This is a genomic window from Sporosarcina sp. FSL W7-1283, assembly GCF_038003105.1.
Taxonomy (GTDB): Bacteria; Bacillota; Bacilli; order Bacillales_A; family Planococcaceae; genus Sporosarcina; species Sporosarcina newyorkensis.
The window spans coordinates 3,095,344-3,153,014 of record NZ_JBBOOL010000001.1; the positions used below are offsets into that span (position 1 = coordinate 3,095,344).

Annotated in this window: 54 protein-coding genes and 1 pseudogene (2 of these 55 only partly in view); 14 read left to right on the forward strand and 41 right to left on the reverse strand. The window is 37.9% G+C overall.

All coding sequences use genetic code 11. From position 1 onward, the window contains the following. The 10 genes from MKY93_RS16235 to MKY93_RS16280 all read right to left on the reverse strand — a co-directional run. A protein-coding gene (locus MKY93_RS16235) for a hypothetical protein (RefSeq protein ID WP_078818454.1) crosses the window boundary here: on the reverse strand, nucleotides 1–238 show its 5' end (the start). 2,966 nt of this gene lie to the left of the window's left edge; the window shows 238 of its 3,204 coding nt (coding positions 1–238); the start codon lies at nucleotides 236–238; its stop codon lies off the left edge, out of view. Then, nucleotides 235–924 carry a hypothetical protein gene (locus tag MKY93_RS16240; protein ID WP_078818455.1) on the reverse strand — a complete coding sequence of 230 codons (690 nt, stop codon included), beginning with the start codon at nucleotides 922–924 and terminating at the stop codon, nucleotides 235–237. The genes MKY93_RS16235 and MKY93_RS16240 overlap by 4 nt, the downstream gene beginning before the upstream one ends. Continuing rightward, on the reverse strand, nucleotides 887–2,278 hold the full coding sequence (locus MKY93_RS16245) for a hypothetical protein (RefSeq protein WP_078818456.1): 1,392 nt from the start codon (nucleotides 2,276–2,278) through the stop codon (nucleotides 887–889). The genes MKY93_RS16240 and MKY93_RS16245 overlap by 38 nt, the downstream gene beginning before the upstream one ends. After that, nucleotides 2,254–3,456, reverse strand: coding sequence for a DUF2399 domain-containing protein (locus MKY93_RS16250; protein ID WP_340760245.1), 1,203 nt, complete (start codon nucleotides 3,454–3,456; stop codon nucleotides 2,254–2,256). The genes MKY93_RS16245 and MKY93_RS16250 overlap by 25 nt, the downstream gene beginning before the upstream one ends. A gap of 185 nt (nucleotides 3,457–3,641) precedes the next feature. Beyond that, nucleotides 3,642–3,875, reverse strand: a complete 234-nt coding sequence (locus tag MKY93_RS16255; protein WP_340760247.1) for a hypothetical protein — start codon at nucleotides 3,873–3,875, stop codon at nucleotides 3,642–3,644. A 79-nt stretch (nucleotides 3,876–3,954) separates the two neighbouring features. Continuing rightward, nucleotides 3,955–4,905: a bile acid:sodium symporter family protein gene (locus MKY93_RS16260; RefSeq protein WP_340760249.1), complete on the reverse strand. Its 951-nt coding sequence runs from the start codon at nucleotides 4,903–4,905 to the stop codon at nucleotides 3,955–3,957. 195 nt (nucleotides 4,906–5,100) lie between these two features. Then, nucleotides 5,101–6,504 (reverse strand): MATE family efflux transporter, encoded by a 1,404-nt coding sequence (locus tag MKY93_RS16265; protein ID WP_340760251.1) that lies wholly within the window; start codon nucleotides 6,502–6,504, stop codon nucleotides 5,101–5,103. Nucleotides 6,505–6,690: 186 nt separating this feature from the next. Next, nucleotides 6,691–6,813, reverse strand: coding sequence for a hypothetical protein (locus tag MKY93_RS16270; RefSeq protein ID WP_281250678.1), 123 nt, complete (start codon nucleotides 6,811–6,813; stop codon nucleotides 6,691–6,693). Nucleotides 6,814–7,156: 343 nt separating this feature from the next. Continuing rightward, nucleotides 7,157–7,279 (reverse strand): hypothetical protein, encoded by a 123-nt coding sequence (locus MKY93_RS16275; RefSeq protein ID WP_281250679.1) that lies wholly within the window; start codon nucleotides 7,277–7,279, stop codon nucleotides 7,157–7,159. 269 nt (nucleotides 7,280–7,548) lie between these two features. Continuing rightward, a complete protein-coding gene (locus MKY93_RS16280) occupies nucleotides 7,549–8,025 on the reverse strand; it encodes an S-ribosylhomocysteine lyase (protein ID WP_040759829.1) in 477 nt (158 codons plus the stop codon). Nucleotides 8,026–8,318: 293 nt separating this feature from the next. Between MKY93_RS16280 and MKY93_RS16285 the strand changes: the two genes are divergently transcribed. Then, nucleotides 8,319–9,611, forward strand: a complete 1,293-nt coding sequence (locus tag MKY93_RS16285) for a Na+/H+ antiporter NhaC family protein (protein ID WP_078818488.1) — start codon at nucleotides 8,319–8,321, stop codon at nucleotides 9,609–9,611. Between the two features lie 70 nt (nucleotides 9,612–9,681). Here the strand turns inward: MKY93_RS16285 and MKY93_RS16290 are convergent, their stop codons facing one another. Continuing rightward, nucleotides 9,682–11,031, reverse strand: a complete 1,350-nt coding sequence (locus MKY93_RS16290) for an FAD-dependent oxidoreductase (protein ID WP_340760255.1) — start codon at nucleotides 11,029–11,031, stop codon at nucleotides 9,682–9,684. Between the two features lie 426 nt (nucleotides 11,032–11,457). Here MKY93_RS16290 and MKY93_RS16295 point away from each other — a divergent pair, with 426 nt between their 5' ends. Then, nucleotides 11,458–13,077 carry a thiamine pyrophosphate-binding protein gene (locus MKY93_RS16295; RefSeq protein ID WP_340760257.1) on the forward strand — a complete coding sequence of 540 codons (1,620 nt, stop codon included), beginning with the start codon at nucleotides 11,458–11,460 and terminating at the stop codon, nucleotides 13,075–13,077. 134 nt (nucleotides 13,078–13,211) lie between these two features. Here the strand turns inward: MKY93_RS16295 and MKY93_RS16300 are convergent, their stop codons facing one another. From MKY93_RS16300 to MKY93_RS16310, 3 genes are read right to left on the reverse strand one after another with little or no spacing between them, the layout of a single operon-like run. After that, nucleotides 13,212–13,562: a YxeA family protein gene (locus MKY93_RS16300; protein WP_009498591.1), complete on the reverse strand. Its 351-nt coding sequence runs from the start codon at nucleotides 13,560–13,562 to the stop codon at nucleotides 13,212–13,214. A gap of 2 nt (nucleotides 13,563–13,564) precedes the next feature. After that, entirely contained in the window at nucleotides 13,565–15,418 is a 1,854-nt protein-coding gene (locus MKY93_RS16305; RefSeq protein WP_078818462.1) for an FtsX-like permease family protein, read from the reverse strand. Next, a complete protein-coding gene (locus tag MKY93_RS16310; RefSeq protein WP_009498594.1) occupies nucleotides 15,405–16,172 on the reverse strand; it encodes an ABC transporter ATP-binding protein in 768 nt (255 codons plus the stop codon). Before MKY93_RS16310 ends, MKY93_RS16305 begins: the two co-directional genes overlap by 14 nt. Nucleotides 16,173–16,319: 147 nt before the next feature. Here MKY93_RS16310 and MKY93_RS16315 point away from each other — a divergent pair, with 147 nt between their 5' ends. Beyond that, complete coding sequence (locus tag MKY93_RS16315) at nucleotides 16,320–17,021, forward strand: response regulator transcription factor (RefSeq protein ID WP_040759830.1); 702 nt, start codon at nucleotides 16,320–16,322, stop codon at nucleotides 17,019–17,021. An 8-nt stretch (nucleotides 17,022–17,029) separates the two neighbouring features. Continuing rightward, nucleotides 17,030–18,406: a sensor histidine kinase gene (locus MKY93_RS16320; protein ID WP_009498596.1), complete on the forward strand. Its 1,377-nt coding sequence runs from the start codon at nucleotides 17,030–17,032 to the stop codon at nucleotides 18,404–18,406. Between the two features lie 278 nt (nucleotides 18,407–18,684). Here MKY93_RS16320 and MKY93_RS16325 read toward each other — a convergent pair whose 3' ends face one another. From MKY93_RS16325 to MKY93_RS16335, 3 genes are all read right to left on the reverse strand, one after another. Beyond that, the gene (locus MKY93_RS16325; protein WP_009498598.1) at nucleotides 18,685–19,263 is read right to left on the reverse strand and encodes an SCO family protein; all 579 of its coding nucleotides are present in this window, start codon (nucleotides 19,261–19,263) and stop codon (nucleotides 18,685–18,687) included. Between the two features lie 138 nt (nucleotides 19,264–19,401). Continuing rightward, the gene (locus tag MKY93_RS16330; RefSeq protein ID WP_009498599.1) at nucleotides 19,402–21,144 is read right to left on the reverse strand and encodes a GMC family oxidoreductase; all 1,743 of its coding nucleotides are present in this window, start codon (nucleotides 21,142–21,144) and stop codon (nucleotides 19,402–19,404) included. Between the two features lie 30 nt (nucleotides 21,145–21,174). Then, nucleotides 21,175–21,948, reverse strand: a complete 774-nt coding sequence (locus MKY93_RS16335; RefSeq protein WP_040759832.1) for a gluconate 2-dehydrogenase subunit 3 family protein — start codon at nucleotides 21,946–21,948, stop codon at nucleotides 21,175–21,177. Between the two features lie 180 nt (nucleotides 21,949–22,128). Between MKY93_RS16335 and tatA the strand changes: the two genes are divergently transcribed. From tatA to MKY93_RS16380, 9 genes are all read left to right on the forward strand, one after another. Beyond that, nucleotides 22,129–22,317: a twin-arginine translocase TatA/TatE family subunit gene (gene tatA / locus MKY93_RS16340; RefSeq protein ID WP_009498601.1), complete on the forward strand. Its 189-nt coding sequence runs from the start codon at nucleotides 22,129–22,131 to the stop codon at nucleotides 22,315–22,317. Nucleotides 22,318–22,335: 18 nt separating this feature from the next. Beyond that, nucleotides 22,336–23,082, forward strand: a complete 747-nt coding sequence (gene tatC / locus MKY93_RS16345) for a twin-arginine translocase subunit TatC (RefSeq protein WP_009498602.1) — start codon at nucleotides 22,336–22,338, stop codon at nucleotides 23,080–23,082. A 586-nt stretch (nucleotides 23,083–23,668) separates the two neighbouring features. Beyond that, nucleotides 23,669–24,037 carry a GntR family transcriptional regulator gene (locus MKY93_RS16350; protein WP_009498603.1) on the forward strand — a complete coding sequence of 123 codons (369 nt, stop codon included), beginning with the start codon at nucleotides 23,669–23,671 and terminating at the stop codon, nucleotides 24,035–24,037. Between the two features lie 17 nt (nucleotides 24,038–24,054). Continuing rightward, nucleotides 24,055–24,744 carry an ABC transporter ATP-binding protein gene (locus MKY93_RS16355; RefSeq protein WP_221837327.1) on the forward strand — a complete coding sequence of 230 codons (690 nt, stop codon included), beginning with the start codon at nucleotides 24,055–24,057 and terminating at the stop codon, nucleotides 24,742–24,744. Then, the gene (locus MKY93_RS16360; protein ID WP_340760269.1) at nucleotides 24,741–25,574 is read left to right on the forward strand and encodes a hypothetical protein; all 834 of its coding nucleotides are present in this window, start codon (nucleotides 24,741–24,743) and stop codon (nucleotides 25,572–25,574) included. Before MKY93_RS16355 ends, MKY93_RS16360 begins: the two co-directional genes overlap by 4 nt. A gap of 15 nt (nucleotides 25,575–25,589) precedes the next feature. Next, nucleotides 25,590–26,798: a hypothetical protein gene (locus MKY93_RS16365; RefSeq protein ID WP_221837321.1), complete on the forward strand. Its 1,209-nt coding sequence runs from the start codon at nucleotides 25,590–25,592 to the stop codon at nucleotides 26,796–26,798. A gap of 548 nt (nucleotides 26,799–27,346) precedes the next feature. Continuing rightward, nucleotides 27,347–27,718, forward strand: a complete 372-nt coding sequence (locus MKY93_RS16370) for a Na-translocating system protein MpsC family protein (RefSeq protein ID WP_245799537.1) — start codon at nucleotides 27,347–27,349, stop codon at nucleotides 27,716–27,718. 214 nt (nucleotides 27,719–27,932) lie between these two features. Further along, nucleotides 27,933–28,823, forward strand: a complete 891-nt coding sequence (locus MKY93_RS16375; RefSeq protein ID WP_340760272.1) for an alpha/beta hydrolase — start codon at nucleotides 27,933–27,935, stop codon at nucleotides 28,821–28,823. A 1-nt stretch (nucleotide 28,824) separates the two neighbouring features. Continuing rightward, nucleotides 28,825–30,165, forward strand: coding sequence for an MFS transporter (locus MKY93_RS16380; RefSeq protein WP_340760274.1), 1,341 nt, complete (start codon nucleotides 28,825–28,827; stop codon nucleotides 30,163–30,165). A gap of 253 nt (nucleotides 30,166–30,418) precedes the next feature. On the opposite strand, the gene MKY93_RS16385 is transcribed toward MKY93_RS16380, so the two are convergent. The 8 genes from MKY93_RS16385 to MKY93_RS16420 form a co-directional block, all read right to left on the reverse strand. After that, the gene (locus MKY93_RS16385; RefSeq protein ID WP_340760277.1) at nucleotides 30,419–32,206 is read right to left on the reverse strand and encodes a recombinase family protein; all 1,788 of its coding nucleotides are present in this window, start codon (nucleotides 32,204–32,206) and stop codon (nucleotides 30,419–30,421) included. 60 nt (nucleotides 32,207–32,266) lie between these two features. Beyond that, complete coding sequence (locus tag MKY93_RS16390) at nucleotides 32,267–32,413, reverse strand: SHOCT domain-containing protein (RefSeq protein ID WP_340760279.1); 147 nt, start codon at nucleotides 32,411–32,413, stop codon at nucleotides 32,267–32,269. A 372-nt stretch (nucleotides 32,414–32,785) separates the two neighbouring features. Then, on the reverse strand, nucleotides 32,786–33,040 hold the full coding sequence (locus MKY93_RS16395) for a helix-turn-helix domain-containing protein (protein ID WP_340760281.1): 255 nt from the start codon (nucleotides 33,038–33,040) through the stop codon (nucleotides 32,786–32,788). Further along, nucleotides 33,024–33,461 (reverse strand): RNA polymerase sigma factor, encoded by a 438-nt coding sequence (locus MKY93_RS16400; protein WP_340760283.1) that lies wholly within the window; start codon nucleotides 33,459–33,461, stop codon nucleotides 33,024–33,026. The genes MKY93_RS16395 and MKY93_RS16400 overlap by 17 nt, the downstream gene beginning before the upstream one ends. 443 nt (nucleotides 33,462–33,904) lie before the next feature. Continuing rightward, nucleotides 33,905–34,537 carry a hypothetical protein gene (locus MKY93_RS16405; protein ID WP_340760285.1) on the reverse strand — a complete coding sequence of 211 codons (633 nt, stop codon included), beginning with the start codon at nucleotides 34,535–34,537 and terminating at the stop codon, nucleotides 33,905–33,907. Nucleotides 34,538–34,614: 77 nt separating this feature from the next. Further along, nucleotides 34,615–35,121, reverse strand: a complete 507-nt coding sequence (locus tag MKY93_RS16410; RefSeq protein ID WP_340760288.1) for a PadR family transcriptional regulator — start codon at nucleotides 35,119–35,121, stop codon at nucleotides 34,615–34,617. Between the two features lie 4 nt (nucleotides 35,122–35,125). Next, nucleotides 35,126–37,588 (reverse strand): ABC transporter permease, encoded by a 2,463-nt coding sequence (locus tag MKY93_RS16415; protein ID WP_340760941.1) that lies wholly within the window; start codon nucleotides 37,586–37,588, stop codon nucleotides 35,126–35,128. After that, nucleotides 37,557–38,276: an ABC transporter ATP-binding protein gene (locus MKY93_RS16420; RefSeq protein WP_340760290.1), complete on the reverse strand. Its 720-nt coding sequence runs from the start codon at nucleotides 38,274–38,276 to the stop codon at nucleotides 37,557–37,559. Before MKY93_RS16420 ends, MKY93_RS16415 begins: the two co-directional genes overlap by 32 nt. A 259-nt stretch (nucleotides 38,277–38,535) precedes the next feature. Here MKY93_RS16420 and MKY93_RS16425 point away from each other — a divergent pair, with 259 nt between their 5' ends. Further along, complete coding sequence (locus MKY93_RS16425) at nucleotides 38,536–40,038, forward strand: transposase (RefSeq protein WP_340760292.1); 1,503 nt, start codon at nucleotides 38,536–38,538, stop codon at nucleotides 40,036–40,038. 396 nt (nucleotides 40,039–40,434) lie between these two features. Here MKY93_RS16425 and MKY93_RS16430 read toward each other — a convergent pair whose 3' ends face one another. From MKY93_RS16430 to MKY93_RS16505, 16 genes and pseudogenes are all read right to left on the reverse strand, one after another. Then, entirely contained in the window at nucleotides 40,435–41,346 is a 912-nt protein-coding gene (locus tag MKY93_RS16430) for a conjugal transfer protein (protein ID WP_340760294.1), read from the reverse strand. Between the two features lie 15 nt (nucleotides 41,347–41,361). After that, a pseudogene (locus MKY93_RS16435) lies at nucleotides 41,362–41,775 on the reverse strand (C40 family peptidase); the annotation flags it as partial. 127 nt (nucleotides 41,776–41,902) lie between these two features. Next, complete coding sequence (gene ltrA, locus MKY93_RS16440; RefSeq protein ID WP_340760297.1) at nucleotides 41,903–43,768, reverse strand: group II intron reverse transcriptase/maturase; 1,866 nt, start codon at nucleotides 43,766–43,768, stop codon at nucleotides 41,903–41,905. A 697-nt stretch (nucleotides 43,769–44,465) separates the two neighbouring features. After that, nucleotides 44,466–45,083, reverse strand: coding sequence for a lysozyme family protein (locus MKY93_RS16445; RefSeq protein WP_445683494.1), 618 nt, complete (start codon nucleotides 45,081–45,083; stop codon nucleotides 44,466–44,468). Then, nucleotides 45,083–47,308 (reverse strand): CD3337/EF1877 family mobilome membrane protein, encoded by a 2,226-nt coding sequence (locus MKY93_RS16450; RefSeq protein WP_445683495.1) that lies wholly within the window; start codon nucleotides 47,306–47,308, stop codon nucleotides 45,083–45,085. Before MKY93_RS16450 ends, MKY93_RS16445 begins: the two co-directional genes overlap by 1 nt. Next, nucleotides 47,259–49,715: a conjugal transfer ATPase TcpF gene (tcpF, locus tag MKY93_RS16455; protein WP_340760301.1), complete on the reverse strand. Its 2,457-nt coding sequence runs from the start codon at nucleotides 49,713–49,715 to the stop codon at nucleotides 47,259–47,261. The genes MKY93_RS16450 and tcpF overlap by 50 nt, the downstream gene beginning before the upstream one ends. Next, nucleotides 49,699–50,094 carry a TcpE family conjugal transfer membrane protein gene (locus tag MKY93_RS16460; RefSeq protein WP_155554853.1) on the reverse strand — a complete coding sequence of 132 codons (396 nt, stop codon included), beginning with the start codon at nucleotides 50,092–50,094 and terminating at the stop codon, nucleotides 49,699–49,701. Before MKY93_RS16460 ends, tcpF begins: the two co-directional genes overlap by 17 nt. Nucleotides 50,095–50,159: 65 nt before the next feature. After that, a complete protein-coding gene (locus MKY93_RS16465) occupies nucleotides 50,160–50,660 on the reverse strand; it encodes an antirestriction protein ArdA (RefSeq protein ID WP_155554852.1) in 501 nt (166 codons plus the stop codon). An 87-nt stretch (nucleotides 50,661–50,747) separates the two neighbouring features. Continuing rightward, nucleotides 50,748–52,265 carry a protein kinase domain-containing protein gene (locus tag MKY93_RS16470; protein WP_155554851.1) on the reverse strand — a complete coding sequence of 506 codons (1,518 nt, stop codon included), beginning with the start codon at nucleotides 52,263–52,265 and terminating at the stop codon, nucleotides 50,748–50,750. A gap of 191 nt (nucleotides 52,266–52,456) precedes the next feature. After that, nucleotides 52,457–52,678 carry a hypothetical protein gene (locus MKY93_RS16475; protein ID WP_050349780.1) on the reverse strand — a complete coding sequence of 74 codons (222 nt, stop codon included), beginning with the start codon at nucleotides 52,676–52,678 and terminating at the stop codon, nucleotides 52,457–52,459. Nucleotides 52,679–52,807: 129 nt separating this feature from the next. Beyond that, on the reverse strand, nucleotides 52,808–54,007 hold the full coding sequence (gene mobT, locus MKY93_RS16480; RefSeq protein ID WP_230856106.1) for a MobT family relaxase: 1,200 nt from the start codon (nucleotides 54,005–54,007) through the stop codon (nucleotides 52,808–52,810). A 211-nt stretch (nucleotides 54,008–54,218) separates the two neighbouring features. Then, entirely contained in the window at nucleotides 54,219–55,559 is a 1,341-nt protein-coding gene (locus MKY93_RS16485; protein ID WP_340760313.1) for an FtsK/SpoIIIE domain-containing protein, read from the reverse strand. After that, nucleotides 55,559–55,939, reverse strand: a complete 381-nt coding sequence (locus tag MKY93_RS16490) for a DUF961 family protein (RefSeq protein WP_155554848.1) — start codon at nucleotides 55,937–55,939, stop codon at nucleotides 55,559–55,561. The genes MKY93_RS16485 and MKY93_RS16490 overlap by 1 nt, the downstream gene beginning before the upstream one ends. A gap of 13 nt (nucleotides 55,940–55,952) precedes the next feature. Beyond that, complete coding sequence (locus tag MKY93_RS16495; RefSeq protein ID WP_155554847.1) at nucleotides 55,953–56,267, reverse strand: DUF961 family protein; 315 nt, start codon at nucleotides 56,265–56,267, stop codon at nucleotides 55,953–55,955. A gap of 187 nt (nucleotides 56,268–56,454) precedes the next feature. Then, nucleotides 56,455–56,580 carry a hypothetical protein gene (locus tag MKY93_RS16500; RefSeq protein ID WP_269058775.1) on the reverse strand — a complete coding sequence of 42 codons (126 nt, stop codon included), beginning with the start codon at nucleotides 56,578–56,580 and terminating at the stop codon, nucleotides 56,455–56,457. A 108-nt stretch (nucleotides 56,581–56,688) separates the two neighbouring features. Beyond that, on the reverse strand, nucleotides 56,689–57,671 hold the 3' portion of the coding sequence (locus tag MKY93_RS16505) for an ImmA/IrrE family metallo-endopeptidase (RefSeq protein ID WP_155554846.1). The gene runs 154 nt beyond the window's last position; 983 of the gene's 1,137 nt are visible here — the last part of the coding sequence; the start codon falls outside the window, past its right edge — the gene reads right to left on this strand; the stop codon is at nucleotides 56,689–56,691.

Here is a 57,671-nt window from a genome sequence, read left to right on the forward strand (position 1 = left end):
TCTTGAATAAAAAATGGATCGCCGCTCTCCATGTCTCGTCTTCCGAAATATTTTGCGACTTCAAACCTTCAATTTCGACCTTACTGGAACGCAGAACCGCACCCATGCAAAATGAGATGGTCGACTTTCCCGCACCATTGGGTCCTGTGATGAGAATATGTTCGTCCGCATTTTCTAAAATCATCTCTTCCGCATCGTAATCTCGAATACCTGAATACCGTAATCGCCAAGGGATCACAGGAACCCCTCCCTCTCGTACAAATTATAACGATTAAAGAATTTCATGACGTCTTCTTTTGACAATTGATTGGAATGACTGAATTCTACCATCCTATGCAGAAATGAATCCGAAAACATATGAACTCCAATCGCCGTTAAACAATACGCATCCTCTTTCCCCGATTCTGTCTGGATTTCGAGTGCGCCTATTTTTCGTAATGTATCGATTGCTAACTGAATGCGGCGGCTTCCTTTCTTTATCTCATGGCCGAACGCTTCCAGTAACTGGGTTAATAATGTAAACTCATGCTTCAATACTTCCTGTTGATAAAACATGAACAACAGTACTGCGAGTGCTTCCTCGGACAATGTATGACGGGCAGAACGGGCAGGAACCCGCAACATAGCGACTACCTGATCCCGTTCTTCATCATAAATCAAACGATAATATCGACCAACGGCTTGGTTTACACGTGATAAAAAAGAATGAAAATAAGCGTCTTCTTTGGAAACGCCCAATAACTTTTCCACTTCTTTTCGGGATAGACCAAAATTATTCGCCCGGATGGTCGCACTCGAAGAAAAGAGAATGGACAAAAACGTTTGTTCTTCTCGAGTAGTTAAAATACTGCGCAATAACTGTAAACTGTTTAATGAGTAGTCCTCGCTATTCTCTTTTTCGAATGTTGAATTTTCGGTCGTCATCTCGAATCCACTCCCATTCTTTATCTAATTCTTTTACGTGTTGCTGCAATTTGATCTGCACCTTTTTATTCGCTTCCATAGCAGCAATTCCAAGAAGTTGGCGAATGGCATCTCCCCATTCCGCTGAACTCGTCTCAATCATTGTTTCTTCTATTCCTGCCTCTTTTTTCTCGGCAAGATATTGTTCAATCTTATCTGTGTCGATACTCGCTTTCGTTAACAACCAGCTCGCCTCGTCCACTAAATCGTCTATCGATTGTACTTCCAATGTTTCTCGCCTGAACTCTATGTCGTGTTCCTCTTCAATATCCGCTACGACAGGCTCATAGTTTTCCAGAAAGTCTATTCCGCTTTCAATATCCATAGGTGACAAGGGACTAGCATATTTTACGGGAATCCAGATGCCATCTAACTCCTCCCCCTCGTACTGTCCCTGTTCCATAAAGCTAAAGAGCTGGTGTGCATTCGGAATTTCCGATTCCACAGGCGGATGAAACATTTTCGTAACGAACGTCCGAACTTTTTCAGGAGAAATGGCAGTTTTGAGCGGCGTTTGCTGTACATTCATAAACTGAAGATACTTATTGACCATTCCAAGTGACAAGCTTGTACCTTCAGCAAGTACTCCAGCTCCATTTTGCATTAAATGGCTTAATACAAGACTGTCTTCAATTGTTTCGAACTGATTAAAGCGTTCATGCAGCTTACGTTCCAAATCTTCCATCAGCGTATGAATTACTTGTAATTGCGGCAAGGCGTTGCGATCCGCAAGCAGTTCCAATTCCCGCTCTTTCAACGTTTCATTGGCCTCTCTGACATTGCGGATCATACTGGCGATGACATTGCCGCCTGAAATTCCTTTATCGTCATATGCTTCACTGATTTCCGCGTCTCTCCTCGCCTGAAACAGTGAACGACCAATGTCATCCTCTAAATAATACGCAAGGGAATCATTTGCAAGCCGAGTCAAAGAGTGCATCATCCGTTTCCCAACGCTCATCATTTTAATTTGCTGGGTTTGTTTACTGATCCAATTATTGCTTGCAAGTATCGTAACAATTTGATCAACCCGCGATTTAGACGGCGGCTCTTCATCACGAAAACGGGACTGATATCGGTAGTACAGCGTCTCGGCACTATCAATCGGTTCAGTAAGACCGTATGCCTCTTCGTGTATCAGTTCAATAATCCGTAAAAAGCGAAGCATCTCCAATGGTGAATGGAAGACAGCTTCAGAAGACAGATCTTTCATCACACCGGCTAATGAAATAATATCTCGCATAGCTCGTGCCATTTCAGGCTGCTGTTCATCCGTATTAAAGATAGATATTATCTGCTTATCCACTTCCTCCATTCGGCTGGCCCCCTTAACGTCATTTCTTGTTCTGCTTCGCTAATCGTTTCTGACCATTCAACATATTCTCTAAAGGATGTGAAGACATTTCCTTCATTGCCTATAAAACGTACAGATCGTCCTTCTGTAAAATTCGCAATATCTTTAGCAATAATCCTCCCCGCGGTATCATAATCTACCCATATTACAATCTGCTGAATAGAAGAATTCCGACAGAGCTGCTGAATTAATTTTCGATGCGCGCCCCGTATTTGTCCATCTACTCCGATGATCAGCGAAGAGGTATCCTTTAGAAAATCAACTTCTTTTGCCATTCTAGTCAGTACCGCACGGTTTTCTACCAACCATAAAACTGTTGCAGTCGTTACATAACTTTCATCTGTCACGGCTATTTCCGTTGTGGCATGAACAGTACCGATTGAATATTGCGAGAATTCACCCGTTAGATTTCCTGCAAAAAAGATTGGAACAATAGAACCTGTACTGACAATGCCGATTTCACTTATCGGCGCATCGATCCATTTTTCAATCCGACCTATAAAGGGCTCACGATAGGCATCAAACACTTTTGAACCGCCAATTCTTTTGTAATAGACGGCACCGATTTCTTTGAACTCCATATGAGATTGCTGTCTTTTTAACTGCAGATAAGCAATAAGGAACTCCGTAAACTTCCGCACTCTTTCTTTACCCCAAGATTCCTCGTCTTTTGGTTCTACAATGAATTTTTGCGCTTGGTGAATGAAGCTATCCTGAAGTACCGATTTAGAGATTTCGAGCTCCCCAAGTAATGTTTGACGTAATAATTCATCGGCTTCCATCACTCCTTGCCTTTTTAGCCGTTCGTATTCCGCTAACCCAGGCCCCATACGGTAGCTTGAACTTAAAGGTGTTCTGCCATCTGATTTAAACCGTATTTCCTGAACTAACCACCCTTTAAGAAGGGCTTCTTGTTTCAACTCAGCTGAAAGAGGTAAAGAGTTTCTGCGAGAATTTGGCTTCAGATTCATTTTTACGATGTCCTCCGTTGGATGAATATCATATTCATCAGACGCCAATACGTTGCCTAATATTTTGTATGTACGAGCAGTCCATTTTTGAATTTCCCATTCATTCTCGCCAACCTGTTGAATCGACTCTCCTGCTTTGCAAATATGGGTTTCCAAAAACACTCTCACCGTTTGCATAACGTCATGTCCTCTCGCTTTTTTCTAACTATTATGAAGATGTAAATAAAGGATATCACATTTTAACGGTTGCTGGAATTTGAGAGAGAAGAAAAACCGCCGCAAACTCTCTATAAATAAGAGCGCGACGGTTTCCTGCCGTTAATATATTTTGTAACTATACTTTTCTCGCCAAGTTACCTTGTGAATTTGCCGCCGAATTCTTTCATGATCTGTTCTACTTCAACGACATGCTCAGGTTTCAAACAAGCTTTCATTCGTGGCATAAACTCGAACAAGTACGCTTGATCAAAGCTTTTGTCAGCTTGTTTTTGGAAACTCTCTTTTAACAATTCTTGAACTTCATCCATTTTGTCTTCCTGTACACGTTCTAGTATAAATTGATGGAATTTCTGTTGTGCAGGGTTCAATATAATTCCTCCTTGTACTATAGGTATTTAAAGCAATATGCTGTTACATACCCCATTCAATTTCTTACTTTTACTTCGTTTACACGGTCGGTGCATAACGATTTCTATACAATTCAACGACCTTACTATAGAGTGAGGCGAGCACTTGTTGAAATAACATACCGAATACAACCGGCATGGCTACTTTCGCCGGGAAATAAGTCGTGGCGATTACAACGCCAATTGCAATGTTGCGCATCCCGCCGACATACATGAATGTAGTGGCAGTAACCGGATCTCTCCAAAATAAATGACCCATCGCAAGAGCAGCTGCATAACCGGATGTCGCGATAAACAACACGAGTAAAATAGTGCCGACCAGTTCCCACGAAATCACTTTAACATACGGAGCAACCGCGCTTCCATTAATTGCGACAATCGCGAACAGGCTCAGTTTAGAAAAAGGCGCTAATTTGGGACTCAAAGTGGACTGGATCTTCCCTTTGGTCCATTCATTCAGTAAAATTCCAAGAAGCGTCGGCATCACAATCATCCACAACAAATTCAGGATAAGTGAGGTGGTTTCCACCGCTATCCTTTCTCCAGCCACTACATGAAGAACTATCGGCATCACTAGAGGAGCCGATAACGTATCAATCAGAATAATTGACAGGCAGAGTGGCAGATTTCCTTTCGAAATCGTTACCCAGATAACACTTGTTACGCCAGTCGGAACCGCCACGGCCAATACGAAGCCAACCGTCAGCAAGTGATCATCAAAAAACAAAATGGACAGTAAATACGCCCATGCAGGCATCAAGATATGCAAAAAGGCAATGCTCACCAACACAACACTTGGATGCTTCACGACCATGCGAACTTCTTTTACATTCATACCTAAGCTTCCAACAAACGTCATAAACGCAAATAGCCAAGATACAAGAAATAACAGGTGTTCTCCAACTTGATGAAACAGCACGCCAATAAGTAAGCTGAGTGGTGTTAGAATAGCGATCCATCTTTGCAGCCAAGTATTTAAATTCACTAACATGGAATACTCCTTCTTTATCGCAATAGATAACTCAGAATTCCAACAATATATAGTGTTAGTTTAGCATAAAGATCATCCGTACAGTCATGTTCTATTTTCTAACAGCCCGCTTAAAGGTGAAGGACTTGCTCCTAATTTTTCTCATTAAATGAGAAAACCCATAGCTTAAATCACTATGGGTTGAATCCTGTTCATTTATACTACATCCGGTTCAACCGGTGTGTCAATTAGCGTTTTCTGAGAAGAAGAATCGACCAATGCATATCGTTCCCACACCCGGCTCTTCCAACGCACCGCCATGCTGATTGCCCGTATCCATTCGTCCGTTGCAATAGCGAGCCATATGCCAACAAGCCCTAAATCAAGCACAAAGACAAAGAAGTAACCGAGTGGCAAGCTGATGAGCACCATAGATATCGCTCCCATCAGTACCGGAAACTTTGCATCGCCTGACGCGCGCAGTGAATTAATGATCACCATATTCACTGTACGGCCTGTTTCAAGCAGACAAGACAGCAACAACACGGAGGCTCCAAGCTGAATGATGGCTTCATTATCCGTAAACAACCGCATGAGCGGATAACGAAGCGCCATTACAATTACTACCATGAAAGCAGTAAATGCAAGCGCACGCTGGAGCGAACTCCATACTTGGCTGTACACTTCATTCTTCTCTCCACTACCGACCAATCTGCCTGTAATGATGGAGGTACCGAGTCCGATCGCCAAAGCAAACAAATAACTGAACATCGACACATTTGTTGCATACTGCCGAGCAGCAAGGGCTTCGGTTCCAAGATAGGTCACATAGTAAAGGAATACAATTTGGCACGCCTGATAAAGAACTTGCTCAAATGCAGAAGGTAAGCCAATTTGGAGAATTTGAGTAATATATCGCTTTGACCATTTGAAATAAAATTGGAAGTCAATGCGATAATCCAAAACTTTGTACAATAACCATAAAAAGAACAACACGGCTACAAGACGGCTTCCAACAGATGAAATCGCCGCACCTTTTACACCAAGTGCAGGCATTCCGAACTTCCCAAAAATCAATGCATAGTTCCCGATCACATGGATAATGTTCATTCCGAGTGAAACAAACATTGTCTGCTTCGTAAATCCATGTACTCGAATAATTGCTGCAAGCGAGTTAATGATCGCCTGCAAGAAAATCCCGCCACCGACAATAACTAAATAAGTCTCCGCATGAGCGAGGATATCACCCTGCAAATTCATAGCACGCATCATCTGACTCGTGAACAGCAAGAAAACTCCACTAATCAAAAGTCCAGCCAACAAGTTGAGGGAAATAGCCATTGCAGAGATCTTCGCCGCCTCCATATAACGGCGTGAACCAAGATACTGGGCTACCACGATCGCAGCTCCATTTCCGACTACTTCTAGTACCAGAATTGCGATTTGGACATACTGATTCGCCGTCCCCACTCCAGAGACTGCGTCATCCGACAATGCACTCAACATAAACGTATCCGCTAATCCCATCAGCATAAACAAAAATAACTCAAGAAAAATCGGCCACGTCAGATGAAATAAATTCATTTTCATCCCCGGGCCGTTAGCTGCTGTTGCCGCCATCTATCTATCTCCTTCTTTACTTTCAAAATCGAAAAACAGGAATAGCTTACCATAAATTCCTCTGAGAAGATAATGATATTTCTTGGATATTTTGTGAAGTTTTTATGTATCACGGATGCTTGACGATTGAAGGTAGAAATCAAAAAACTCACAGCTTTTATAGCTGCGAGTTAGGGGGCATTTCATTTATTTTGTATAAGACAAAAGCGCATATTTACTGAAGTTTTTCAGCGCATCTGTTGCTTCTGCTTTATCTGCATATTCAAAAATCCGTACGTTTTTTTGTTCGAACAATGTGATGACCCACATGTTGTTCAGTCTCCTTTTTGGTTTGTATTTTGATTTTCTTATTGGAAACCTAGACTAATTTCTTTAACTACTCTTATCATACACTGTATTGCACGGATTGGAACCGTCTTGTGAAGGTTTTCACAATTCATTCAAACTCGAAACGCTTACATTTGAAGGCTTTGTGAATATGATGTTAATATACTTTTTTAGGAAAGAAAAAGCAGCCTCACTCAGAGTTGCTGTCCTGTGTCCACAACCTCAATGAATACAAAATTACCACTAGATTTCACAGGAGGAAGTTATACTTTACTGGGCAAAAAAACCCGCAGCACTCATAGCCACGGGTGGGGTGTCGATCCATTTATTTTGTATAAGACAAAAGCGCGTATTTGCTGAAGTTTTTCAGTGCATTCGTTGCTTCTGCTTTCTCTGCATATTCAAAAATCCGTACGTTTTCTTGTTCGAACAATGTGATAACCCACATGTTGTTCATTCTCCTTTTTGGTTTGTATTTTGATTCCCGTATTGGAAACCTGGACCAATTCTTTAACTACTCTTATCATACACTGTTTTTTACGGATTGAAACAGCCTTGTGAAGGTTTTCACAATTCATTCAAACTCGAAACGCTTACATTTGTCAGATTTGTTACAAAGGTTTTTTTGATGTTTAAGTGGTGTCCAATCTCCGAATGCATCAATAAAAGGTACCAGGACCCCGAACAATTATAAATTGTATCAGGGCCTGGTACCTTTTAAATTTTTTCCGCAAGTTCAGTTCGTACAAACGGATCGTCACTCAGCCCCGCTTCGAGAACAATTTTAGCGTATTCCTTAGCAGCAAATAAAGAATGATCCCGGTAATTTCCACATTCTTCTGCAGAAACAGCTGGTATATGTTCAGTAATGATCACTTTCTCTAAGACTTTTGTTAACGCAGCAGCCACTTCTTTCGGTTCGTGTTCATCCCAAATTATCAAATAAAAACCGGTCCGGCAACCCATTGGTGAAATGTCTATAATTCCTTCCAGTTCATCACGTAAATACGTAGCCAGCAAATGTTCAAGTGTATGAACAGCTGCTGTTGGCATAGCATCCTCATTTGGCTGGAGAAACCGTAAATCGTATTTTTGGAGAGCGCTCCCCTTTGCGTGCTGTTCTGTCCCCGCCATTCGGACATATGGAGCTTTTACTTTTGTATGATCGAGCAGAAAACTTTCAACTTGAGCCATTACCATCATCCTTTCGATATTACACTTAACCTATCACAATACTATACTATATGTAAAGTAATTAAATAAATTATTCTAAAGGTTTCCGCTACTGTATTGACAACTATTTTTTAATGAGGTAGAATTCTCTTAATTTATAATACTGATAGAATTACTTGGTTTTACTATCAAAGCAATGATTCCTGGGTTTTCACAGAAGAACTATCGACAGAAAAATTGGAGGGATTTTATTGACAGAATTAAAAAGAGATAAAGGGAGTGCGTGGGCACTGTTCCCTCTACTCGTGTTTGTCATGTTATTTATCGGAACTGGTATCCTGACGAGGGATTTTTCAAGTATGCCTTTAAATGTGGCAGTTATCATCGCCTCATTTATTGCGTTGGCTATGAATCCAAAGGAAAAGTTTCTGAAGAAGGTGGAGATTTTCACGAAAGGTGCAGGCCATCCGAATATTATGCTGATGGCTGTTATCTTCATTCTGGCCGGTGCTTTTTCAACAGTCGCAAAAGGAATGGGGGCTGTTGAGTCTACCGTCAATTTAGGCTTGTCATTCTTGCCGGCAAACTTGCTGATGGTCGGTCTATTTGTAATCGGCTGCTTCATCTCTATATCGATGGGGACTTCCATGGGAACCGTAGTCGCACTGGCGCCGATCGGCATCGGAATTGCATCCCAAACGGATATTTCGTTAGCACTCGCGATGGCAACCGTTATTGGCGGAGCAATGTTTGGTGATAACTTATCCATGATTTCAGATACAACTATTGCGGCGGCTAGGACACAGCAAACACAGATGAATGCGAAATTTAAAATAAACTTCTTAATCGTTCTGCCTGGAGCAATTATAACGGCAATTCTTCTAAGTATTTTGACGAGAGGGAATGTCGCGACAGTTGCCGGAGATTTTCATTACGATTTCATCAAGGTGTTACCATATCTAGCCGTTCTTGGAGCCGCACTTTTTGGGGTTCATGTACTCATCGTACTGCTCGGCGGTACAGTCTTTGCGGGTATTATTGGGATGATTGACGGTTCTTATAGTTTTGTATCGTTCCTGCAAACAGTTGCAGAAGGTATAATCAGTATGGAGGATTTAGCAATCATTGCAATTTTGATTGGAGGGATGGTCGGAATTATCCAATACAACGGGGGTATCGACTTCCTAATGAACTTCATTTCAAAACGAATCAAATCCAAAAAAGGTGCTGAGTTCGGTATCGCAGGACTTGTGAGTGCAGCAGATATCGCAACAGCCAATAATACAATCTCTATCCTGATGACCGGTCCTTTGGCAAAGCAGATTGCGGATGAGTATGATGTCGATCGAAGAAAATCTGCAAGCCTGCTCGACCTGTTTGCCAGCTGCTGGCAGGGTATCGTCCCATATGGTGGTCAAATGCTTGCAGCTGCCGGACTCGCGGCGATTTCTCCCCTAAGCATCCTGCCTTACTCTTTCTATCCGATACTCATGGGAGTTTGTGGCATAGTTGCAATCCTGATTGGTTATCCGAAAACGAAAAAGTCGGATAAAATAGCTCCTCAGCCTGCTGCATTGCCCACAGCAGAAGATCAGTTAACAGATTAGAACTTTCCGAAGAATCTCCTTCCGCATGCCATCTGTATTGCGGACAGGAGACTTCAAATTCCCCCTCTACCTACTTATCTTCCAGCTTGGCGACCGCTTTTCTCGCCGCACTCTGAATCGGATCCCATGTACTGTTGAAGGGCGGCGCATAGCTTAAATCCAAATCTTCCAATTCCTCAACTGTCATCTCATTGAATAATGCAGTGGAAAGCACATCTATCCGCTTATCCACCCCCGCTTTACCAATCACCTGCCCGCCAAGCAGCAAACCATCTTCACGCCTGAATGTTAATTTAACCGTCAGCGACCTTGCATTCGGATAATACGATGCATGCGTTTTCGACCGCACAATCATCGACAAATACGCAATACCTGCTGCAAACGCCTCCCGATCAGACAACCCGGTCTTCCCTAAAGCTAAATCCATGAATTTCAAAATGGATGTGCCCGTAATTCCTTTAAATGCACGGTGCTTTCCCGCCATATTCAACCCCGCAACCCGGCCCTGTTTATTCGCATGCGTCCCGAGCGGCGTATACTCATCCACCTGTGTAATACGGTTATACTGCATCGCACAGTCACCTGCTGCATAGACGTCCACCACATTTGTTTCCATCCATTCATTTACATAAATCGCTCCGTTTTTAGCCAAATGAATTCCCGTTTCCTTAAGAAACTCTGTGTTCGGACGCAAACCCGCCGCAACCAGGACAACATCCGTCTCGTATGTACGTTTGTTTGTGCGGACAGACGTGACGAAATGTTCCCCAATAATCTCTTCTAATACCTCTTCGTATAAAATCTCGATGCCATGACGTTCAGCTTCTTCTTCAATTAATTTTGCCATTTCTTCATCGAATGTCTTTGCCACTTGCCGACTGCGGATCAATATCCTAACACGCTTTCCAAGCAACCTAAAGCTTTCCGCCATTTCCAACCCGACATACCCGCCTCCTACAATTGTGACATCCTCAATACCATTTTCAACTTTCTTCATGATTGCTTCAACATCCGCTAGTGTCTTTACCGAATAAACGCCCTGCAAATCAACTCCTTTCCAATTCGGGATAAATGAACTTCCCCCGCTTGCTGTAAGTAGTTTATCGTATCGTATACAAAATGATTCGCCGGTTTTTACGTTTCTTCCCGAGACCAACTTTTCCTCCGTATCGACTTTCTCCACTTGATGGTGCACACGCGCATCCATCCCAAATTTATTCCGATACGTCTCCACACTGCGTACAACGAGATCATTCACCGACTTAACAACCCCGTTAATCACATACGGCATTCCGCACTGCGCGTAGGAATACACCGCTCCCTGCTCCAAAATTGTAATCTCCGCACTTAGATCATGTTTCAATAATTGCATGGCAGCACTCATTCCTGCTGCGTCACCGCCAATAATCACATATTTCATATGAACATTCCTTTCTAAAATGGCGTAACGTTCTGTCTGGCCCTGACTGAAGCTGTCCTGTAAAAAAGAATTCCCGCCTTCACCCTATTACTTTCATTAGTACCCTGTTTACTAATGGTTCAACGTTTATACTTCATAATTATTCTCTGACTAGCGCCATTATTTCCGGTTTAAGGTTTACTCTTTGTGCAGTAGCCGGATACTATTATTGGAAATGGATGAAGCTTATTTCCTAATCGCTAAATAACAATCGTCTTTACATTTATATATAAGAAGATTCACCATAGCAATCATTTTAAAGGCAATATTTATAAAAGCAGAATAATGTTTAACCGGTGCTTTTAAGTGAAAGAACAATAAGAATGAAGATTAAAACATTTTATATCCTTCAAGTCGAAAATAATAAATACAGGAGGTTCGCATGTTATGAAAAAAACAGACCAGACGGTTGCTGAATTAATGCTTGATCAATTGTCTTTGTTCGGTGTAAAACGTATTTATGGAGTTGTGGGCGATACCATTATCGGACTTATCGATGCATTGGCCAAGCAGAATAAAATTCAATTCATTGCGGTTAAACACGAGTCAACAGCTGCTTTTATGGCATCTGCGGAGGCGAAACTAACAGGCAAGCTCGGTGTCTGTACAGCGACAATGGGTCCTGGAGCGGCCAATCTACTGAACGGGCTGGGAGATGCCTATGCTGACAAAGCTCCTGTACTGGCAATTACGGGGCAAGCACCGAGTGATAAAATCGGCACTGAATTCCCGCAATATGTAGACCAGCAGGAGCTAATGAAGCCGTTCGCCTCTTATTCCGCTAATTTAGCAAGCCCCGAGGCAACGGTCGAACTTCTTCAAAAAGCGGCACAAACATCACTCGGGCAACGGGCTGTCACCCATCTGTCTATTCCAAAAGATTTATTTACAATGTCTGCTTCAAGTAAACCTCGTCCATTGCCCAATATTATAGAGGGCACGTCCATTTTTACGGAAAATAGTCTGGAAAAGGCAACAGCAATAATGAAAACAGCCAAGCGTCCAATGATTCTCGCAGGCGCCGGGGCTACTTTCGCTATAAAAGAAGTGGAGAAACTTGCTGAATTATGGGGAGCTGGCATTCTGACAAGCTTAGGTGGAAAAGGCTTATTTAATGAGCCTTCCCCAAATGTTTTGCAAGGAATCGGCGAAGGAGGCAATCCGTATGCTGCTGAATTATTTAAAGAAGCAGATGTTGTGCTTTTGGCAGGAACAACCTGGTGGCCGGAAGGATATGTGCCGAACGACGCGAGGATAATTCAGATTGATCGCCACTTTGGTAAATTTGAAAAAGGTATTCCCGTCGAACTCGGTATCGCCGGTAAAAGTGAAGAAGTTCTTCCTCTCTTATTAGAGAGCCTTCAAGGATTTTCCAAAAAAGAAGACTGGGTGCTCCGCTGTCAAGAAATAAAAGAGAAATGGGCTCAACAAAACAATCAAGAAGGCAGCACTGCGGGTTATCCCGTCCACCCTTCGCGAATTATCCGTGCCCTTGACCAAACAGTAGCTGCAGACGCTGTTTTGGCACTTGATACAGGAGATGTTACGGTGTGGACAAACCGTAACTTCCAGCAGAAAGATCAAACCGTTTTATTTTCAGGTTATTGGCGGACGATGGGCTTTGGCCTTCCTGCTGCGATGGCCGCGAAGCTCGTAAACCCTGAAAAACAAGTAGTAGCGGTAGTCGGGGATGGTGGACTTCAAATGACGCTTGCAGATCTATTGACTGCCACCCGTTATGAACTCAATATTACCGTCGTTGTGTTAAATAATGGAGCTCTGCAAATGGAGAGAGACAAAATTAACGTCATGGGGAAGAAAGAAGTAGGTGTGGATTTAACAAACCCTGATTTCGTGAAGGTAGCGGAAGCTTGCGGGTGGAAAGGATTTCGGGCAGAGCCAGAGACCCAGCTAGAATATTTGCTGAAAGAAGCATTCCAGACGAACGGTCCTTCACTGGTAGACATCTCTACAGCCCAGGCATTCTTTCCTGAAACGGAAGGGTAAAACATTTCATTCTAACCATGCATTAAATCTACACGTTTATTGACACTTTTACGCCAATTCAAATTATCATAAATGTTTCTCTTATAAAGTAAAAAAACCCGTCCGATAGTGTTTGGACGGGTTTAACTTAGAATTTAAAACTTCACCTTATCGGGAATATCTGACAATTCCACTTCATCATAAGAAGTGACGTCATCTCCTTTAGTCAGATATAACTTCAAATATGCGCCTTCTCGCAGCTCTTTTGCTGCTGTGAATTCTACTTCGATTTCTTTACCATTTTCTTTATAAGCAGGACCAGTATACAAGTATCTTTTCATGATTTCACCTGAGTCCAGTTTTGTCTCTTCAACCGAATGCGCTGGTGAGATATGATAGTAGGCATTGCCTTTCCCCATTCTGTTAAAGTCCACCTTTGCTAACGCAAAGACAGCCCCAGCTAATAACACGGCGATGACACCTGCCAAAATTAATCCTTTTCTCATAATTACCCCTCCAAATATCCTCTTCTAATTGTTTTAATGAAGCTGCGTACCGTAGCAAAATAGTACATCGCGTAAATCATTGTGTAAGCCAACATCCAAATGACGACTGGCACAAGGAAATCCATCATGAACATATTGGACACTGCGACCAATGCAACGCCTCCGTGAATAAGTCCAAGAACAAGCGGAACTGTAAAGATGACGCCGACCTGCCCACGAATCGTCCTGTTCATATCCTTTTTTGAGACGCCAATTTTATGAAGAATTGCATATTTCGCTTTATCCTCTTCCGCTTCAGTCATCATTTTGAAGAAGATGATGCTGCCTGTTGCGACGAGGAAGACAAGCCCTAAAAAGCTTCCCACGAAAAGCAATGCACCCAACGATTCGATTGTATTTTTATAATCCGCTGTCGCACTTGAGAAGTTCTCGGTCGAAGCAGCTAACCGGTCCGATACAGCAGACTGGTTTTTATAGTTGGTTACTTTGACAGCTTGTATCAGTGTCTCATCGGATTTGATTTCGTCATACAGTTGTTCCGGTACGACAATTGCATTTCCACCTAACGTCTCGACATTGAACAGCACTTTATCATAGAATTTGGCGACTGGAAACTCTACCTTGTTTATCGTTACAGAATCCAATTTTTCAGACCAGCGTTCATCAAAAAATGCATCGATTGCAAAGACCTCATTCTGTCGTAACTTTTGAATATCTGACCAACCTAAATCCTTTGCCAACTTGCCGAAGGTTGCTTCATCAATTACAACATATTCCATTTCATACTTATCGAGTGCAACTCGGATCATCTTGCTATAGAACGTGATTTCCGATTCGATTATCGACGTGTCGATAGCCTGCTTCTCTCCTTCCCACATGAATGTGTAAGGAGTATACTCTCTCACATTTTTTTCGGCATTGTAATAAACACCGAAAACTGCGCCTCCTGATGTAATGGTCGTCGCACTCAATATCGTAATTAGCGTTAGCGTTTTCGCGTTTCCTCTTATCCTGTAAAGCAGCTGTGACGCCGTCATCATATGAAGACCTTTCCAAGCCCAGCGTGCATTTCCTTTCAAAGCTGACAGCACATACACTAATACGCTATGGAACAGCAAATACGAGCCGAGTACTGTAAAGGCGATGATGACAATCGGGGTTGCTAGTCCAAGCACACGCCATACCTGTGATTCCGTTAAGTCCTGCAAGGCAAGATAGTACGCGATTGCCAACGACGCCACACCTAGTACGGCTGTGATGACCCTTGCTTTCGGCACATTCTCTCCCTTTTTTTCCGCATGGAACAAATCAATCAACTTGAAACGGTAAATGATACGATGTCCCATCAACGAAGTGAATAAGAAAATAATGAAAAATACTATACATGTATTAATTAGCGCGTTCATTGAAAAAGCGAATCCAGCAACGATGTCGAGACCCATCAGCTTCAAGAGAATGGTGAGCAACATTCTGGACAACAAAAAGCCTAAAACAACACCAATACCGAGCGATACCAACCCAATCACCATGTTCTCAAAGAACAAAAGGAATCCAATCGACTTTTTGCGTACGCCTAATAAAGAATAGAGCGCAACTTCCTTCTTCCGCTTTTTCATGAAGAATGAATTGGAATACAATATGAAGATCGCTACGAAAATCATGAGCACAAATGCAGATGCCCCCATGATTCCTTTAATCTGCTTTGACGTTTCAGCCATTCCACTAATATCCTCACTATATTTTAACGTAGCAAATGTGAAATATATCAAGATGGAAAAGACGGTGGAGCCTATATAAAGCGAATAGCTTTTCATATTGCGGCGGATATTTTTCAACGCCAATTCAAATAACGTCATTCACATCACCGCCCATTTGCGCCAATTCATCCAAAATCATTTGGAAAAACTCTTTCCGCGTCTTACTTCCACGAAAAATCTCTTTCGATAGCCGTCCGTCTTTAATAAATAAAATTCTGCGGCAAAAACTTGCTGCATAAGCATCATGTGTCACCATCATAATCGTCGTTTCATGCTTTTCATTTAACGAACTCATACTTTCAAGCAAATCTGTGGCCGACTTTGAATCGAGCGCGCCTGTCGGTTCATCCGCAAAAATTATTTTCGGATTGGAAATTAATGCGCGACTTGCTGCTGTACGCTGTTTCTGTCCACCTGAAATTTGATACGGGTATTTATTAAGCAAGTCTGATATGCCGAATGTACCCGCGATTTCATCCACCCGCTTAGCAATTTCCTCTGGTTTAATTTTTGCAATCGCTAATGGCAATAAGATATTTTCGCGGACAGTCAACGAATCCAATAGATTATAATCTTGAAAGATAAATCCTAGATGGTCTCGCCGAAAATCCGCAAGTTTTTCTTCTTTCATCTTTGCAATGTTATCCTTCCCGATATAAATATCTCCAGTTGTAGGTGTATCGATCGTTGCTAGGACATTCAGCAACGTGGACTTCCCTGCTCCCGAAGGACCCATAATTCCAACAAACTCACCATGATCGATTTCAAACGAAATATGTTCAAGCGCTTTGAATGTATTCGCATCTTTTCCGTATTTTTTTTCAACGTCTTTCACAAGTAATAATGACTCCATTTAGTTGCACCTCTTTCGTATATCTTTACTATACTTGGCGAACCTTAAGCTAATTTTACGCCGACCTTACATTACCCTTAAATACGGGCGGGTTTTAGAGAATTGCTTTATACTTGGGTCAACGTTGCTTGAAAGGAAGTGTATCATTTGGAAAAACCACGCATCTTAATCGTAGATGATGAAAGCGATCTGCGTCATTTAATGGAAACTGCACTTATGAAGGAAGGCTTTTCGGAGATCAAAACGGCTGGATCCGTAAGGGAAGGTTGGGAGCAGTTTGAAGCATCCTCGCCGGATATAGCAATTTTAGACATCATGCTTCCAGATGGGGAAGGTTATGATTTATGCAAAAAGATTCGAGAAGTTTCCCATATCCCCATTTTATTTCTATCAGCAAAATCCGACGAAACAGATAAAATTTTAGGGCTCGCTCTTGGGGGCGATGACTATATTACAAAACCATTCAGCCCAAAGGAAGTCGCCTTCAGGGTGAAAGCCCAATTAAGACGTGCTGGCTATCATGAAATAGAGGCAACTTCCCAACCTAAAGAGATTGCCATTGGACCGTTTTCTATGAACGAGGCGCAAACCGAAGTACTGAAGAACGGCGTAGCTTTGGAACTGACAGCTAAAGAAATGGGATTGATGGCTTCTTTCATGCAGAATCCAAATCAAATTTTGAGCAAAGAGACACTTTTTGAACGTGTTTGGGGGGAAGACTTTTTCGGTGCGGATAATACGTTAATGGTTCATATCCGCCGCCTCCGCGAAAAAATTGAGGATCATCCATCAAAGCCTGCATATCTCACAACCGTAAAAGGATTGGGCTATAAATTCATTGTGAAATAGGTGATTCGATGAAATGGAAGTTGACTGTCCAATACTTATTTTCAGTCTTGAGCATTGTCTTTATTGTCATTTTCGTTAATTTAATTATATTAATCGGTGTACTTTACTTCCAACAGACAAACGGCAATGACAGCTTATCTACTGATACCGGCGAATCTTTCACCCGCCAATTTTCTCGTTATCTGTCGACGGAAAATGAGCAGCCCCTCATTACAGACGAAGGGATTCAGGCACTTCGGGAATTTGGCGGTTGGCTCCAAGTACTAGATTCAAACGGGCATGTCGTTACTGCTGCCCTTGCACCCAAAGATGCACCTACACACTACAGTCCGGTTGAGCTCGTCCATATTTATAAGTATATGGACGATCAATTAACAACGTATTATGTCGGTCAATTTGAAGAATACAGCTATTTATTGGGCGTTCAAAATTCCACTGAACAGCGTGTTGTCTTCATGTTCAATGCCCAGTCATTCCTGTCCTATGTATCAAAAGCATTCGTCGGCATTACAATTGCCGATCTGCTTATCGCAATGCTCGTCGGATTGCTTTTTAGCATGATCATAACAAAGCCGGTTTCGTACATAATCGACCGGATTTCACAGCTGAAAGAGCGAAATTTCTCCATCCAAAAAATGAAGCGTCAAGGTGTCTTCAAACCAGTCTTTTCAAATTTGAATTCAGTTTCTGAAACATTGCAGGCCCATGAAGAGGAGCGCATGAAGCTTGAAAAGATGCGCGAAGAATGGATTAGCAATGTTTCGCATGACTTAAAAACGCCTCTCGCATCCATTCGAGGCTTTGCAGAATTGCTACGTGGACAAGACGTGATGGAATCGGAACGTGCAGAGTATGCGGAAATCATCGAACGAAAATCCATTTATATGAAGGATCTATTGGATGATTTTAATTTAACGATGCGCTTACGTAATCAGGAAATGCCATTACATCGTGAAGATACACGTCCCGCAAGCTTCGTCCGCGAAATAGTTATAGATGTATTGAACGACCCGAGATACAGCGATCACGCAATTTCATTTGAAGGCAACGCACACAATGCAATATGGAGTATCGACCGGCATTTAATGAAACGAGCCATTTTGAATTTCATTCACAACGCGATTATTCATAATGATCGTGACATAGCGATCACTATTAGTGTTTCGGATACAGGGCTCACAATCGAAGACGATGGGAAAGGCATTGCAAAGCAAGACATTGAACAAATATTCAACCGTTATTACAGAGGATCCAATACGGACAACATTCACGGCACTGGACTTGGGCTTGCCATTTCGAAAGACATTATCGAGGCACATGGAGGACATATTACATTGACGAGTGACATTGGAAAAGGAACGAAAGTAGAGATTTTCTTAAATTAAAAAGGTGCCTACTTTACAGGCACCTTCCATTACTTGCTTTCCACTACCATCGCCCCTTTGAATTAAGCCAATATCTTTCGCGTAGTATCCAAAATACGTTTGTTTGTTCCATGGTGTATACGTTCCGACAGCCAGCACATCGCGGTATTTCGTATCGCGTACAGTCCGTACTAAGTCCGTGCCAATAATCCAAGCATTTTCGTATGATACCGGCCCTATGTCGTTCTCATAAGGAAGGCAAATGAAAACCTATTGTTTGAATCATGAAGTTTTTGTTTTCACATTACTTTTTTCGCATCTGCAATGAGGTTTTCATAATCTAGTTTCGATAGGCCGTCATACCGTTTGATGACTTCGCCTTTCGGATTGATAAGGAAAAAAGATGTGCTATGTGCATATACATGGTCTTCTGGTCCTCCCCCGTCTAATACGGTTTTAAAGGATTTGTTGGATAGTTCTTTTATTTTGTCAAAGTCATATCCGGTCAAAAAGGTCATGTTTTCGAAGTTTGCATCATATATTGCTGCAAAATCTTGAAGTACTGCTGGTGTATCGAAATCAGGGTCTACACTAAAGCCAATGATTGGTGGTGTCATACCAGCGTCCCTTAGTGTCGCTTGAACGTTTACGATATTGGCTGTTGTTTGTGGGCAGACCATTTTACAGTTCGTATAGAAAAAATAAGCAATCCACCAGTCGCCTTTTAATTGTTCTGATGAAAATGTTTCATTATGTTGGTCTGTAAATTCGAAGTCTGCAACTGTCGCGGATATGTTTGATTCAATTTTTCCGTTACTACAAGCGACAAGTGTAAGTGTAAAGATGAGTAGGATGATGTTGAACGATGTATTTTTCAAAATAGTAACACCCTTTCTACTACAATATCAATGGATTATTATTTATTAAAAATAAGGACGTGAGGTTCATACTACGTCAAATATATATACGTAGTATGATCTTACGTCCCATTGCATGTATTCAAATTAACTGGCTGTTTATGCTTTTATTGCATTTGATTTCTTTTCAACTAGTAACCCGCTACCATCTGATAAGTACTTGTCAATTCCTTCAGCAGCACGGTATGCTAATGCACCGAGTGTACCTGTTTGTTGAGGAATTTTATGTGGTAATGCAGATGCTCCGATTACGAATAAATTATCCATATCCCAGACTTGAGAGTAGTTGTTTACTGCTGAAGTCTTTGGGTCATCTCCCATAATTACCCCGCCACTTGTTTCACCATATCCTTGTGTATGCCTCCATTCTTGAGGTGGATTACCCTTCTCAATAATGTCTGCTCCCATTTCCTTCATGATTTCTTCTGCACGTGCACTAAAGTACTCTGAGAATTTTTTATCTTGTTCAGTAACCGAGTGTGTAATTCTTAATAATGGGTCATTAAACATGTCCGTATAGTTTGGGTCTAAGTCCATATAGTTAAATTTCCAACCGAATGACGGTGACATGAATCCAACACTTAACATACGATTTGCGTAGTGAAGTGATTTTTCTTTAAATTCTTTCCCCCATCGTGGTGTACCTTGTGGTACTGGGTTGGAACCAATCGGCCCTGAGCCACGTTGACGAATTTCACAAATCCCTCCACCGATAAAGCCTAAGTCAGAATTATCGATGTTGTCACTATCCAGATCACTAAATGTACCGCCTAAGGAACCTGAACCCATAAATAAGTTGAATTTTTTATCTTCAAAGAAACCAGTCGCACTTCCACCTGGAGATGCTAATCCGGCAGAGTTTTTACCAATAACTCCTTCGCCTGTTTTTGGATCATATGGTTTCCCAATTTCCGAAAGTAACATTAAATGTGTGTTAGAGATAGTGTAACCTGCTAAAACAACTACGTCGGCAGGTTGCTCATATTCCATTCCCGTCCGCATGTCTACATACAAAACACCGGAAGCTTTTCCGTCTTTATGTATCACACGGCGTGCATAAGATTCTGTACGTATTTCATAATTACCTGTTTTCTTAGCTGTACGAATAACTGTTGCTACCGGGTCTGATTTCGCGCCGAAATCACAACCATACATCATACAGAATGAACAATATTGACAAGCGTTAATTGTTTCTCCATCCGGATTTTCATATTGCTCAGAAAGGTTGGCAGACGGTATCATAATTGGATGGTATCCCAATTTGGATGCTGCTTCTTTAAATAATTTTACTGGGTATGAAGGACGCATTGGTCCTGTAGGATAACTATCACTACGTGGTGGTCCCATTGGGTCATCTTCACCAGATGTACCAGCTGTTTTTTCGAATTGGTCAAAATAAGGTTCTAATTCTTCATATGTTATCCCCATATCTTGTAAATTCATATCTGCCGGAATTTTATCTTCTCCATATTTGTCAATCGTAATAGAACGTGCTTGGAGATCAAATTTACGTCCACGTTGTGTAACGCCTGACCAGTGTACACTACTACCTCCAACGTTGTTACCTTCAAAATTTTCACTTTGCGTTCGAAGTGGGAATGCTTCTTCATCTAAAGTACCGCGCGCTGTGACAGTTGAAATAGAGTTATCTGTCATAATTTCATAGCGAGATGCATAACGCAGCTCGTCTTTAGAGCCAACAAAATCACTATGGTCGTGATCCCTTCCTCGTTCTAGAGCTACTACCTTATATCCCTTCTTTGCTAGTTCTGCTGATGGGATTCCACCAGCCCAACCAGTACCCACTACGACAACATCTACTTTGTCTAATTTTATAGCCATGACAATCCCCCTGAAATATTACTTTATTTTTTAGCCCTGATAATCTTTTAAACTCATTCGTTCAATGATTTGGAATTTCTCTTCTTCGATTAAATCACTATAACCTGGACGAATTCCTGGATGTTCTTTCATTTTCCATCCCATCATATTCTTGTTTCCACCGTAAAGCGGGTCAGCATACGCTCCTTCAATCGTCATTTGACGTAATAAGTTAAAAAATGTAGGACCTTTAACACCACGCAATCCGATTTCTCCAGCTTCCATTGCTTTTAGTATCTCATCTTGTTGTTCGCCTTCTAAATCATAGAACTTTGCATCCTGGCTTCTTAGACTTTCAGCATTCAACTTTCGAATACCTTCAATAAACACTTCACCACGTGACATTAACGTCTGATAAGATGAGGCAACTTTTACTTCTTGAACAGGACCTTTCATATAGTCGAATTTATTCGAACCATACGGGCCTGCTAATTGTTTATCTATAAAATATGGAACACCTAAACCAATTGCACCTGGTCCATTACCATCTTCAGGGTAAATTCTTTCTACTGCTGCTTCTAATACAAAAAAGTCTTCAAATCGAGTGAAAAACATTCTTGTTTCTGTAAATTCCTTTTTAGGTCTTTCATCTTTATTGGATGTTGTGATGTCTTTTGTAAATGGATTGCCGATAAATGAACCTAATAAACCACCACCAACAATACCACCAGCAACTAATCCCGAGTTTTTCAAGAAACGACGTCTCGATTCTTGTTCGGGCTGATTGTCCTCATTTTTCTTCTCTTGCTTTTTCTGATCCGACATATGCACCCCTCCTAGTAACATACTATGGTGTGACTAGCTTGAATTATGACGCACTGAAAACAGTTACATTGAGAATGACTTATCTAGCTGAACATCTCTGTAGTGTGAATATTATGTATAATACATTTCATAAGATGATAAAAAGGTTGTAGAATCGATAATATAATAGGAGTGGTGTATATGAACCTAGCGGCTATTGGTGTACCAGGATTAATTATTATTTTAGTAATTATTTTAATTATGTTCGGACCAAGAAAGTTACCTGAAATTGGTGGGGCAGTCGGCAAAACATTGGCGGAATTTAAGAAATCAACAAAGGAGATCATGGATTTTGACAATGAAGAATCGGAAGAAAAGAAAAAAATGTGAATAAAAGTAGGTGTTACGATGCCTGAAGAATCTAAAAGAATGAATGATCCAGCAGTATTCGGTCATTTAGACGAATTAAGAAGACAGTTAATCAAGTCGGCAGTAGTATTTACAATCGTTTTTATTTTCGCGTTAAGTACGATTCACTTTTGGTTTCCCTATATAATAAAAGACTATAAACTACTGATTCTTAGTCCATTTGATGTGTTGTCATTTTATATGACGATATCACTAGCCCTTTCGATTGGTTTGTCAATACCTTTTATATGTCACTTTATTTATCAATTTGTTAAGCCAGGTTTGACAAAACGTGAAAGTAAATTTTTTAGTTTATATACACCAGTTATTTTTCTATTGTTTTTATTTGGTTTAACGTTTGGCTATCTAGTGATTAATCCGATTAGTTATAGTTTTCTAACAGGTTTAGGTGCAATTCATTTTGATGTGATGATATCCGCTAGTGAATATGCTCGATTTTTATTATATACAACCGTACCAATTGCTTTAATGTTTGAATTACCAATCGTTGCTTTATTTTTAGCAACGATTGAAGTATTGACGGTAGCAACAATGAAAAAAACAAGAAAATGGTCCTATGTTATTTTAGCGCTATTATCTGCAGTGATTACACCGCCGGACTTTATTAGTCAATTACTCGTTTTAATACCAATGATTTTATTATATGAAATAAGTATTCGTGTTGTAGCAAGAGTTGAGAAAAGGCGTCTTTTGAAACAAGAAGAGGAAGAGATGCTAGTAACCTAGCTTTACCATATGAATATATTATTTTGAAAGAGTTTGAAATTGGAGGAACAAGCATGGTGATACAAGGAAACGGTATTCCATCCTGTTGACGCATGTAACGCCCTAATATTTCGAGCTCTTTTTTGTGTGTTGTTTAAAATTAATCGCTCCTTTTCAACATAAAAACTACTTCATTACCACACTTTTTGATAAAAGGTACATTTACGACAAATTATCCGTTAATTTGTACAATCATGAATGTTTTCCACGTAGGTACTTATATTTTGGTCTGCTCGCAAATAATCTTGAACTATGACTGTGATGTTGACAATAAAAGTGTATTACGCATATAATACATATTGTAGAGTGTATTAACCCATTAATACGTTTAAATTCTTTTATACCTTATATATGCACGAGGTGTAACTGCGCTTGAATGCAGTGGAAGACTTTTTTAAAGTTACTGTATGAATGACTTAATACGCACTTTTATCACGGCTGTATGACGGGTTTTACTACAATGCTTGAAAACAGATGCTATTTTTTTGCAATCACTGTATCACCCACTTAATACGCTAAACACATTACGTTTTTAGGAGTTGGATCTATGAAAGTCAAGTTTAATAATCGTGATCCTGTTTATGTACAAGTGATCCGGCATTTTAAAGAACAAATTGCCTCAGGTTACTTTGAACCCGGTCAGGAGATTCCATCGAGAAGAGAACTGGCGAATCAGCTTAAAATTAATCCAAATACGGCGCAACGGGCGTATAAAGAAATGGAGGAACAAGGTTTGATACTTACGGAGGGGAATTTACCCAGTCGCATTTCAAAGGATGAGCAAGTACTAGAAATGGTTAGAGAGGAATTGATTTTAGAGGCCGTTGATACATTCGTTCATTCGATTCGTTCAATCAATATTCCTATTCATGAGGCCCTGCATTTAGCCAAGGATAAGTATGAAGAAGGAAACTAATGGAATGGGGGATTCTTATGATTGAGATAAAAGATGTTACAAAAAAGTTTGGTAAGAAGAAAGTATTAAATGGTGTTTCTTTTACAGCTGAAAAAGGAAAGATTACTTGTTTAATTGGTATTAACGGTGTTGGGAAAACAACAATTATGAAAGCGATTATGGCATTATCCCCCATTGCGAGCGGTGAAATTCTGATTGACGGAAAAAAAATTCATAAAGAAAGCTATGAAAAAATCACTTTTATACCAGATACGATCACGATGTTGCCGCAAATGCAAATACGGGATGCATTCGTCTTCATGGCTGATTTTTACGACAGCTGGAATCAAGCACGAGCCAGTGAACTTCTTCGGTTTTTTAAGCTGCAGGAGACAGATCGAATTTCTGATCTATCTAAAGGAAATACCGCAAAAGTAAACCTGATACTCGGTTTAGCGATGGATGTCGATTATGTCTTAATGGACGAGCCGTTTTCCGGAATTGATATATTCAGCCGTGAACAAATAGCCGATGTATTTACGAGTCATTTAATTGAAGACCGGGGCGTCATTATAACGACCCATGAAATTAATGATATTGAGCATTTAATTGATAAAGTCGTTTTACTGGATAACGGCGTCGTTTTAAAAGAATTTGATACGGAAGAAATACGAGAAAAAGAAGGTAAATCGGTAGTTGATGTAATGAGAGAGGTGTATGAAGCATGAAACAATATCTGAAGTTGGTCAATTTCGAGTTCAACCGATTTTTTAAACTGTATCTCGTTTTAATTGGAATTACGATCCTCACTCAGATCATTGGCGTTATTACAACAGCACGAATGCATGTAAATCGGGCAAATCGGGCAAATGAATGGATTAACGAGGAGCATATGACGAAGGGCGATATTCAACTCGCGCCGATTTCTTTTTATGATTTTTCCCAATCAGCTTGGTTTATGGGACCCATTGCACTTGGTGCTGCTACCCTGCTGATTTATGTTTTCTTTATTTGGTATCGGGACTGGCTCGGAAAAAATACATTTAGTTACCGCTTGTTCATGTTACCAATTGCGCGCATTCAAGTCTATTTGGCCAAGGCTGCAACGATTTTACTGTACGTTCTGGGCCTCATTGCATTGCAACTGCTTTTAATGCCAGTGGAGAACAAAATTTTAAAGTGGATAGTTCCAAGTGAGTTTCGTACCGATCTCTCTATTAATGAAATTACACGCATTCCAAATGTGGCTCTGTTAATACCAAACACTCTTGGTGAGTTTGTTCTTTACTATGCTGCTGGAGTAGGGGTTGTATCGATTGTCTTCACGGCTATTTTGTTTGAACGTTCTTACCGAGTAAAAGGAATTATGTATGGCATTCTTTTTTGTGCTGCTTCCCAACTCGTCTTTTTTGCACCGTTACTAGTGAATACATTTGTTTTGAAGAATTACTTTTATCCGACAGAACTATTTTTCATGGAATTAGCAACAGGTCTTGTTGTGGCGGCTTGCTCCATTTGGACTGCTAATTTCCTAATAAAAAATAAAGTAAGAGTTTGATGGGAGATCACATACATGAAACGCTATTGGAAAATTATTTCAATTTGTTTGGTTATCGTACTTAGTATTGGAACATTTTATATACAGTCGAGTTTCGCTACAAACAATCATGTGGAAATTGAATTTAAAAAAATAAGTGGCAATGAAAATGAAGTAAAGAACTTAATTTTAACCGGGGATTATCAGGCAGGCGATAGATCTCAATCCTTACAAATCACAAATGAAAAAACAATTGATCCAAATCATTTACCTTTTCTCAAAAAAATAGAGAGGATGAGTGTTCCGCCGACTCTTGAAGGATTGGTAAAAGAGCGTAGGAGCTTTATGCGCAGCAAGGATTTAACAGCTAATCATTTCTTTGAAGATAAAAATACAGTAGCATATGCCCGAATTCAAGCGGAGAATTTTTATGAACAACCGATGAAAGAATTAACCTTTGAAATTGAAGTACTCAATAAAAAATCAGAAAAAATTACGTCCTTAGAATTAGACGTACCAGAAAGAGAAAAGTACAGTTGGATGAGTGTTGAGAAGGTCCAAGTAATAGAGGGCGAATTAAAGATAATTACCCATAACCTTCTTATGGATGGCAGAGGTGAATTCCATGCATATACGGTTAATTTGAAAGGGCAAAAGTTGGTACACAATGACACAATCGCTTCTACACCGACGGTAGAATATGGCTGGACTGATATACGAGTAATCAATGCTGGAGATTACAATGAGAAAAGTAAATATCTATTGATTCACATTGAGGCTTCCGAAGAAAAAAGCATGCAAGATGATGGTCAACCAAACATAATCGCTAATGAATACGTGGTTTACGATATAGAAAATAACCAGACTAAAAAATTAGCTGTTCCTGATGAAATACTTGATTCTATAGGCGGAGCATCTGCTGTCTTTCACTCTACAATTTTTATTCCGTTACAAACAGCGAATGGTATAGAGGTCAACCAGTATGACATAGAAAACGAAAAATGGGATGAAAAACTGATATTTGATATAGCAGATTCAACGGATGATGAAAATCCTTATTTGAAAGTGATGAATGGAAGGTTATATGCCGTTTCCGCAACAAATAAAGAGCATATCTTCTTTATAGGAGATTTGGAAACGGGAGAATCATTATATGAAGGGAAATTGGAAGTAAAAAGTCAAAGAAATAAACAGGAGGATTATCATCTATATATTTATGAGATTTTGGAAGGTGCAGATTTCTGAATTAGTTCAGAATGAGAATCTGGCACCTCTCACGATCTAAAAAATCATGCATACTCCTTGTATAGGTATTTATTTTCAACCTTTTTATTTTAGGGTATCTGTACACCAAACTCTCACGTTATTTGTACATTCATGTTAATTCAAACAACTATGAATTTTTCACACGTGCTATTTTCCACCTACAAAGTTCATAAATGGATTAACTCGGTTGAAATAATGATAGATAATGCAGAAAAAAGATTCAATCCAGTTGTCAGAAGTAAAAATTTTAAACTAATACGCCTTCTTAAATCAAACATATGTAACGAATACTCACTTGCATTTGGTTCTTATTTCATTTCTTTTTTAGAATGTTTTTTATACTGCGAAACTTTCATATAGCAAAATTTCCGTATTGAGAAAATTCTTGTTTTAGTTTATGGTGAATGAATAGAAAGTAAAAGTTCTGATGAGTTAAGGATGATGGAAGGACATTCTTTGCGCAATTATAACAAGGCAGAATTGGTATAGCAGTTTTAAAAACTTCTAACACTGTGAGGGATTGAAACTTGACCGAAAAAACAATGGACATTGAGCAATTCGAATTAGAACTTTTAAATTTGATTAATAGTTTCTTGAAAAGCGTTGGCGGAAAAGGTCCGAAGCAAACCGAAGTCCGGTTGATGGGAGATACGATCGTTTATATTCTTAGAGGTATTTTAACAAAGCGTGAAAAAACATTAATGGTTAATACTGAGGGACGAAAAATGGTTTTGGATGCTAGAAGATCATTTATGGAATTAGTAAAAGAGCGTCGTAATACGGAATTCGAACAATTTCTTGGCTGCAAAATTGTTGAAAGCTATGAGTCTTGGAGTTTGGATGATGATTCTGCAGTTGCAGTCTTATTATTAGATAGGGCTATTTTCAAAAAAATATAAAATTCATTTGCAATGTACAGAAAATTATATATAATTAAAATTGATAGTATAATAGCGCACAGTTCCCCTGTGTGTCCCATATCATTCATAGCAATGGGTGGTCTTAAAAAAAAGGCAAACCATAGCTGTTATCGACGGCTCCTCGTGAGCGGTCTATACGGCTATGGTTTTTTGTTTTCAATTTAATAAATGGTTATGGAGAGGATGATACGACTTGTTTACTTTCGAAAAAAATGTAGTCTATGGTGAAACTGAAGAAGAATATTTAACAGCAGATTTATATATGCCTTTGAAGTTCAATGAGCCTTTGCCAATTTTAGTACTTATTCATGGAGGGGCATTCCAGGCAGGTTCAAAAGAAATGTATAAAGAGTGGGGGGAAAACTTTGCGCAAGAGGGCTATTTTGTAATGGCCATCAACTATCGACTAGCCACGCCCAACTACGCGTCTTTTCCAGCAGTAATTGAAGATCTGAAGCAAGCGATGAATTGGCTCGTTTTAAACGCCAATAAAAAAGAATTGGATATTAATAAAATTGGGTTGATCGGTGATTCAGCCGGTGCCTATTTATCGTCGTTATTTGCCTTAAGCAATCACTCGTTTAGTTATCGAGTTTGTTCTGTAATCGGGGTCTACGGACTTTATGATTTAGCTTATGAATGTAAAAATCCAATTATTGTTCGGGATGTGAATATGAACGAACGTCTATTAGGACTACCTTTCGATGGTAATGAAAGCGCTTTTTATGCCGCATCTCCAATTGCTCATATTCAAGATGCAATGGCAGTGCCAACTTTTGATACAATCTTTTACTTAATTTGGGGTGAAAAAGATACAATTGTCAATCCAACCCAATCTTTATTATTTTATGAGGCTTTGAAAGAAGTGAACATTGAAGTTGAAATAACTAAAGTGGAAGACAAAGGACATTTTTGGTTCAATAAGTTACCAGGAATTGCAGGGGGAAAGGTAAATGATTATCCGAACAATGTCTTAATGCCTAATATTTTGGACTTTCTGCATAGAACTGTAAAGCAAGCTTTAAATGGACATTATTCAAAAAGACAAATTCAAATATTAAGTAAAATTGGAGGAGATGTATAGAATGAAGGCACATGTAGAGGAAACTTTTGAAATTCTTGAAGAGGAAAAATCACAGGCAAATAAGGTCGGGATTAAATCGATTAGTAAAGTAACGATTTTAGTAACAATAATTTGCTGGTTTACAATTTTTGTCGAAGGTTACGATTTAGTTGTATACGGCGTTGTATTACCAGTTTTGATGGACCCAAGTGGGTGGGGACTAACGGCAACACAAGCGGGCGCAATGGGAAGCTATGCATTGCTTGGCATGTTTTTAGGTTCTTCGATCGGGGGCTTCCTTTGTGATAAAATAGGAAGAAAAACTATCATCATCGCTTCAATCGCGCTCATGTCCATCATGATGGTACTGACCGCTTTAGCTCCCACACCCGAATTATTCGCAATATATCGTTTCTTGGCGGGATTAGGCATTGGCGGAATTGTCCCATCCGCCTCTGCGTTAACGACAGAATACTCTCCGGCAAAGTACCGCTCATTCTTCTTTGTTATTATGTATTCTGGTTTTGCTGTCGGTGGAGTAGCCGCTGCACTTTCTGGTGTGTTTTTTATTGAGAATTTTGGTTGGAGATCACTCTTTTGGTTAGGTGCAACACCAATTTTATTCATCCCATTCTTTATAAAATATTTACCGGAATCTATTAAATTTTTACAGGCAAACAATCAGCAAGTGAAAGCAAAACGCCTTATTGAAAAATACCGGTTACCTGATGAGTTCGTGAAAGAAGAACAATCCGAAGGAACTGCCAACGAGTCAGCGTCTATTTTTTCCAAAAGGTACTTAGTTTCCACGATTTTGTTTAGCATCGTCTATATTGGTGCATTTTTGCTTATTTACGGTATGAATACATGGCTGCCACAAATTATGAAAGAAGCTGGCTATCCCATGAATTCTAGCTTACTATTTTTACTGGTTTTCAACTTATCTGCAGTCGTGGGTGGAATTATTGCCGGAAGAGTCGCTGATCGACTACAACCGAAAAAAGTCATTAGCTTTATTTATTTTTTGGCCGCAATAAGCATTCTTCTACTTAGTATTAAATTCAATATAGTGGTTCTGTATATACTTATCGCCATAACAGGTTTCGGGACTACTGGAACGACGTTCGTACTCGCAAGTTATGTGATGAGGCAATATAATGATCAAAATAGAGCTAGTGCCTTAGGCATTGCCTCGGCAATTGGTCGATTCGGCGCGATTGCTGGTCCATTATTGGTCGGGATTCTTATGGGCATGAATGCAGGATATGAAATTAATTTTTATTTGTTTGGAGTTGTGGCAATTCTCGCATCACTAGTTATTTTGTTCATGCCGTCATTTAAATCAGTAAATGCAACTAAATAATTCAAGAAATTTATTTTTCTATGAAATCCCCTAATGAGTTTACAGCATACAAAATCTTGCTGGGCCTTTAATGAATTTCAAGATACTTGTGCATAGAACTATACAGTCCGGTTGTACATTTGCGTTAATTCAAACAACTAGGAATGTTCGCCCACGTAGTACTTACTTTAATCATTTCATAGAAAAAATCTAATTAAAAGCAGACGGAAACCCAAGAATCCCCTACAGATTCTCGGAAACCGCTGCTTTTTATTTACTTAAGTCTAGTAAAGCTACACACTCCACATGTGTCGTCGCTATTATGTGGACACAATTTATTGTCCTCGTTGCCTGTATGTGAACACAATTCATTAGATCCATCTGTGCTATCTTTTTTCGCGTTTCTTCGAGCAGGTTTAAACTTTTCACCATCAAGACTGTTACTTAGTCCTGTTTTATATACAAAAGTAATCATGGCAGGATCTCTATTACCATCTTCGTCTACTCCACCTACAATTACTTTATCAACTACGCTTTCAAATACATAACGATCAAATGTATCAATAACCTCATTTTGTTCTAATACTTTTTTGAAAGCTAATAAACGTTTTTTAATATCCTTTTCTTCTTCCAAATTCGATAATGACTTTTCTCTTTTTTGTACCTTTTCATTAATTTCTCGCGTCAATGAATTATATTTTTCTTCATACGTTTCTTTATCGATAATATCCTCTAATCTCATGTCCACTAATTTATTTTTTTTGTTTTCTAATCCTTGAATTTCTTTCTCAATTTTAGAAATTTCTTTGTGAATCGTATTGGAACTTAGGGCTTCTTCCATTCGTTGTAAAAATTCTTCTAATACATCCTTATTGTTATTGCACATAATACGGTAACTTTCTAGAAAAGCTTTTTCAATGGCTTCTTCCGGTATTCCTTTACTATCTGGACAAAATTTTTTCCCCTTCTTCGTACTTGTAACACACTGCCAAATCGTCTTACCGTATTTCGTTCCACTATGCCATCTACGTCTTGTTAATGTACTACTACAATAAGCACAATCAATCATGCAGCTAAAAGCATATTTACGACTAAATTTTTCCCGTTTTCCACCATTATTTTCTACTGTATTTCTCCCCCTGTTTCTTCTTAATCTGATTTCTTGTGCTTTATCAAATATTTCCGCACTGACAATGGGTTCATGATGATTTCTTAAATAATACTGATCTTCCTCACCGAAATTTTCCAATCTACGTTTTGTGATTGGATCTAATGTAAAAGTTTTACCCATTAATATATCGCCCTTATATTTTTCATTTTTTATAATTCCAAGGACGGTTGTTTCAGCCCATGTTGAAGTACCTCTCTTCGTTTTGTAGCCCAAATTCTCTAGTTCTCTTGAGATAATACTACCTCCTGCTCCTTCAACATACCTCTGAAATATATAACGAACAATTTCTGCTTCTTTTTCGTTTACTGAAATACTTTTATCTTCTGGATGATAGTCATAACCAAGACAACCTTGAAAACCGACTAACTCTCCACGTTGCATTTTCATCTTTAATCCCTTTTTAACATTAGCAGATATATTCTCAACTTCTTGTTGTGCAACTGAACTCAAAACGACAAGTAATAATTCACCATCCATTGTCAGCGTATTGATTTTTTCATCTTCGAAATAAACCGCTATATCTCTTTCTTTTAACATACGAACATATTTCAACGTATCTAATGTATTTCTTGCAAATCTAGATATTGATTTCGTAATAACCATATCAATATCTCCGTTCATACAATCATTGATCATTCGTTGAAAGTCTTCACGTTTGATGACTTGTGTGCCTGTGATTGCTTCATCAGCATAAATATCAGCTAACACCCATTCTGCATTTTTCTGAATTAAATCTGAGTAATAGGAGACTTGTGATTTATAGCTATTTAACTGATCTTCCGAATCTGTACTAACTCTACAATAGGCTGCAACTCTAAGCTGCTTTATTTCTTTTCCACGCTTTTGGTTAGCCAAATTACTATTTGCCCTAATCACTTCAACTTCTGACATAACAGCTCCTCCTTTTGTGTTCCTATTTACCCTCTATTATAACGCCAATAGGAACACAATTCAGCTTGTAATATCAGAAATGATACCATATTCTTTCATTAATTTATTTTTTACAATGTAATATTCCTTTTCTGAAATCAATTTACGAGTAAGCAGTTGTTTTAACATAGCAATTTGCATACTATATAGAATCAAATTCTGTTTCAAAAAAATGCCCCCTTACCTAATCTATTAAAAAATCAGACGGCTGTTGGTACAGCTCCACGGGAGTTTCACCCCTGCAAGTATTTCTTCCAGCCCTACTCATAGCTTGCGACGCTTTGAACGCTCGAACCATGACGGTAGGGGAGTATCATTATCTTTACTGATGGGTTATCGCCAGCAATCCACCACAATTGCATTAGATTCACAAATTATCGCTCGTTCCTAACGAAAGTCATGGCGTTATGAATCAAGTGGCTCATCATCAGTAGAACGTATCTGATTTTTTGTTTATACTGCACGGCGTTATCTTCCGTGCTTTCTTTGTCAAAGAACAAATATATGATTAATGAAAGGGAAAACCTAACCATTCTGTATTCAAATTTTGAAAGCTAAAACAGATTGCATAAGCTTCGCTCGTAAGCGTTCGCGTGTATCTTCATCGATGCCCCAATAAGTGTTTCCTTGTTCATCACGGAGCTTACGCATGGATAGGCTTGTCATATAGCTTCCATAATGTAGAACAACTACTTTCATTGCTTCTGGCTCACCCTTATTTGCAGCTAAAATGATTGGATACGGCAATAAACCACGCTCGTTGTTTTCAGTATTAGAATTAATCATCCCATTCATCTGCATGTTCCTCCAAAAATCGTTTTAACCTTTTGAAAGAGCTTGTCCGCCTATACTGAACTGTACTACGTGGAATATCGAGTAGTTCAGCTATTTCTACATCTGATTTGTCAAAAAAGTAGTATAATAGGACAGTGATACGCTTCTCTTTGGGCAAAGTACGTAGCGCTTCAGCAAGTAATTTCGGAGTGATTTTCTTTCCAGCCACTTGAAAACTTTGTCCTACTTCTCCTTCATATTGCTTATCTAAGGTATAGAGTTGATTTTCTTCTTGTGGTGTGAGATCAGAAAATGTCATCTCCTTTGCTTGTCGTTGTTGTCTTTCGTTGAAAATATTGATTGCTTCATTCTTCAATACACGTTTACAAAAAGCATTAAAGGCACAACGAACTTGCCACTCGGTACGATCTGGTTCTATCATGCATTTCCTCTCCCTTCGCAACTGCAAAGGTGGGTGATGATTTCCCCTTTCATAACCTTCAACAAGATTTTTTGTGAAATGCCAAAAATAAGAGAAGTTTTCTTAAAAAAATTGTGAAATGCACAAAAAAAGCCCAACTGAACATAAGCCAGCTAGGCATAAAATTTGACGCTTTCTATTAAATTTTTAGTTATAATAATCTGACAGCACTTTAAGATGTTTCTTGATATGGCTTGCGATATCCAATAAAGGTAAGCATAAATAAACACGGCGATAACCTCCTTCATACCGCCGTGTCCTTAAAAAAGAGCGAACTTAATACACCTTCCGTAATTCTATTTTTTAGAAAAATGGCGGCTTTGAAATTTCTTATTTTCAAAACCGCCGTTTGATATATTATCTTTCTATATACATTTTTCACACTACAAACAACGGTTTTTTAGTTATTTTGGAAACAATGTATAAGACCACGAATAAATAAAATCGGCGATAAAAACAATTCCCCAAATTATTCCGATTCCAAAGGTAACATCATTAGGATAAGGTGATTCTTTTGCTACTCCTTTCTCTATCCATGAAAAATCACTTAAATACATTTTTATCTCTGCGATGCTTTCCGTACCTATGATCCAAAGAATCGCTTGAACTGTAACAAAAATAAATAAATGTATATAGGAAGATTTACGATACTTTTTCGCAATATATTTAGGGTTATTATTCCTTTCAATAATTTTATAGTCTTTGTCAGACAATAATTCAACACCACGTAACGTTCCAATTTTTCTACGCATCCAACGATCTAATCTTATAAAATCAAATATTCCAAATGTAAACGCATAGATAATAAATACAGTAACAACAATTTGAAACGTTGAAATCTCTCCTGTTTGATGATAGACATACAACCCGAGCAGCCCTTCAAGTATTACCATAAACAAAAAGAAGAAAATGAACATAATGCTAAGTCTAGGTTTGTTAAAGAAATAACGAAATATACCAAATAGGATTAGTGCCCCTATAGACAATAATTCGATGAGGATAAACAATTCCCAATTGTATTCAAGAATAAGACCCAACTAAACTCCTCCTTTTTGGGAATGATTAGTATAAGATAATTACAACGGTATATCGAAAAGGAAACCTCTACTTAGATTTATGAACGATTTCTATTTTCAATCTGACTTATCCAATTTAAATCTGCCTCCAAATGTAAGAGTGTACCACTGATTAATAAATATTTATCCTCTTCACCCTGAATAAGTAACTCCGTTTTTAATTTAGTCAACTCCATTACATCTTTCATTATCATTGCTTTTTGTTGCTCAAGCATAATATTTTCTCGATCAAAGTGGATTTTTCGAGCGCAACTCCATTTAAAATGAAAGTCGTCCCTAGTAGAATAATAAGGTACAGGTTCTAATAACCATTTTTTTAATTCATTTTCACCTTCCGCTTCTAATTTATATAACTTTCTTTCTTGGTCATCTATTCCTGCCGATGACACGAGTTGATCACGAATGAGACGGTCAAGGGTAGTATAAATCTGACCAGGGTTAATCTTTCCCTTGATACTTAGAAGAGACTCTAATTCTACTTTCAATTCGTATCCATGATTTTCTTGTAGGAATAACAATGTTAATATCCCGTACTTTACCGACATAATTTTAACCTTCTTTGAGTGATGACAAAATATTTATTTTACTAGCTGTCGTACTAGAAATCCAAGAGGCAAATAAACTTAGTAAAAGACCAGCAATCAATGCTACTCCAATATTACCAAGAGGTATCTGGAAAGATATGAAATCTCCCAAAAGCTTGGATTTACTAGTAACGTAAAGTAAAATCACACCTGATGCTACGCCTCCAATTACTCCTACCAAACCTATAAGTAACCCCTCACCAATTACCATCTTTCTTACTTGCTGTCTAGTAAATCCAAGCGCCCGCATCGTTCCAATCTCAGATGTACGTTCCAAGGTATTCATCAAAAGAGTATTAGCTGTACCAATACTAGCTAGACCAATAATTAGGAATAGCATAATTAATATTAATTCGTTCATACCAGATAACGCAGAAGTAGTTGATTTAATTTCATCTTCGACAGTTTTAACTTTTGAAAGGTGTTCATTGAAATCTATCCATAACTGATCTCGTAATTCCTCGCTGCTATATTTATCATTTAATGTTAGTAGCATATCAAAACTATTTCTCCAACCAAATTCATTATTTAAATGCTCCTCATCCATAAAGCCAACATATCCTGAATAATGAGAAGTATCCACAACGTCAATGACTTCAAATTTTTGTTTACCAGAAGGAGTATTTACGTGAATGTATTCTCCAACTTTTCCACCCCATTCATCAAAAGCCCGTTTACCGAGCAGGATAGATGGTTTCTTTTGTAACTCTTGATATAACGATTCTTTTTCAATATCTTCAAATAAAATAGGCCCTTTTTTACTTACGGCAAAAATAGAGAATTGTCTATTCTCTTCATTCATTGTTTCCCATGTAATGGGTGTGGCTTCCGTTAATGGGACAACATTTGCTACAGAATCATAAGAAAGTAGAGTTGTTATATCCTCACTAGACCAAGGAGCTTCCGATGTAGCTCTTAGATCACCTCCAAATGTATTTCTAATGTCACGTTCATAACCTTCAGGAGCAGATTCTATAACAGAGCTTAACAATAAGATTACTCCTATCCCTATGGCAAGGATAGCGGAAGTATTGGCATTTCGATTTAATTGCTGCGTAAGGCTATGCGTAGCTAAAATTCCTGAATAGCCAAAAAGTACTTTGAAAATTGGTTTAAAGATCTTACTTATTCCTCTTAGCAAGAATGGGAACAGCAAAATGATACTTGCTAAAATAGCTAGATAGGAAACGAAATGATCAATAAATATAAAAGTAAATAAGCCAACTCCTACAATACCTCTAAACACGTATTGTCTTTTCGATGATTCTGTTTGATTTGCCATTTTTAATGTTAAGAGCACCGAAGTTTTTCCCGCATTGTAAATAGGAAATAAGGAGAAAATAATGGGAAATACAATTCCTATTACTATGGCTGTTATTGTAGGTATTTTCCAATTCAAAGTGTAAACCATGTCAAATTCAAACACACTAAGCAAAATTTGCATAAACATATCGCCAAGCCAAATTCCAATTGGTACCCCTACAGCCGTACCAATTAATGATAAAATTATTACTTCAATTAAAACAAGCCTAGAAATAGAACTTTGTAAATAACCAAAACTTTTCATTATTGCAAATTCCTTTTTTCTCTCCATAACGCTTGTATAAATCATATTAAAGACAATGAATCCACTAATAAGCATAGATAAGCCAGCAATTAAGTAAAAAAATGTATAGAGTCCCCCAATATCGTTACTTTGTCGATCATCTGCGACAACTGGCTGTATATATACACTTGAATTACTAAATTCTTTCTGTAAAGATTGAAAAAGTTTTTCACCTTCTTCATTTGTTTGAAGCCTTACATATGAAAGCTCATTATCCATACTTGTCCATTCTCTTAACAAATCAAGTGGAGCCATGACTCTAAAACTGGTTGATTCAGCACTCTCCCAATTGCTCGGGCTTGCAAGTAACTGTGTATACTCAACTACAGCAGATATTTTAGCCTCTCCCAGATTAGTAAACTGAATGGTATCTCCTACTCTTTTATTTAGTAAATTTGCAAGAACATCGGGTATTACCAATCCCTCATTGTCTAAACGCCCTTCAATAACAGGAAGTTTTAATAAGGAACTGTTTTGATCATCCACACCTGTAATTCGTACAGATCGTTGATTTAGCGATTTATCACTTAGATCTATGAATGCTTGTTTATCAAGTACAAACAATGTTTCAGTAATGATTGGACTGTTTAAATGGGGTGAAACAGTCTCTTCCGAAAAGGTATGTTCATCACTTAAAAGCCAATAATCAGCATTTGCTACATACATTTGTTTATAATAATTAAAAACATCGTTTGTTGTTTTATCTGCGATTAACATAGATGTTATAAAGGAAACACCAATGATAATCCCAAGTAATGAAAAGAAAAATCTTTTTTTGTTTTGTGTTATGTTACGCCATGAAATTCGCCACATATTTAGCATAATCTTCATCCTTTCTAGAAATCACCTGATCGACAACTCCATCTTTAAAAAGAATAATTCGATCTGCAAATCCAGCTGCGAAAATATCATGTGTAACCATAATTATTGTTTGATTGTAATCTCGATTAAATTTTGTTATTAAACCAAGAATTTCTTCGGCTGTATTTCTATCTAAATTACCTGTTGGCTCATCTGCCAATAATACGGCAGGTTTGCTAACCAGTGCTCTGGCTATAGCCACACGTTGTTGTTGACCACCGCTAAGCAAATTAGCTCTTTTCTGACCAAGTCCTTTTAATCCAACAGAATCAAGTAATTCTAAAACTAATTGCTTTTTTTCTTTTGTTAAAGTTCCATCTGCATGAAGCGGAAAAGCTATATTTTCTTCTACATTTAAATTAGTAAGTAATTGATAATTTTGGAAAATGAATCCTATATTCTGTCTACGAAATATTGTTCTTTTCTTTTCCGTCATCTTATTTAAATAATGCTGATTAATTATAATATCTCCTTCAGTAGGTATATCAAGACCACCTAACAATTGGAGTAATGTGCTTTTTCCAGAGCCGCTAGGACCCATAATAGCTACAAATTCACCTTCTTGGATTTGTAAACTAACATTTTTTAATACTTTTATTCTTTCTTGTCCTTGTGAAAATTCCTTTTTAAGATTTTTAACCTGAATCACTTTATCAATCCCTCCTATTTTCAATAATAGACTCTCGGCATTCGCCGAGCTTTGTGGTTCAAGGATTTTCCTCAAACCAATTTATTTCATCCCTCCTATTTTAGGTGGGATTTTTTAATGTTCATTTTTTTAAAACTGGAAATTAATTATCAAAATATTTTCTCGAATTCGACAAGAAACACTTGACTTTTCAAAAACACCACAATAATCGCCGGTGAAGGGATTATTTTCCCTTACTACTTGTGATTGAGGTGCCAAAATGAAACCCACGTTTATTGCACACGAAACTTATCAAAACTTCGTTCTAAATCAGTTAAATGCCCATTATTCTGGTGGCATTCTTACCCTTGTTCATAAGGATTGGCCAGTAATTAAAAAGCTTTGGATAACTGATCTCTCTTCGGTAACTACATGGCTTGGTGATTCCTATTCCAAAAAGGGACCAAAGCCTCGTGACCCCGCTTCTATGATGCGTTCTTATCTGCTTTCATTATTTGTTCAACCTACAAAAGGTATTACTCATTGGGTTGATCAACTTCGTCGCGTTCCGTTGTATGCAATTCTTAGCGGTTTTGAACCCGGTGACACACCAGGTGTTGGAACATTTGAAGACTTTTTCAAACGTTTATGGGCCTTCGAAAACCCGAATGTTATGCCGAAGGTCAAACCTAAAAAGAAAAAGTCAAAAAAGAAAAAGAAACCTAAAAAGGGTGAAAAAGCTGAACCTAAGAATCCCGGAATTGTTCGTAAACTCGTTGATCGGGCAATGCGTTATGGTTCCAAACAAAAACAACTGCCAGGAGACCGATTATTTGAGTTTTTTCAATCCCAATTTTTAGCGGTTTCTACGAAACTTGGTCTTCTTGGGGATCCCGAAGCTCTAGGTGTAGTTGGAGATGGGACACCAATTGAAACAGCTAGGTACCCGAGAAGTAAATCAACCTGTAATTGTAGTGCCCAAGGACTAACGAACTGTACTCACCCACGCCAGTATTCACAACCCGACATCGACTCAGGCTGGGATAGTTCTAGGGAAAAGTACTTCAACGGATATCATCTCTACATGATATCCACTAGCGATAGCCAATACGACTTACCGCTATATCCACGGCTGCATCCTGCTTCCCGGCATGATTCAGTCAGCCTAGTGGCTAGTTCAATTGAATTTTCGCAACGGTACACCTTGGGCACGATTGATAAAATTCTTCTTGATGCAGCGCACGATGCTGAGGCCATTTATGAGCTATTTGAACATCAAAATGTGGAACCCTTCATCGATTTAAATGTTCGAACAAAGAAGAACTTTAGTACAGAAAGTGATATTCAAATATCTCCGACAGGTGTTCCAATCTGTCCGATTGGGAAGGAGATGAAACCCAACGGGTTTGACAAATCTCAAAATCGGCAAAAATGGCGTTGTCCACTTGCTTGCGGTACCAAAAATACATGCTCATCACCGTGTTCAAAAGCAAAATATGGTCGGACATTCCATACATTCAGAGAGGATAATCTACGATTATTTACCAAAACACCAAGGTCCTCTGAAAAGTGGAAACTTATATACAAACGAAGAACCTCTGTTGAACGTTCTAATAAAAGAGAAAAAATAGATTATCACTTGGAATCTGGACGCCACCGGTCAACAAAAATGTGGTACATTCGCCTATACGCCATAATGATGTGTCAGCACATCGATGCTTGGTACAGCAGTCAGAAAGAGCAGTTAAATATTGAAGAAATCATCTTTCCTAAAGCCGCCTAGTCAATTTTTTAAAAAATAATGGCAATAGGTTTCTTTGTCATGCACATTTTTGAAAATACAATGAAAATAATGAGTGTACAGGCCATTCCAATCCAATTTCCAGTAATTTTGGTTCATTTCACCCGGAAAAATTGTTATTTATTCCGAGACTCTATAATATTATTATATACTAAGTATATAATAATTCAATATATTTATATTACAAATGGAGTTTATTACCCTATATATTCCTACTTTCAATAATAAAGCTAATTATTGTTTATATACTAAGTACTTAAAGTGTGGATTTTATTAATAAAGTTTAATAATCATCAATTGTCAAGAATGATAAAAGTGAAACAGGTTTAAATAATAATTTATTAATATTAATTTTCAGCAAACAAACTGTTAGCACAGTTACTTAACAATCATCCAATTTATATCTTTCTCTAAAGTTAGTACATATTGAGAAAGCTGCGTTGCCTTTGTTGTCCCATCTAAGTACTTCACCGATATCCAAACATACACCTGATTTCCAGACTGTTGGAATATAGGATTAACTAGCTCTGAAAATATATAGTCTTTGCCAATCGGTGGTAAGGCATTATTTTTCACATAATAAGCAAGTTCTTTATCAGTGGCAGTAGGATAAAATGTAAAGAATGTCTCCAAAAACTCTGTCACTTCTTGCACAGTATCAGAATCAACCGTTCCGTTACTTTCAGGTTGTTGTGGCTCATAATCTGATTTATTCGGTAAGCTCCATAAGGTAGGATTTTGTGTAATGACTAAGTTTCCTGCATTATCTTGATGAAGAAGTATTCGATATGTGGATCGAACCCTTTCGCTATTTTTATCTCCCGTAATTTTTTGATCTACCGAATAAACAACCGCATAGGTATTATCATTTTCTGGTGATACTGACCAGATATCAATATTACCTACGCTGGAACTAGTAGGAATATCATCTCTTACGGTATCGATATTTAAAGCTTGTAATTCCTCTGTCAAATAGTGACTGATCTTTTCCGCCCGTTGTTCAATGGAATCTTTTTCATTTTCCCATGTGTAGTAATCTTTCACAAAGTTTTTCGTAAAGCTCTCAATCGCATTCGTATCCATGATCTTGGTTTCAATGATTTCTCTTTCATGAACGGTATGTTGATCAATTGCTGTAAAGTTTTTATAGATTCCAAAGGCAAGACTTCCAATGAGGACTATCCATAAAAACACCACTGACTTTTTACGTGGTCCAACTGTCTTTACTTTTATTTTTTTAGGTTTTGTTTCTTTCGTTTGCTTGTCTTGCTTTTTAAATAATCCCTTCATTTTATCTAACCCTTTCTATTGTTTAATCCGTCCAGCTCCAATTAAGTGCTTTTGCCAGTAAGAAGACGTCAAATCCGCATAACCAATCGGATCACCTGCGTTATACATTTGGTTGTTTCCAACATAGATCCCAACGTGCGTGACATACGTTCCCGCGTTATACGTAGAATGAAAAAATACTAAATCCCCAGGTTTTGCTTCTGAAAGAGGAATATGCTCAGTTACGTTATATTGCTGTTGTGCTGTTCGGGGCAAATTAATCCCAGCTTTCCGATAGCTCCACTGCGTGAGTCCACTACAATCAAATGAAGTATTTGTATTATCTCCACCAAAGACATAAGGAAACCCTTCGTATTTTAATGCTTCATTCATGACAATCTGAACCATTTCATCATCAAATTGAGGCGAAATAGAATACTGACTCACTAAATTGAATAGCGATAGGTAACTCTTTGAAACTATCTCCAAGTTTTCCCTCGCTTCACACCGTGCATGCAACTTTCACCGCACACGGCGTTCCATCAATCTTTTTCTTACTTGCTATATATTTTTCAAGTTAAACTGTAATAACACCATTTTTGACCTGTATTCTTAATTCATTTATTTTTTCAAACTGTTTTTGAGTAGGTTGAAATTGTTTAATAACTCTATTGATTACTTCATGCGATGTCGCATGAATCAGTCTATGAATGTCTTTATGGACAATAATTAGGTTTTGAAACTTATCTGTACCACCATCTGCTCTTGGTTTGATATGATGACAATGATTTTCTTCACATGAAAGTATTGTTCCTGTGACCGCACACTTCCCTAATTGTGCAGTATATTTGGAAATTCGATTGTCATTGTATTCAATCGACCTATCCTGTACAGGATTTCTCATAAGTTGGGTAAGCACACCTACATCTAAGTTAAGTGATTTGTGTATAAGTTGTCTGCCTTGTGAATTAAATTTACAAATACCATTTCTTAAGGATATGGCTCTACTATGTTTCACATATCCTATAGGTATGATAGGACAATTATTCAGCCATCGTATTTGCTTGCTTTTCCCATACTTTTTCGATAGATACTTGTTATAAATTACTCCTTGTTTCGTTGTATTCAACCTATTATCTATCCAGTTACTTATGATGTAATTGATTTTTGAGCAATCAAATGCTATGAGCGTTGCTTTACTATAATAATTGTGAATACCAACTACCATTGAATTGTAAATTCCGATTTCCTTTGCTTGTTCTTTGTCAGTAGAAGGATGTTGTATTCTTTTAATCTGTTCTTTCAGAGTATTTTCCACCTTTTTTATTGCCTTTTTACTCATGTGAGATTCCACTACATCCTTATCTGATTTCCGAACTAATTTCATTTCAAATCCAAGAAATTCAGAACTATGTTTTTTCAGATTTACAATCTTCGATTTTTCTTTGCTAATATCAAGCGAAAGCCTTTCTTTTAGCCATTGCGTGACTGCATGAAAAATCTTATTTGCATCATTTCGTTTTCGACAAAATATCTTGAAGTCATCAGCGTATCTGACTATATAGATTTCTTTGAGATTAGATTTTCGCAGTTCTTTGTATTTATTGCCTTTGTCAATGCCCTTTCCTTTATCTCGCCTGTCAATTACTCGTGCTGATTTACTTTTTGCTGGTAGCTCTTCCCATTGGGAAGCAATCCACCAATCTAGTTCGTTAAGCACAATATTTGATAACAGTGGTGAGAGAATTCCACCTTGTGGAGTTCCTTTTTTTGGATGTTCCACTTTTCCATCTGGCAAGATTATCGGTGCATGAAGCATGGCACGTATAATACCTAATAAATGCTTATCTCTAATTCCTAAAGTCCACATTTGCCGAATCAGCTTTGCATGATTTACATTGTCAAAGAAAGACTTTATATCTATATCTACGACGAAATGTAATTTACTTCGATTCATCAATCTATAACATTGTGCAATGGCATGATGAGCCGAGCGATTTGATCTGAAACCATAGCTGTTGTTATGAAACTTTGCTTCGCAAATCGGTTTTAATACTTGAAGAATACACTGTTGAATAATTCTATCCCATACAGACGGTATCCCTAGGGGTCTTTGTTTTCCATTGGATTTAGGAATGTTTACTCGTTTGACTGCTCTAGGTTTATAACAACAGAACATTTCCTTAATAACGCTGAGAAAGTCTTTTTCAGACATTATTCCAATATCCTTTATTGTCTGTTTGTCTATACTTTGAGTGTTACTGCCTTTATTCTTCTTAATATTTCTATATGCCAACATGATGTTTTCATCTGACATAATAACGCTCATAATATCAGTAAATATTTCCTGATTTTGACTTGCTTCATATAATCGGTCAAAGGTTTCCGTCATATCGTAATATTCGCTATGACGAAGTGTTTTGTTTGTTCTTACTCTATTCATAGCACCAGTCCTTTCTATTAGGAGTTGGTGTTTATTTGGTCTTACTCGATTCTATGAAATATATAGCATAGCTAAGTTTAAAGATTGACTTGTGGCTATCCCTCCGCCATATTTCTATAACTTCATAGGTACTGTGCCACTACTCTCACTGACATAAATGCAAGTTATATATTCCCTGCAGCCGTTTCATTGGTTTATAGCAACCTTCACGTTGTCAGCTTTCCACGTTCCGATAACCTTATCTTTACATCTACTTTTAGGTGCTTGCTTTAAGCCTGCATATATCCAATGCCTGTAACATTGCATGGTTGTTCATATCTACGATTCTTACTAAACCACTGTATGCGTCCGTTTTATAGAACCCGATGCATTACTGTACCGTCATGTTATAGACTCTTTCATTCACAAGTTCGTCAGTATATTACATTCTCACCATGAGTAGTTTATAGACTCCCGACCTATCGGCTACACCATTCACCTCTGAATAGATTTCGTGTATCCTTTATGAATACTTACGGTAGCTTTCAGTCGACTTCACCGAGCTTTTAACACTTATCTGCTATATGATGAATGCTAATCGGAGTATCAGAGAGGGCGTTTCGAGGCGTTACCCTGTCATTCCACCCTTAGGGTTATCAGTTCTCCTTAATAGAAAACGATATTTTCGTCTTCAGATTTAAGTGCCTAACCTTTTCAGTTAGAAACGTGTCGCACCATAAAACATATTGCCATAACGGTACCGCCAACCACCATTTTTCTTTACGGCTATTGGATTAGAGTAAGTGACTTTACTGCCCCCTGACCGTTCCTTCGCAAAGCTTTCAGCTAATTTAAAAGAGTAAGAGCTTCCTTGTTTTGCGACATAATCAATAAAAGCACCGCCATAGTTGTAAGCCTGAATGACTGTATTCTCATCGATACCTTTTGCTTCTGCAGAACGCAACAAATCTGCAAAATATCTTGTTCCTTGTTTAATAGAAGCTTCGGTATCCAATGTATTAGGCGGTAATCCCAACGATTCACTGGCCTGCATTACGTCTGGAAATTTACCGCCGCTTTCCACTTCAATAATCGCAAGTAGAGTAGAGACATACTCACTAATTCCATATTCTTGTGCATACTTTTCTACCATTGGCTGGTGCTTTAATACATCGGCGGATACTGATATGTCACCTATATCATGAATGAAATCACCACCATCTGATGAGTGTTCTTCGTTTGATATAAAAATAGCTACAAATGTTAATATCCCTAAAAAGGCAAGAAAGCCTAATCCTCCAGCAATTAACATGACCTTTAATTTCATGACTTTCATCAGCGTTTCCTCCTAACAGCATGGATTGGACGCTTAGTGATTTGTTTCCGGTTTGTACGTTTCAACGGTTTAGAAGGACGCTTGATGATTGTCCGACTATTTTTTGGTCGAGAACGTTCTTCATTAGGAGATCGGTTTTCTTTTTTAACAGGTTGTTTGGGATTATCTGTAAAACGCTCTTTTCTGTCTGGACTCGATAACTGTCGTTGTAATTTGAATTGCTTCATATGCTCGCTTTTTGCGGCAGGTCTTGTCTTTTCTCTTTGTTGAACAGTTGGGTTCTTTAATCTATCTTGATGTGCGGATTCATTGACATCATGCGTGACTGGTCGTTCATAACTAGCAGTCTTTCGAGAAGGGGGACGTTTTTTATCCAATGCTTGCCGCCTATCTGCGATGGTTTGGCGATGTTTTGCTTGACGGTCTGCATCTGTTTTTTGTCTCTTTTCCTTTGCTTGCTTCATGCCTTCTTTAAAATCACGGGCGGGTTTTGTAAGCTGTTCTTTTCCTTGCATCACCGCATATTGAGCAGTAGTAGGTAAATCATGTAGTTGTTCTTTACGATGATCTATATTTGCACGGAACTGACTTTTCGCACCAAGCACTTTTCCTGTGACTTGACCTACTTTCTGACTTAAAGATGTTGATTTCGTGCGATCAGTTGGCCGTTCTTTGTTATTTTTTGTAGTCGATGTTAACCGTTGCGATGGGCGTAGGGGAGAGAACGAGCCTTTTGTTTGCTTTGATTTTCCAACCATTGCCCCGACCGTTGCTCCAGCTGTTGCCCCTGCAAGGGTGCGTCCGATTGTTCGCTGTAATCGCCGACTACCCCGATTAAACATTCGATAAGGACGACGCATGACTTGACGTCCGACTTGTTGTGAATCATTACTTTGTAGTTTAAACATGCTCATAATGTCACCGAGTTTCATGTAAATGCCTGCAAACGTCACGATTTGCAAAAAGGCAATCAAGAAAAACGGAAAACTTGTTGTTAAACTGTAAAGCATGGATGAAATACTAAAGGCTACTGTGATAATCAACGTAATCCCAGCCCGAAGCATAATCACATTAAATAGTTTCATAATCGCTTGTTTTCCCATGTTTTCAAAGGTGGGTATCATGGAAAGTAGAAAACTAATTGGTAAGAACATTGCATAGATGATAAACAGAATTTGCGAGAAAATCATAATGCCCGATAGTAGGAACACGAAAATGGATATTCCAATATTAAATATAAATAAAAAGAAGACCATCCCTAAACGTGTGGTGGTCTTCGTAATCGTTAAATTTTTATTGTCGTGATCTTCAATTTCTGCTTTGACAGCATCTTCACGATCTTTCCCATTATTGGCGTCAGGGCTAATGGAAACTAAGGATTCAACACGTTCTTCGCCAATTGTCTCTTTGTCTGAATCATCAAACTGCAACAACATCCAAGGCTGCTCCACTTGAATGGAAAAGAGGTTATTCCGTATCATATCCACGCTGTCTTTTCCTTGACTGTTAGAGTTCGGCATCAAGATTTTTGTTCCTAAACCTAAACTTGCTTGACTAATATCTGCTGAAAAATCATTAATTTTAGTAATATAGGTTGGAGCGTAGGCGATAAAAGAAGCCGACAAAATAAACACGACTAAAAAGTTTAGAATCGCCCGAATCGCTTTCGTTGTTTCCCGTTTCATTAAGCCTGTATAGGCCACGTAAATTCCAATCACTAAAATGAAAAGAAGCAAAAAACCTATATAAAATCCGGAACTGCTGAAACCACTTGCGGTAATTCCAGCTAATGTTTGCATGTTTTTCCCGATAGCGTCTGCCGTTTGGGAAATGAAATCGAGAGAATAAGCTTGTTGGATTAAGTAGCCTGTTGCATTTGATAAATATAAGCTAATAATCCAAATGAAATTAGTGATTGTATATAAGCCATACATGACTTGTTTACCTATGCCATCATCCCAATTCCACGGCAACCAATCCCAACCCGAATCCACGTAGAAATCTAATTGATAATGGTCAAGTGGGTACAAGGAATAGAGATTATCTTCTGACACCGTATCATCAACTAAGCCAGCTGCTTGAGCTAATGTTCCAAGTAAAAGAAGACATAGAAAAACGGCAGTACCAATAAGTACCACCGTTAAGACAATCTTTTTCCATTTTTGCTTTTTCAAATTAATCTCCACCTTTCTTCTCCTGTGTCGGTGGACGCGTGTCAAAAGCATAAAATAAATCTTCAAAGACAGGATGGACTTGAATAATCCCCACACGCCCATATAAGTCTTGAATTAAACATTGTCCGTTTTCCAGTTCCCGTAATCGCCTTTGATTCGATTCATCTTCCGCATCCACACCAAAGAATTGAAGAGTTTTCTTTATTTCTGTCATATCTCTTGAACGGAAAGCGAACTTGACACCAATATTATTCTTTAATTTTTCATCGGTTAAATCGTCGGCGTTCTGGGTAACAAAGTAGACACCTGCATTCATGGCACGCCCTGCACGAACCAATTTATTAGAAAGTGTTTTTCCTTGTGCAACTTGTAGGAAGCTCCAGGCTTCGTCCAAATCAACAATTTTAAAAATGCTACGGTCGGAATGAATGAAGTCTAACGCAAAAGTGGAAATGACAATCAACATGGCGACGCTTAATAATTCCATCGTTGTATATTCCTCAAAACTTGTTTCTGCGTCTGGTAACACTAAATCCGCCACTTGGATAATATTTAACTGCTTTTCTAAACTGATTGAATGTTTCACCGTTCCATCTGAAAAGAGGAGGTGGGCAAAGTCATAATCCGTAAAACTCTCGATATGGTCAGCAATAGGGCCCGCTAATGGATTAGGGTCACTTCTTAATTCATGAATCACAAGAAGCAAGCCTCGTTCTTCCTGTTGACTGACAGCTCGAATCGCTCTTCGTAACACTGGAAACTTTTCACCATCTCGACTAGAAATACCCGTGAGGAAAGTGAGAATATCAATCGCAAGACTTTCTGAATCCTTTTTCTTTTTCATAATGACATAAGGATCAAGTAATCCTTTATTTTGATCTTCACTCGTTAAATTAACAATATTAATCTCGTGAGCGATTTCAGGTAATGTTTCTTTCCATTTTCCTCGTTCTGCCTTTGGATCAACAATGAGTGCTTGTCCTCCAAAGAGAACGGCATAATAGACTAATAGATTATTGGAAAAAGATTTCCCACCACCAAGTGAACCTAAGAATGCAGAAGCTAACGCATTGGTAACAGAACCTTTGACTCCTTGACTAGCCAGGCTGGGATTGAGATAGACATTTCTTCCCGTGTCCAAATTGTAGCCAAAATATATTCCTTCCGTTTCTCCGAGCATTTGCGTTGCCCCAAATCCAAGTCCTGCCAAAAAATCAGATGTAACATACTGAATATAATCATTCATATACCGCTTACTGGCTGGGATAAATTCACTGTGTAAACCGATCATATCTCCAAACGGACGAACGAGTTTTACGTTCAAATCATCATAAAAATCTTTTACCTCATTACAACGCTGTTTGAGTTCGTCCAAGTTAGGAGCAGACACGCGAATCACGTAGCTTAATTTATACATCGATTCTTTACTTTGGTCGAGCACATCTTCTAATTCATTTACCTGTTCTAATGCGTCGATGACATTGCTGCCAGTTTCATTATCGGATTCCCAGGCATGATTATCCAAGTCTTTGAGTTCCTTTTTCTTATTCCGAACGGTAGATAACGCTTTTTTATTCGTTACAATTTCTACGTTCATGGAAGTATCGATTGGAAAATCAAATTGTTGTTGTTGATAATAAAAAATTTCATCAGATGGAAACTCAAGATCACCGACAATGGAATTAATCGTAAAGTATGCCACATACGTGGTTTGTTCTTCCTGTTCGATTTTTAAATACCGTTGGTTTTCCTCTATCAAACAACGAGTCGGTTTAATCAGGTCATAACGCTTCACTAAAGTTTCCTTTTTTAATTTCTTTAGAGGTAGGGCATAGTCATATTCGTCATAAGCAATTCCTGTTTGACCGTGAAGATGTTCAATCAGATAGCCAAAGTCATTTTTATCTAATGGCCGTACCTTAAAACGTCTAGAAATTTTGTTTTGTAATAAAGATTCCATTTTAGAGAAACGCCTCATTTCTTCATGTGGCATCGAGACAAAATCTCCCATCAGGTGGTGGTTTGCATCACGGACAAATGAAGATAGTGAATTTTTAATGTTTTTCCCCATTGATTTCATACTGACTTCTTCTTCATTCAGCAACAGCTTAAACCCAATAAAGAAACGATAGTCTACTTGATGTTCGCCAATCATGGAAATGAGGGCTTCCGTTTGGTCGTCTAAACGTTCATAAGCGACGTCTTGTAAACGACCAGATATTAACTCTTTACTTCGTTCTTGCATGGATCGGATACTGCTTGCGGTACTGATTTGTAGAGCATGAATTTTACCATCTTGATTTTGCGCAATTAATTGACGGAAATGGTCATGTACTTGTATTTTTTCGTCTGGTGAAAGGAACGAATAGTTATATGGCAACAGCTCATAATACGCAAAACATTCACCATCATAGTTGAAAACGAGATTATTTTCAATATATTTAATCGGATAACGCACGATGCACTTCACTCCTAACAGCAGTCATATTTTCATTTACCTTCATTCGTTGTAGTTTGACGGGTTTTCCCGCATAGGTTACTTTAGGCCGGAACCAATAAGTCAATACGGACTTGAGAAAGTTATACGGTTTCTTGCCGTCAAATGTTTTCTGACTCATAAACCAAGTCAAACCAACTGGTATTCCGATATATTTTAATAACGCCCCATCAATTAAAGAGAGTGGCGGAAGATTTCCCAACAGCATGACTGCTAAGAGGGAAAGCACAAACCATGACATTTGGTTGAATGTCACGGGAAAAGGTAAACGAAAATCATTTATGGCATAAATCACTTTTTCAACCGACCAAATGCGCGTATAACTTCTTAACTTTTTCATAGGTTCTCCTTTCAAAATGAAAACAGCCTGCATGTACACAGACTGTTTCACATTTTTATATTTACTTATCCAACATATTCAAACACACCGTGTGACGTAACGAGAAAGTTTCCGTTTAATTCTAAATCTCTCCCAAGCGCTTGATAATCAATATAGTTCTGTAAGTTAGTAGGAACTTCGCCGATCATACCTGTTTCTTTTACATAATACCGAGCCACATCTTCCATATCTTCACAATCTGCATAACAGATAATATCATTTTGGTTTTCTAGCAATTCTTCAAGACTATCAAACCAGTAGTCTTGAATTTCAGATAGTTCATGGTAAATTGGCGATCCTTCCAATTCTTCTACCATCGCACATAACCGATTGATTTCAGAGATAGGGGTGTATTCACCAATCTCAAATGGCAACTCATAATCATGTATGGCGTATTCTTCATATTCACTATTTAAGCCAATTCGTTCTTTCACATCTTCGATATCGATTGGTGGCGTAAACCATTCTCCAACCAATTCGCCCTCATTGTATTTTCCGAGATTGGCGATATATACTTGCATGTCCATTAATTTTCACATCCTTATTATTATAAATGGGCATAAAAAAACAGCTAACTGTTTAAAGTTAACTGTTTTTTGAAAAACATTTTGGTACTATAATCTAAATACTACATCTTCATGTTTTTTCTTTCTTAAATCTTTTATTAATTTTGCTACTGTTTCAGTATCTGATATTCCTTGTTTCTGAAATGTATCTAATAAATGATCATTTTGCCATAGTATCGAACAATGATACATGGTACCTATGAAATAATATTTATAGGTATTTGATCTATTATGCTCTTCTACTTCGAGTTCGCTAAGTCTATATACTTCATCCTCAATTTCTATATATCCTGAATCCTGATGGTAGCCATCTACTATATGTTTATTATTTACTATTAGAGCACTAAAAACCTCTTCTCCATCTATAATGAAAGGTTCATTTTCTTCTGTTTCCAAAATAATTAAATCATCATAAACACTACCAGTATACAGCCAGATCCCTCTGATTTTTATTTCTCTATAATCTAATAAGATCTTTTTATCTCCCAAATACTTCAGTTTACTGAAATCTAAGTTTCCTATTCCAGTATTAAACCAGAGTTTACGTTTGAAATTTTTCTTGTTGATATTTTCAACTAACCTTTTTACATATTTTTCATCTTCAACAAACTGTATCCCTCTAGAGACCGAAGGGCAAGTAGCCCTAATAACATCATTGAACATATACATTTCTTCAAATGGGTCAACTTCTCTTCTTTCTTCCTTGATTTGATCAATATGTTCAAAAATCTCATTAATACTCTGGTACCTTTGTTCGTGGTCATTATAAAGGCATTTATCTAATACTTTTTCAATAAGTTCTGCTTCTTCTGATTCAAAAACATCAGTAATCCTTCTTCTATTTGTTCCCCTATGAGTTTCTCCAAATACGTACCATTGGCATACCTGACCAAGTGCATATATATCCATTGACGGAGCTGGAATAGCACCTTTCTTTGCTTGTTCAGGAGCTGAGAATTCATAATTTCCTAATCTCTCTTTTCTTTCCGTTTTTGCTTTTAGTGTGTATAACTCATCGTTATAGTTAGCAATCCCAAAATCAGCTAATACAAAGTCAGTTTCTTTTGTCACCAAAATATTTTCAGGCTTAATATCTCTATGAATTATTCCATTTTGGTGTATTTTTTCTAAAGTATTAAGTAAAAAGTTAAATAATTTAATAAGAACCTTTTCACTTATTTCTGAAGTGTTTCCTCTTAGCTTATTTAGGGCTTTGTCATACCTTTTCATAATAATAGCTGGAATAAAATTTCCATCACCTAGATGAATTTCTTCATAATTTATATAATTAACGATGTTAGTACGTTCTTCTATTAAATTAACGTTAAAATACTCTGCTTTAAAGCGTTCTAATTTACTGGATTGTGTATCTTCTACAAGAAATTTTATTGCAACCTCTTGATTATTTTGAATTCCAGCATAGACAAGCCCATTACCGCCTTGACCTATTTGTTCTAAATTAGAAATTTCTCCTAACGTCAAAGTAAGCGATTTGTTATTTTCCTTGATAAAACTACTTATTCTTCTTCTGTTTTCATTTGCCCCGACTTTCTCTACCCTGCCCATTGTATCCCCCCGCATTTACCAAAATAATCATAAATATACTAACCACAATCTATTATCAAAATGCAATACCCTATTTATACTGGCTTCTTTTATTTATGAGGATGATTCATTTAATGAATTGTGCTTTCAAAGCATTTTCGTAGGTACTTAAATAAAATATTATTCCCTATATATACTATAAATTGTAACACCTAGGCACCTATAATTCTATTGAATAGGTTCAATAGTACGTCCTTAACACCACTTGCATTAAAGACCAATCCTACTGCAACCAAAGCAACAATTAAAAAGCCGATTAGTTTAGAGAACTCTCGTTTAAATCCTAAATAAATACCTATTACTACAATCGCCATCAACACCAAGGATTGCGCATTACTTAAAAACCAGTTATAGAGATTCTGCCCAAAGTTCATCTTACATTTCTCCTTTCACCTTCTAATATTTTGTCACTTGACGCATACATTCGATAAACCATAAAATAATACCACCTATGATAGTAAGAAAAATATACTTTAATAGTTTCATGGAAAACCTCCAATCCATCATTTAATGACATCTTCTGTTTTAAGCGCCTGTTGCATCAATAATTGTTGATGACGTTTGGTTAACTTTGCTTGATTTAACATATCTTTAATCACGGTCGTTTGATTGATTTCATCCAGTTTAGTAGCTAGCTTCCAAGTAGGAGCCACTTGTCGAGCCAACCATCTAAGTGTTTTATCAAACGTGTAAGGTTCAGGTTTTGTTGTTAAATAAATTTTTCTATTTTCACCTAAATCTAAAAAACGTTGCCACTTTGCATTCATTGGCCAACTACTTCGTCGCTTTTTCTCATCTTTATCGACAAAACGAATATATCGATTAATAATAGAAAAAGCTGTTCGACCAGCGTCTTCATACGTCATTAAATCGACAACTGCATGGTACGCACGATCATTTTTTAACCGAATTTCAAAACGGTTTTTAATGTCTGTATCTTCAAGTGATGCTCCGTGTTTCACGTATTGTTCATAATCCTTCTCATACACACAAAAATACACATCACTTTTTAAAGAGCCAATATATAACGTATTTCCCATATCACGTTTTTCTTCTCCATGAACCAATTCGCCAGAACGATAACTTTTAAAGCTGCGAAACACAGAAATACATTCCTCGTTTCGACATTTGTTCGTTAGAAATGGAACATCCAATATGCCTGTCTTATCATTGATTGCTAAGTCAACTCGTTTAAATACACCATTTACTCGAAATACATCCATGAAAAAGTCAAACCATGTACGTTGCTGGGCTAATAAGAAATTTTCAAACTGACGGCAACCCTTGCCTTTGAGTTCTAGCAGACAACCTTTATCTTCATCTGGCGAAACCATGACGACAATGTCACCAAAAACATATTGTTCCAAATAGGAATAAAACGCATAATCTTCATGGATCATGTACTCCATTTTCAACCGTAAAATTTCTTCAATAACAGGCTTCGGGTTCGTTGTTAAAAAACGTATTCGCACATAATCAAATAAGATTTCGAGTATTGCTTCTGGATTAAATTGTTCTAAAATATCAAACATCGCACGTTGCAATGTTTGAGTCGGTGTGATTTTTCCTGTTTCAATCTCACTAATATATTGTCTTGAAATCCCTACATGTACCGCTAATTTATTTTGCGATACGCCATATGCCAAGCGTTTTTCTTTTAATTGTTGATACCAAGGTACTTTATTCATATGCATTCCTCCCAACACAAAAAAGATGTCAATTAAAGGTTAAAAGCTGACATCTTCGTAATATACCCTAAACCCTTGATGCACAAGGCTTTTCAGACTTTTGAAACAGTTTCTTATTGTTTTTCTACCCCCCTGTTAGAAACGGGGGGTAAAGCGTGGCTATCGCCACGCAGGCTTCGCCCAGCACAGCGGTTTTCGCTTCGCACACCGCCGCGCTGGGCAGCCTTTATGACGCTAATTTACCAATTTCTTTTAGAAAATCATGTCCTTTTGGGACAAGCGGTGTATAAAATTCAGAAATAACGTTATCCCCTTTATCAACATAGCCACGACCTTTAATCTGTTTTAAGAAAAACTGTTTTTGCACGTCGCTGCCAAACATCATTCCATAGCCAAGCTCACTCATACGACCTAAAGCAACCCGAAAATTAAACTGATCTCGAATCCCATCTCCAAGATATTTTGCATCTGGCCGTTGACAGGCGAGAATAAGGAAGAATCCAGCTTGTCGTCCTAACATTACAATCTGTTTTAGCTTGGTTAACACCGCTGTATTTTCCTTAGAAGCAAGCATTTCCATAAATGCCACGTACTCGTCAAAAATTAAAAAGTGAGGAGATAATCCTAAATAAGCATAGTTTTCTCCTGTCTTATAGTTAGGCATCTGTTTCATTTCCTCACTACGAGCCATCATAGATTCATAAAATTGGTCAATACATGTCACCATGTCTTCCTTTTTATAATAGACATCAGGCATAACAGTGGCTAAATCCGCTAAATCTGCATTTTTCGGATCTAAGATATACAATTTTGCGTCTGTTTTGAGTAGGGCTTCAATCAAAGTTAAAATAAAGTACGTTTTCCCACCACCAGTTCCACCAGCAACTAACATATGCGGTAACTTATCATATTCCCAATAGAGTGATTCCATCAGCTTTAAGCTGCCATTTTGTGCAACAACTTCATCAATCGAAATACGGTTCGCAATCATATCATAAAAAAGGATATACTCCACATAGGAATCATGTAATTCTTTCGATACCAATTCACAATATAGACCACTTTCTAATTTCTTTTCTAAATTTAAAAGTGGTTCTTGATATTTTCCGAGTGTAATTTCCACTTGAATATGAAGTAATCCTTTTTCAAACCGATAATACATCTTTGGAAAATGACTGATTTTTTCCTTTGTTTTATTGGACGGAATGTCTTTAAAAAACCCCTCTTGTGTAATTTGTTTTGTTTCATACCATCCGTTCTCCAAAATCATTTTTGCGAGCTTTTGACGGTGAATGACTTGTTTTATTTTGTCATACCGAGAGCGATAATAGTGATATGCACATCCAGCAGTTAAGGCAAGACTAATTAACAATGTCACCAATCCATAGGTGCTAATAAAGTGTGCTTGCAAGTCATCCAATTGCCATGTGGTCGAGAGTAAAAAGGACAGATGAAAAGGGATAAAGGAAACAAGCCATACACCAACCAGCCCGAAGAATATAAATTGAAAAACAAGGGAAGCATCTTTTTCCTTAATGCGTTTCCCTCGTCTTCGGAAAGTCTTCATTATTTTTCCTTATCAGGAGTAGACTTTGAAACATGACTAGTCGATGTTGCCGCTTTTCCCTTTAAGACTAAATCATCTGCCTTGATGTACCAATCGACATCCGCACCACGAAAAGTCGCATTTGCGACCGTATCCGCGACAGGATTTATAAGCTCTACCTCCGCATTGTAATCAAATTCTTTCAAAGGCACAGAAGCAGGAATACTTATTTGAATCATGCGTCCCTGTTCACGAGATTTTAAGTCATAGGTGCGCTCCTTCACTTCTGATGATACGGTTCCATCTTCATTTTGAAGAAACACTTCACGACGTAATGCTGAAAATTTTAATAAACCAAACGTTTTTTCCTTATCAATGACAATACCTTGTGCTAATCTCATCTTTTTTTCCTCCTTATGCTTTGACCATGTCATCTGCATGTAAGATATATTTTGTAAATCCGCGATCACCAATTTTATAGCCTTCTGCGGTAATCCTAGCATTGACTAATTTTACTTTTTCCTCATGTTCAAAAAACTTTTCTCCAGCTTCTTGTGGCAAAATCACTTCAATATCATCAGCGCGTTGAATATCCGAATACAAATTATAACTGCGTGACAATGTTGTCATGCGCCCATTAATACGGCGTTGTTCCACCTTACCCTCACCAGCATATTCTAAATTACCAAAAGTTTTTTCCATGTTCGGAATAACATATTTAAGTTCCATTGTTCATTACCTCTTTCTTTTTTTAACTTTCTCTTTTAAAATACCAAATCCCCTTTTTTCAGGATTTAACCTGTTAAAAGGGGATTAAAGTTGTTCTTAAATGATTCTAATCAAACTAAAAGTTAAAATATAGACTTTTTTAATAATGGAATAATAAAGAATCCCTGCGCTTTACAAGGATTATTATTCAATGCTTTTTATCTTGATGATTTTTTAAAGTTTTACCCGCCTTAGATTTCGCAGATTTACTACTATTTTTTGAAGCGAGCGTTTTACCGGCCTTACCTACTTTTCCGCCACTATGTTTTACCAAAGTTTATCACCTCATATATCTCTATTACTAAGACATAATAATAGTTTTAATTTTCATACTCCTATATTTTTATTCCCAATTACTAAATGCCATTTCAACTTTTAATATTTAATCTCTTCTCATTTGAACAATTTTTCCTCTATTATTGTCCGTTAACTTTTCCAATGGAATTCCTAAAAGTTCTGCCAAAATATCATTCGGCAAACTAATTCTGTATTTCCTTTCCAACAAATCTGAAAGAGAGCTTTCTCCGATAATACCTGCTTGTTCTAGTAATTCAAAAGCCTGCTTCATAACAGTAGGTTTAGATATAGGATGGACAGTATCAAATGGTTCGCTTCTTTTCCATCCTCTTGAACTCATCCTTTTTTGCAATCGTAGATACTGCTCTGAAGATACTAATCCTAGACTTTTTGATCGATATACCATGCTAGCGGCAGAAACTTTCCACTTTGATTTTAGATTAAGATACGCATCTAAATTATCTTCATATCCTTTTATATCTTCGCAAAAGGCTTCCGCAGGTAATAAAAAGTTAGACGCAAAAATGTTCGCCTCTTTCTCCATTTCGCGATATTCTTGTGGATTTAACTCTTGAGGATTTACTTTTTCTGAATGTAATACCCAATGAGCTAATTCATGTGCCAAACTAAATTGTTGACGAAAAAAAGAATTATTATCTTGGTCAATTAAAATGCAATAATAATTTTTTCCATTCACCTTTGTTTGACTACCAAAAGCATCTACTTTTTCAGAATGAGAATTTATTGCTGCAACTTGAAATCCATGTAATTCAAGCAAGTGAAGCATATTCTTGATTGGCTTATCCCCTAATTCCCATTTTATGCGAAGTTGCTTTGCAGCTTCAGCTGGCTTTTCCGATAATTCCAACTCTCTCAAAGTCGGAAAATTAACATAGTTTTCAAAGAAATTAGCTAATACAGCTAAATACTTTTTTAACATTTCGCTCGGTTTTTTTTCAGATTGTGTTGATGTTAGTCTACTTCTATAAAATGTACCTAAATCATTGTAAGTAAATTCATCATCTTGTTGAAAATATTTTAATGGAAAACCAAGTGCAAATATTAATT

Coding starts and splice junctions, on each gene's coding strand:
- MKY93_RS16320 (WP_009498596.1), top strand. CDS start 17,030: ATGAAATGGAAGTTGACTGTCCAATACTTATTTTCAGTCTTGAGCATT.
- tatC (WP_009498602.1), top strand. CDS start 22,336: ATGCCTGAAGAATCTAAAAGAATGAATGATCCAGCAGTATTCGGTCAT.
- MKY93_RS16430 (WP_340760294.1), bottom strand. CDS start 41,346: ATGAAGGGATTATTTAAAAAGCAAGACAAGCAAACGAAAGAAACAAAA.
- MKY93_RS16330 (WP_009498599.1), bottom strand. CDS start 21,144: ATGGCTATAAAATTAGACAAAGTAGATGTTGTCGTAGTGGGTACTGGT.
- MKY93_RS16350 (WP_009498603.1), top strand. CDS start 23,669: ATGAAAGTCAAGTTTAATAATCGTGATCCTGTTTATGTACAAGTGATC.
- MKY93_RS16290 (WP_340760255.1), bottom strand. CDS start 11,031: ATGAAATATGTGATTATTGGCGGTGACGCAGCAGGAATGAGTGCTGCC.
- MKY93_RS16295 (WP_340760257.1), top strand. CDS start 11,458: ATGAAAAAAACAGACCAGACGGTTGCTGAATTAATGCTTGATCAATTG.
- MKY93_RS16415 (WP_340760941.1), bottom strand. CDS start 37,588: ATGCTAAATATGTGGCGAATTTCATGGCGTAACATAACACAAAACAAA.
- MKY93_RS16380 (WP_340760274.1), top strand. CDS start 28,825: ATGAAGGCACATGTAGAGGAAACTTTTGAAATTCTTGAAGAGGAAAAA.
- MKY93_RS16460 (WP_155554853.1), bottom strand. CDS start 50,094: ATGAAAAAGTTAAGAAGTTATACGCGCATTTGGTCGGTTGAAAAAGTG.
- MKY93_RS16450 (WP_445683495.1), bottom strand. CDS start 47,308: ATGCTTTTGACACGCGTCCACCGACACAGGAGAAGAAAGGTGGAGATT.
- MKY93_RS16355 (WP_221837327.1), top strand. CDS start 24,055: ATGATTGAGATAAAAGATGTTACAAAAAAGTTTGGTAAGAAGAAAGTA.
- MKY93_RS16465 (WP_155554852.1), bottom strand. CDS start 50,660: ATGGACATGCAAGTATATATCGCCAATCTCGGAAAATACAATGAGGGC.
- MKY93_RS16495 (WP_155554847.1), bottom strand. CDS start 56,267: ATGGAACTTAAATATGTTATTCCGAACATGGAAAAAACTTTTGGTAAT.
- MKY93_RS16445 (WP_445683494.1), bottom strand. CDS start 45,083: ATGAAAGTCATGAAATTAAAGGTCATGTTAATTGCTGGAGGATTAGGC.
- MKY93_RS16410 (WP_340760288.1), bottom strand. CDS start 35,121: ATGTCGGTAAAGTACGGGATATTAACATTGTTATTCCTACAAGAAAAT.
- MKY93_RS16300 (WP_009498591.1), bottom strand. CDS start 13,562: ATGAGAAAAGGATTAATTTTGGCAGGTGTCATCGCCGTGTTATTAGCT.
- MKY93_RS16270 (WP_281250678.1), bottom strand. CDS start 6,813: ATGTGGGTCATCACATTGTTCGAACAAAAAAACGTACGGATTTTTGAA.
- MKY93_RS16335 (WP_040759832.1), bottom strand. CDS start 21,948: ATGTCGGATCAGAAAAAGCAAGAGAAGAAAAATGAGGACAATCAGCCC.
- MKY93_RS16245 (WP_078818456.1), bottom strand. CDS start 2,278: ATGGAGGAAGTGGATAAGCAGATAATATCTATCTTTAATACGGATGAA.
- MKY93_RS16395 (WP_340760281.1), bottom strand. CDS start 33,040: ATGAATGGGATGATTAATTCTAATACTGAAAACAACGAGCGTGGTTTA.
- ltrA (WP_340760297.1), bottom strand. CDS start 43,768: ATGAATAGAGTAAGAACAAACAAAACACTTCGTCATAGCGAATATTAC.
- MKY93_RS16310 (WP_009498594.1), bottom strand. CDS start 16,172: ATGGAGTCATTATTACTTGTGAAAGACGTTGAAAAAAAATACGGAAAA.
- MKY93_RS16265 (WP_340760251.1), bottom strand. CDS start 6,504: ATGGCGGCAACAGCAGCTAACGGCCCGGGGATGAAAATGAATTTATTT.
- MKY93_RS16425 (WP_340760292.1), top strand. CDS start 38,536: ATGAAACCCACGTTTATTGCACACGAAACTTATCAAAACTTCGTTCTA.
- MKY93_RS16485 (WP_340760313.1), bottom strand. CDS start 55,559: ATGAAGACTTTCCGAAGACGAGGGAAACGCATTAAGGAAAAAGATGCT.
- MKY93_RS16470 (WP_155554851.1), bottom strand. CDS start 52,265: ATGGGCAGGGTAGAGAAAGTCGGGGCAAATGAAAACAGAAGAAGAATA.
- MKY93_RS16400 (WP_340760283.1), bottom strand. CDS start 33,461: ATGATAGAACCAGATCGTACCGAGTGGCAAGTTCGTTGTGCCTTTAAT.
- MKY93_RS16285 (WP_078818488.1), top strand. CDS start 8,319: ATGTTATTTATCGGAACTGGTATCCTGACGAGGGATTTTTCAAGTATG.
- MKY93_RS16260 (WP_340760249.1), bottom strand. CDS start 4,905: ATGTTAGTGAATTTAAATACTTGGCTGCAAAGATGGATCGCTATTCTA.
- MKY93_RS16275 (WP_281250679.1), bottom strand. CDS start 7,279: ATGTGGGTTATCACATTGTTCGAACAAGAAAACGTACGGATTTTTGAA.
- MKY93_RS16360 (WP_340760269.1), top strand. CDS start 24,741: ATGAAACAATATCTGAAGTTGGTCAATTTCGAGTTCAACCGATTTTTT.
- MKY93_RS16240 (WP_078818455.1), bottom strand. CDS start 924: ATGACGACCGAAAATTCAACATTCGAAAAAGAGAATAGCGAGGACTAC.
- MKY93_RS16490 (WP_155554848.1), bottom strand. CDS start 55,939: ATGAGATTAGCACAAGGTATTGTCATTGATAAGGAAAAAACGTTTGGT.
- tatA (WP_009498601.1), top strand. CDS start 22,129: ATGAACCTAGCGGCTATTGGTGTACCAGGATTAATTATTATTTTAGTA.
- MKY93_RS16305 (WP_078818462.1), bottom strand. CDS start 15,418: ATGACGTTATTTGAATTGGCGTTGAAAAATATCCGCCGCAATATGAAA.
- MKY93_RS16280 (WP_040759829.1), bottom strand. CDS start 8,025: ATGGCTCAAGTTGAAAGTTTTCTGCTCGATCATACAAAAGTAAAAGCT.
- MKY93_RS16365 (WP_221837321.1), top strand. CDS start 25,590: ATGAAACGCTATTGGAAAATTATTTCAATTTGTTTGGTTATCGTACTT.
- MKY93_RS16385 (WP_340760277.1), bottom strand. CDS start 32,206: ATGTCAGAAGTTGAAGTGATTAGGGCAAATAGTAATTTGGCTAACCAA.
- MKY93_RS16475 (WP_050349780.1), bottom strand. CDS start 52,678: ATGAACTTTGGGCAGAATCTCTATAACTGGTTTTTAAGTAATGCGCAA.